Source organism: Fictibacillus phosphorivorans (assembly GCF_001619875.1).
In the GTDB taxonomy this organism is placed as follows: Bacteria; Bacillota; Bacilli; order Bacillales; family Fictibacillaceae; genus Fictibacillus; species Fictibacillus phosphorivorans_B.
The window spans coordinates 288,358-346,028 of sequence record NZ_LRFC01000001.1 but is presented as its reverse complement, the minus strand read 5'-3'; the positions used below and the strand labels follow the sequence as shown (position 1 = coordinate 346,028).

Here is a 57,671-nt window from a genome sequence, read left to right as displayed (position 1 = left end):
CTGTGAGTTAAAATCATAGAAACTATAATGTGCACCGTCTGGATTCATAGACGGAATGATGAAAATGTCGAGGTTATCGACGAGTTTCCGAGTGTCCTTATCATGCGCATAGTTTCTGAGCAAACGTTCGGCTGTTTCAACCGACACTAGTGGTGTTACCCATTCCCGCGCATGTTCTTGGGAATAGCTGAGAACTCCGGGCTTTGATCCATCACGGTGTTTACCAATCCGAATGGCTTTTACAGCCGCTGGTTCTCGTGAAACAGAAGCTGGCGCTTTTAAGTTATCCGATAGATTAGCAGTCGCAGGCTCGACGATCCCGTTTCCTGCGTTACCTCGATAAGTTGTGGCGGTTACTAGATTGCTAGCTTTAGCATTTAATAGGTCCACCACTTCTTTGGCCGTACTTTTTGCATTTCCAGATGCATCCGTTGCAAGGGTAACGGTTATCTTATTTCCGCTTGTTCCCACTGATAAAGGTTCATCTGCAGCACCAGCCTTCTTCAGCTCGAGAGTGATCGCATTCCCACCTTCATGCCCCCACGCTTTTGATGTAACAGCAACTGCTGCGTTCTGCATGGTTCCGATCGTTGCTTGAGCTTGACGGCGGTATCCGTTCGTTTTGTTTGGCATCTCCACAATCTCAGCAAGTTCAGGGTACTCTTTTACAAGGTTCTCCATTCGCGCATTGATTTCGGTCGGATCCATGTAATGGTCTACAAAGTTCTTTACATAGTGTTTCTTCGGCTTGTCCGGTTTATCTGCACCTAGCCATTCTGTTACTTTAGATGTCGCTGTGCCCCCGAGTGAGCTCTCGATTGTCACTTCACTTGGAATTTCGGCAACAGGCAGCATGAATGAGTGATAGAGATATTCACCAGCATCTACAATTCTTTGTAGAGTTGCTGTTTTCTCGGTTCCGTTTTCCGTCCAAGTTGCAGTAAGGATTGTGCTTGTTGAGGCACCTGATGTGGATTTTGCTTCTACATAAAGAAATGTGTCGGATTGATTCGTGAAGTGGGTTGCTCGGAGGATGTTAACTGTTTCCTCAGATGAGGTCAGTTGTTTTTCTTGTTGGATGGCTGCTCTTCTTTCTGCAGCCCGCTGATTAAGCTGGCTTTCTGTGATGAGGGTTTCTTTTACCGTGATGCCATAAAGCTTAAGCATGGTCATTTCGGATGGAGTTACAACTGCATCTACCTCTAGCATTCCGTTCTCAACATGCATTCTGTGAGTGAGATCGATGCCAAGTTCACTCAGCTTGTCCATCGCTTTCTGATTGTTTGGCACTGAGAGCTGGACGAGAGAAACCGACTCTAGAGGTTGAATCTTTAGAGCTGAAGCTTCAGCCTTTTCGGATTGAAAGCCTGGTTCTAGCGTGGAAAGAGTAAGACTTGCAATCGTGGATAATACGAGTGCTGACGATATCCATTTTTTTCTCCCTAACATAAAAAAGCACACCTCCTATGTATTCATAAGGTAAGTGTAACTTTATTATCAGAAAATTCAATCATACTTAAGGATGGTCCTTTTATAAAGTAAAGTACCTAATTATGTAAGATTCTATCGATTGTACAAACCGTAAAGGAAATTTATAGTAAAAATGGAATGGATAGATAGTCTAGTGATGGTAGTCATTTAACGCTGTCCACTCTTCTTTTAGAATCGAATATACTTTCAGATCCTAGTGCTTTCCTTTGGCGAACATCGCTTTTCCCTCCATCCAACCATTCCTCACTTTTTTTATCATTGTATCTGTTCCTACCCTTAATAAAAAGGAAAATTATGGGCATATGTCGAATTTTTGCAGGAAGGGGGAATGCTTCATGAAAAAAGTTGGAGCTAAGGTAAAACCGTTTTTAATTCCTTTCATCTTTTTTGCGATTATCTTTACAGCTTTCACCATGAAAAATATAAAGATAGAGTTAATGCTTCCTGATGAAGGCTGGAGTCGATCACTGCCAATCGCAACTGAAAGCTTCGGTGAAGTGAAACCTGTTTTTCAAGAACAGAACGGGGCACAGCATGTCTATGTTCCGAAAGAAGATGAAGTAATGAGCTTTACCGTTACAGACAATTTAAAGGTAACAAATAAAAAAACAATACCTTTATCTATTCCAAGTCCTCAAAATTTTTGGGTAAAAGGTAACGAGTATGTGTTTGTTAAGAACAAACAACTTATCCATTTTGATGGAAAGAAAGAAAACATATTGGATCAAGATGTTTATGGTATGGATTCTAACCCGAACAACATTATTTACTTTAAAGAACATGAACTTTTCAAAGTAAATATAGGCTATTGGGATGTACAACCCATTAAAAAAGTCGATGAACAATTAAAATCTGTAGCTCTAAATAGCCAGTCTAATTCCTTTATCAGCGTTGGAATACATTCTTCACCAACTAAGCAGGTAAAAGCAATGTTTTATGAATCAGATAACCAATCCCATTACAAGTCACGTCTTATTTTGGATAAAGATGAAGCACTTAATGAAAATCATTTCAGTTTTTATTTTATCGAAAACGGCAAAGATTTAACGATCTATTATACACTGTTTAAAAATAGCAATGGAGGGAAAACGTATACCGTTTTTCAAGGAATGAATCAGTTGGGAGCAAAAAAAGATTGGGTATTTAACAAGATGACCTTCTTGGATAAAAACGGTGTGAAGCTTGAAAACCCTAAATACATTGAATACGGTGTCGATGAAAACAAATCCGCAAAAATTTTATTTACAACTCGAGCGCTCAGATCAAATGAAAAAGAGGCAGTGAATGTTTACGAAGCTCGTCCTGATGGGGACATCTGGCTGACAGAGCTCCGCAGTACAACAAATCATCAGTCCATGTACGCAAATTGGCTTGGTGACGACTCAATTATGTGGATGAACTTGATCGGCAACAAAGAGTTTACGTTTAGTGGAGCTTCAACAAAACCAGACGTCATTGAAAAAAGCCTCGCCTTAACAAAAGAGGATTTTAAACAAGCTGCTTCTGCAACCATACTTTCCCTCTTCCAAGGGCTGATCTTTGCCATGAGCTCGATCTATTGGATTACACCGGCTGTTCTTTTTGCGATCATCATTTATATTGCGAAAATAAAGCAAATGGAGGATGAGGATAAGCGGGTTATGTACACCATTCTTGCACTGTTTCTTGGTGTACAGATCATCTTTATTCAGAAGTTATTTAATACCCACTACTATATGTATGCTCCTGATTTCTTAACCTTTTCGGGCAGTTCATTTGCTATACCGATTGTGCTTGCTTTGCTGAGTGGTGCAGCTGTTTGGTTTGGGAGAAAACAAGATTGGAGCATGCTAACATCTATTTGTTATTTTGCTGTCCTGAACACCTTTTTCCTATCTTTAGTTGTTGGACCTTATATGTTTTAAGTTTGGAGGAATTACATGTGAAACCAGTTACACTAAAACCCGTTACGAAACCCTTACAAATCACATTGGACGATCATCCTGTGAGGTTATCACCAACCTTCCAATCTGAAGTTGAAAATTTCTGGACCCGATTTAACTCAGACTCCCGTTTCACCCGAGGCGAGGTTTTTCATGTGGATGCGCTTGAAGAAAAGGATAAAGAAATCAAGCTACACTTAAAAAGCACGGATTATGCCCACTACCTTTATTCCGTTAAAAATGAACCTGTGAGTAATGAAGGATGCAGAGTGATCTACGGAGCAGGCTTGGTAGAAACCTCAGATTCTTACTTCGTTTTTGGTGAAATGAATAAACATACTGCTTATCCTGGCAGACTGCAGTGTGTTGGGGGCGGTTTGAGCAGAGAGGATCTTCAAGGCAATGAATTTCAGTTACGAATTAGTGTATTACGAGAAATGACTGAAGAGCTGGGAATTCATAAAGAGCACGTAACAAATTGCTCTCCTTGTTTTGTTAAAACAGGCGGAACTTATGATTTTATCACTGTTCTCTTTTATATTCAGCTAGACTTAACACTTAACCAGCTGAAAGAAAGATATAAGGCGTTTTGTGAGGAATTAATGGATAAAGGTGAGATTCCAGAGTTTGCAGAAATGATCACGATTAAAAACGAACCTGTAACGATAAAAAACTTTATAAATAACGACATACGCAGTTCGGTTGATTATCTGTTTCCACTTCTTAAGAAAGCAAACGACTTTTCTGTAGTACCTTCAAACTAGAAATGAGGGTGTATTTTGAAAAAAGAGAACTGGCCACTTCATTTCTCATATTTGCTAGTACTCATCCTGATCGTTATAAATTCAATTGAAAAAATATATAATATCCATTTATTTAAATGGACAATCGTTATTTATATCCTCTGTTTTTGCTGGTTATGTTTTGTTATATATATGGTGAAAAAAAGAGGGAAACGGTAAGGTTCCTACGCGCCTTTTCTGTCTCTCTCTTTTCTTTCATTATCTGTATCCTTTTGTATCTGCGGGTTTCCCCTCTTCAACCACTTCTACTAGATATCGCCAGCAATCAGGTTGAGATCCATCTACATCGTAAAAATGATACTTTTTCGCAAGCTCTCCGCTTGAAAATGATGAACCGTTCAACTCATGTCGAGCTTCATCCCCCGAGAGTGCTGCAACCGCTCGTCCGACAAAGCGAGGTGTTTCTGAAATACCAAAGTGCGGATCTTTCTTTAGCGCGTCTTCCCAATTTTCCTCTGTGACCCCAAAAGTCTCAAGCATAATTTCTGAACGCATCCACCCAGGAGTCATTGAAACTGCCGTACAATTGTAAGGCTCAAGCTCATGGGATAAAGATTTTGCCAATCGAATCACCGAGCTTTTTGCTAAGTCATAGAACATAGACACCCTATATTTTTCATTGTATTTCTCGGTTCCATCTGTCATCTCAACCACTAATCCACCTTCATTTTTTATTAACAACGGAAGTGCAAAGTGACTTGTTATCAGGTGTGTGTCGATTGCCAAACGCAGCATGCGTAATCCTTTTTCAAGAGAATGTTCCCAGACGGGTTTGTTCCACTCCATCAGGTATTCTCCACCCCAAATGTCATTCACCAGAATATCTAACCTTCCTTGCTCGTTTTCGATTTTTTTAATTAAGGATTCTACTTGCTCTGGAACGAGATGATCCACTTGAACAGGTATGCCGATTCCACCAAGTTCATTCACGAGTTCTGCTGTTTCTTCAATCGTTTCCGGTCTGCCGTATTCAGAGACCTCCTTGCGTGTGGTTCGCCCCGTGACATAAACGGTTGCTCCTGCCGCTCCTAACTCCATTGCGATACCACGCCCTGCTCCTCTTGTTCCTCCGGCTACCAGTGCAACTTTTCCTTCTAACGATTTCATTTGCAATCGCTCCTTTTTTGAATTATCTTAAGTATAATTCGAAAAGTTGACACCTAATGTCATATTTAAATTCAGGAGAAAAAATATGAGAGCAGACCGACTGATCAGCATTTTATTGCTGCTTCAAAATCACGAAAAGATGACAACAAAAGCTCTAGCAACTGAACTCGAAGTCACGGAACGCACTATACACCGAGACATGGAAGCATTAAGTGCAGCAGGCATTCCTGTTTTAGCAGAACGCGGAAAACATGGCGGCTGGAGACTTATTGATCAATACCGAACAAGACTTACTGGACTAAAAGAAAATGAGATGAAGACACTATTCCTATCTCCATCATTTCAGCTGCTCAGTGATCTCGGTTTCACAAAAGACTGGAAAGAAGCGCGGCAAAAGCTATTAGCCACCGTTCCAAATGCCTTACAAACCCAAGCAAATGAAATGTGGAACAGAATCCACATCGACACAGACACTTGGAGACAATCAACACAAGAAGTATCTTCACTTACCGTTTTGCAACAAGCAATCTGGGAAGAACGAAAACTGCAAATGAGCTACGAAAAAGGAAACAAAGAATTATCAGAAAGAATCGTTGAACCGTTGGGGTTAGTGGCAAAAGGAAGAACATGGTATTTAGTTGCGATTTCAAACGGAGTGATTAAAAACTTTAAGGTATCAAGGATAAAGACGGCTTCATTAACGGACAAAACATTTATCAGACCATCAGACTTTCAGCTAGCCGAATACTGGGATCAGTCCAAACAAAGCTTTATTAATAATCTGCCTACGTTCGAGGTAGAGGTCGAAGCTTCCCCGTCCATTATTAAGCGGCTAACGTTTACTGGCCGCTTTGTTCAAGTTCATAATACGGAGTTTCAATTAGAAAATGGCTGGACTTCTGTAAAACTTACATTTGATACAGAGCAAGAAGCAAAAGAATATATCCTTGGCTTTGGTGACCAAATTAGAATTGTTCATCCCACTTCTTTAATAGAAGATGTAAGGAAAATGGCTGAATCTGTTCTGAATTTGTATAAATAAAAAAAGAAGGCACACCACATGCCTTCCTTTTTTCATACCTACCTTTTTACTTGCTCACCTGCATAAATCTTTACATCTGTTGGAGCCGCCATAAAGCTTTGCGCTTTTTGACCGAACGCCACAAAGTGCTCGCTCGTGTTATGCTTTTGTACTGCTTCTTGGCTCTCCCATACTTCAACCATTAAAAATGTGGATTCTTTCTCAGTGTCCTTCATAAGATCGTATTGAATGTTTCCACTCTCAGCACGTGAAGCCTCAACTAGCGCTTTAACCTCTGCTAAAAATGCTGCTTCTTTTTCTTTTTGTACAGTTAAACCCGCATGAATGATAATCATCTATTTCGTTCCCCTTTCTTATCTCCACTCTGTTGTTTCTTCTACAGATAGACGTACTGATTGATAGCCTTGATCTGCAGCTTTTCCGATTGAAAGCAGCATTACAGGGAAATAACGTTCTTTATCCAAACCGAAAGCTTCAGCAATCTGAGCTTTTTCATAACCGCCGATCGGATTCGTATCATAGCCATGTGCACGAGCCACTAACATCAACTGCATAGAAACAAGTCCTGCGTCGATCAAGTTCATGTCTTTGAATTGCTCTGGCGTCATTTGTTCTAAAAGTCCACGGATTGCTGGCACTTGCTGGTCTCTAACCTCAGCTGGCATGTGTCCTTCGTCTACCGCTTTGTCATAAATTTTTTCTAAATAATCCAAGCTGTTGTTATCCGCAAATACAGCAATTATAGCAGCAGAAGTTTCTACTTGTCTTTGGTTGAACTTTGCAAGTGGCGCTAACGTTTCTTTTCCTTCTGGTGTATCGATCACGACAAAACGCCAAGGTTGTAAGTTAACAGAAGATGGAGCAAGAGAAGCTTCTGTTAAGATCTCTTTCATCTCTTCTCTTGAGATTTTAACCGTTGGATCGTAGTTACGAATGGAACGGCGTCCTGTGATAATTTCATTGAAATCATTTATCTTAGTTTGTTGCATCGTACATTCTCCTTTATGTCTTAGTCTTAGATGCCTGAGGGGTTACTCAAATTTTTCAATGTTGTGCTGAATGCGCGTTAACATGTCGAGAAGCACTTTTCTCTCCTGGGCTGAAAAGTCATGTAAGACACCTGAGATAAACCTCTCTTTTTCTTCTCGGTAGTGAATGATTTTTGTACGGCCATCCTCTGATAAAGAGACATACGTAAACCTCTGATCCTTAGGGTCTTTCCGTCGGATAATCATCTCTTTTTCTTCAAGTTGCTTAAGGTGTCTTGTAACCGCAGCATGATCAATGTTCACTTTCTTCTGAAGAGCTCTTTGGCTGATCTCTTCCACTTCATATAATTCATGCAAAAGTTCCAGGCGCGTTTGACTGATGCCTGTACAGTTTTCAAACTTTGGCGCTGTCCTGCGATGGATCTCGTATAATCGGTTGATGATCTTCTCATCTTCTATATTTGAGTTGGACACTAACATCCCCCTCCTTTAATTAATTGATAGGTCAATTATTGATACGTCAACTAATATAAAACACATTATGAATGATGTCAAATGTTTAACTTTTTCTATGTAAAATAGGTATGTTTCACTTTAATACTCCTGAATTTCTGGGTGCTGAACTTTTCGCGGCACAAAAGCTAAAGCCGCCACACATCGAACGAACAATATTTGAAGTTCTATTTTTGAGAAGTCTCGCACCTTACACTCCATTCAACGAGAACAAAGGAACCTTTTTAGAAAAATCAAAAAGGCTATCTGCGTGAACAGATAGCCAAGCCATGATATTCAATTTAATTAGCGTCCGCTAAATTGTGATTGTGCTTGTGCAACTAGACGTTTAGTGATTTCTCCACCTACAGATCCGTTAGCACGTGAAGTTGTGTCACCACCAAGTTGTACACCGAACTCAGAAGCGATTTCATACTTCATTTGGTCGATCGCTTGTTGTGCACCAGGCACTACTAATTGGTTTGAGCTGTTGTTGTTCGCCATGTTTTTCACCTCCTAGTTGAATTAAGATTATAATTCCACACTGAGTCGTTCTTATGCGTTAGTGAGATAGGTAGTATTTGTTAATAAAAAAATAAGGACGATTCAATCAATCGTCCTCGTGTGAAACAAGTGGCAAACCAATATTTTGTATACGATTAGACTTCCCGCCAGATGAGTAATTATTCCATTTTTCTTTAAAAATTTTACAGGTATTTATTTTGTATAAGTCGTTTATTTGCACGAGATACTATTCACAGATAAATATTGATCTTTAAGGATGCTCATTCGTAAACGATCTACATAAATACCTTTTCTTAATCGATCTTGCCGCAAAATGCCTTCTTCCATATACCCAGCTCTTTTATAAGAAGTTATGGCTTTTTCGTTATCTGTCTCGACACGCAGCCAGATTTTATTCAGGGCAAGTTCTTGAAAACCGTATCTTAACATTTCATGCATGGCAGCAATTCCATAGCCTTTGCCCCAAAACGCTTTATCACCAATTGCAATCCCTATTTCTGCATGATGATTTAAGCGATCTATATTTTTGAGGTCAATCCACCCAATATGCTTACCACTTTCAGATACAATCGCTTTTTGCTCGTAACCATTTTCTCTTGAAATACATTGTTCGATCCATCTTCTTGTTTCTTCTATACTAAATGGTGGATATCTATCTGGCATGTTTAAATGCTTGGTCACCTCTTCATCTAAACACCACAGATAACGGTCTTCTGCATCTTCTATATTCAGTTCTCTCAGTTGTACTTTTGGCAATTGTATTGGCATGATTATCCCCTTTATGCTCTGCGTTCCTTCTTTTTCTGAAAGGATTGAATTGATTTTGTAAAACCTGCTTTTTCAAAGAAAGCTTCCTTTCCTGGCTGTGCGCCTATAAAAAGCGAGGTCGGACTGAGTTCCCAAGCCATTTCCATTAATTCCTTGCCAATTCTTTTCCCTTGATAGTCAGGATGTACAAGAATTTCAGTGATTGTTCCAAACAAATAACCATCTGTTAATAAACGTACGCATCCAGCCAATTTTTCATTGTCCCATGCTGTGATGTTGATTGTTTTTAGAAGTGCTTCTTTTGAATATTGTTCGTTGTATTCACCCGGCCAGACGCTATTTACTAATGTTAAGAATTTGGAAACACATAATTTTTGATCATCTATTACATATGTAATTTGTTTCTCATCATTCATCCAATTCCCCTACCGATCTTAAGGCTTTAAGAATTCTAATGTCTTTTTCACATACAACTCTTCCTCTTCCAAGTCAGGGAAATGAGCACTGTTTTGAAACAGTTCCAACCTGCTGTTGAGCATTTCTCGGTTGATGATGTTCGATATACTTAATCCAGTATTTCGATCATGAATTCCAGTAAGTATGAGGGTATTATGGGTTATTTTGTTCAACCGATTTCGAAGTGGTGTTGAAGGTGGATTTTTTTCGAGTGCCTTCATCATTAAACCTGTATTATATAGTCCACTCTCTTGCCATAGCTTTCTATTATGCTCAGCAAAAAGCTTATTTTGAAACAAAAACCTGTCTACAGTGTCTGAATCCACAAGAGCCCATACATTGTTCCATTTCTCTTTTAGGGTTAAATTTCTTGAAAGCTCTTGCTCTATCCCTTTAAGTAGTTCTTTGTCTGCTACAGTTTTGAACCCTTTTATCTGTGTTTCATAAACACTATCAGAAAAGATTAAACTTGGCCCTGAGAGGATTATTTTATTGATATAATCCGGATAAGTGAAGGCGATTTCTAGTGCTAATTCTCCTCCAAATGAATATCCCAGAAGATCAACATTAAATAATCCAAGTTCATCAATAAGACACTTAAAATCTTCAACTAACATATTAACCGTGTAATCTTCATCTGAGAAAGGGGGTGAAGTCCTGCCGCAGCCTCTTTGTTCGTAATAAATTACCGTTCTTTCTTCTGCCAATTTTGGTCCTGCTGTTCGTTCGAAAACATAATGATTACCGCCTGGCCCACCATGAATAATAACTAGAGGTACCGTGTTATGTTGGTTTCCATCGATCTTCACCCAATGGTTTATCCCATTCACTAGCAACTGATATTTTCCGTCTTTATAGTTCACTGATGCCACATCCCTTCTAGTACGACCTAACTGGTGAAATTAGATGGAGATAAGATGATTTTCCACGTGTTGATTCAATCACAATCGGCCTCATCGTTCCGTTAAATTTCATTTTGATATCTTCGTCTTTTATCATCTTTATAGCGTCCATCAGAAAATAACCGTCGATTGAGATCTTAAGATCAAAATCCCCATCTATATCTTTTATTTTTTGCAATTCTTGAATGGATCCGATTTCAGACGAGCCTGATGAGATACACAGTTTATTGTCCTGAATAGTTAATGTGATATTATTGTTTTTCCATTCTCCTGCAAACAAGCACGCTCGATCTATTCCTTTAACGAGAGATTCTCTATCTAAAAACAAGGTTGTACTTTGCTCAGTTGGGATGAGTTTAGATGTATTCGGATATGTTCCTGAAATTAATCTCGAATAAAGTGACACCTTTTCTGTTTTAAAAAGAATATATCCATCTGCCGAGTGAATCTCTACTGCCCCTGAATAGTCACTTATTTGTTTTACAAGTTCGTTTAGACTTGAACTTGGAACAATAAATGAAGTCTCTCCTGTTGTATTTATTTCTTTCACTATAGAGGCTAGGCGCTGTGAATCTGTTGCAACCGCCATAAACTTGTTACTGGAAAAAGTGAAATGAATACCTGTCAGTACAGGTCTTGTTTCATTCTTAGCGGTTGCAAATACCGTTTGTTTAATTGCGTCTATTAAATCTTCGGCATCCATATGTATGGTGTTACTTTGATCGATCACGGGAAGCGTTGGATACTCTTCCGCAGGAAAGCCATTAAACTGTGTGAAAATATCCCCCGATTTAATTTTAATTGTTTGATGATTGATTGCTTCTACTTGTATAGGTTCAGGAAGCTTTCGAATTAATTCTGTAAAGGATTTGGCTGATACAACAGCACTTCCAGTTTGTTTTATGTGAAGTCCATTATTGTCTACTTCAGAAATAGAAATGAACTTTTCAATAATAATATCTGTATTTGTTCCTATTAGTGTAATTCCATCATCTTCCGCTATGATTTTTATTCCTGAAAAAATGGGAATGAGCGATTTTTGTGTGACTGCTTTACCAACGTCAGAGAGAGCTTTACTAAATATATGATGATTGATCGTAAACTTCAATTGTTGCATCCATCCTCTTTTGCACACATTAATTTTATTAATTTTCCGACTATTATTTTAACACATAATTCCATATTATTTGATGTAAATAACCCTTCCTGTGACCGGAGCAGGAAGGGTTCTCGTCATTATTTAACTTTTACAGCTTTCTTCACGACAGGAATGTAAATGTCGATCTGTTTGTTTTCTTTTCCGTAGCAGCGTTCATCATAAAGCTCGAACTCCACTTTCCCGTCATGCTCATAGCCTGAGTCTGGGAACCATTTTGAGAAGACTTCCATCCATGTTTGTTGAATGGATTGCACGAAGTTTTCCTCTGATGCTTTAGGTGTTGTGAAAACAGCGTACTCCATTTCAGGAAACGTTCGATAGGACATGCCTTCTGGAGCTGGTGTGCCTTCTGCTACTTCCATCCCAATCATGTAAACAAATTCACCCGTTGCTGTGTTGAATTCTGTGCACAACCCAAGTTCTTGATTTTTGTAGAGTGGGTTTGGAATGTTATGACCGAGATTGTTTTGAATATAATGGTCCCAAAACTTCGGAATCTCTCTATTGTTTTCACCGTCTGTGTTGCGTGTATGCAGGTCATAACCGATGATGTGGAGAGCTGGTTTTTTGATGAGTTTCATTTCCATATTTATTCCTCCCATGTAACGATTTGAGTTCAGGTAAGCTTTTTGATGAAGAGAGACAGAATGAACGATTGCACTGCGATACTCTCTTGGTGATTGGCCATAATGCTTTTTAAATGCACGGTTAAACGACTCGTGATATTGAAATCCCAGATCAAATGCGATATCAATCACTTTATCGTCGGACTGCAATAAGCGTAGTGCCGCGTGCGCGAGCCTTCGCTTCCGCACATATTCCATGACCGATTCGCCAACCAGAAACTGAAATACCCGATGATAATGAAAAGGCGAGAAGCAAGCGAGCTCTGCAAGCTCCTCTAGCGTAATCCGTTTCTGCAGATTCTCTTCAATATAATCAAGTGTCCGCTGTATGCAAACTTTATAATCCATCTCCATCACCTACCCTACGTCTATCATATACACGAGCGTCCATTCGTTCTTAACCTTTTTTGCTAAGTTACCGCTATTACTTATTCGATATCGGTGTGATGAGCCCTCCTGGCGGGGGTGAATCCACAATGAAGGGCTCCCAATCCACGAGTTTTGGCCATCAATCCACGAGTTTCAGCCTCCAATCCACGAGTTTCAGCCTCCAATCCACGAGTCTCAGCCTCCAATCCACAAGTTTTTGCCTCCAATCCACGAGTTTCAGCCTCCAATCCACAAGTTTCAGCCTCCAATCCACGAGTTTCAGCCTCCAATCCACGAGTCTAGAATCCTCATCCATACTTGCAAACTCGCCATTAAAAAAACTAGAACCCGCAATCTGGGTTCTAGCTTTTGTACAACTTATTGAATGCCCACTGCATTAAACGCCTGATTTACGGAAGTTACTTCTTGTGACGATGCACCGTAAAGATCAGATGCTGCACGGACCGCTGCAGCTCTCGCTTGGCTGAAGTTAGAAGATGACGTTAAGTACACCGTGTTCATGCGGTAGAAGATCGCCCCTAGCTTTGCTCGTCCGATACCTGTTACGGAAACGCCGTAATGGCTGCCGCCTTCACTTAATAAATAAGCTGCTTTGTTGATGATTCCGCTGTTGATATGAACGCCCCCGTTGTCACCCGTTCCTGTATAGCGAACTGAATAGTGGTCTGGATCTTGATATTTTGCAGGGTCTGACATGGAACGAAGTGCATCTCCTGCTATCGCAGGTGTATAGACATCTTCTCCAATCTCAAAGTCTGGATTCTTGCCGTTGTAATACTCTACTAATGTTCCAAAAATATCTGACATTGCTTCATTTAGTGCGCCAGACTCATTTTGATACACGAGGTCAGAACTTGTATCAGTTACGGCATGTGTCAGTTCGTGAGCGACTACATCGATTCCGCCAGAGAAAGCTATAAAGTTTGTCCCATCACCGTCACCGTAAACCATCTGCGAACCGTTCCAGAACGCGTTGTTGTAGTTTTTGTTAAAGTGAACAGATGATTTGATCTGCGCGCCTTTATTATCATAGGAATTTCGGCCATGTGTATTTTTATAATAATCGTATGTCACACCAGCAAAATAATGAGCATCCACAACGGCTTGATCGTACGTACTGTCGAACACGTTATCTGTGCCGCTGTAAAGCGTTCCTGGCAGGAAAAGCTCAGGAAGGAATGTGCTGTTTTTCATGTCGTATGTGAAGATTCCACTCCCACGCGTGTTGTCTTGCATATAGTACTTGCCGCTAGATAGGGTAAGGTTCAGAGTTTTCGAATCTCCAAGAACACCCTTCCCCGTACCAGTAGTGTTCGTTCCTGTTACTTCATGCATGTCGTTGTATCTGTGAAGGATTTTACCAGACGCTGCATCAATAAAATAATTCCAGTTCCCTGGCTCAGGTGTTAAGAAATTTAAGTTTACAAGATACGCGTAATGCGCCGTACCATCCTTCATCAGCACAACTTTGTCAGCTTTTGGTGTTTTCTCGAACTGCGGATTGAAGCCGAGTGCCGCTGTTGCAATACCCACGGCTTTGTTACCGCTGATTTGTTTTGCATTTGTGAGGTTCACCTGCTTGTCCAATTCCGGAGCTACCTCACCCGAAATCACGGTCAACTCACCCTGTTTATTGATATGGGCCACTTGCGTGTAACCCCATACAGGAACTCCGTTGTATTCCTGCTGAAGTCTGAGCACCGTGTTGCCATCGTCTTCTTTCGTGCTCTCTAAAATAGAGAATGACTCTTCTGCTTTTTTATTGCCTAGTTTAAAAAGTGATTTATGACCGTTCATGTATGCAAAGAGTACTTGTTGTGCGGATGCTTTTGTTGGCGCTGATAATTTTCCTGCCAAAAAGGCTGGCGTTCCAGATTCGCTGCTCACTTTCACCTTCACATCATCTGCTGCCGCCATCGCTGGTGATCCAAACGCACCTGCGATTAATGATGCCGCAATCCCCATTGCAACCCACTTCTTTGTTCTCATCGTTATTCCTCCATTTTCCTTTTTTGTCTAAGTAAGCAACATCTTATCACCTATTCAAAACTATTTATATGAATTTTCAGAAAGTTAAAGAGTTCTTACTAGAGCAAAAAATGAAAAGTAGAATCATAGAGTCTGTTGGCATATTTTTACTGTAGTTCTTTTTTACCAATGCAAAAGTTTTAAAAAAAGAAGGAGATGTTCTAAAAAAATAGAATGATTTATAAAATTAGATCATAAGGAGGTTTATTACATGAACAACTCTCTCTCCATTTCATCTGACCAACAGAAATTAGTTGCAAACGCAACCCGTATCCAAATCATTCATCTGTTAAAAGAGCAAGAATTAACTGCTAAAGAAGTGGCTGTTCAACTCGGTAAAACAACTGGCACCATTCATTATCACATTCAGCTTCTCTATAACGGGGGTATCCTCGAACTTGTAAAAGAACAAAAGAAAGGTGGGATTATTGAAAAATATTACCGTTCCAAAGCCACACGGTTTGAACTTTCGGATTCAAACGCAACAGCCCCCTCTTCTGTTTCAACAAACCTTTTATTGAATGATGAAGATAAGAAACAGTTTCTATTGGAACTGGAGCAACTTTTCGTACGCTGGGAAAGTCAGATGACAAAGGATACGGAAAAGAAAGAATATCAAGTTGTTTGTACCTTTATGGGGAATAAAGAATGAAACGCATTTTTTCGGAATGGAAATATCCCGGACTGTTATTGTCAGCTGTTGGAATTTCTTATGTAGGGGATTTTATTTATCTCGTTGCTTTAAACTTATTTATTTTTGCAAAAACAGAATCTGTTACAGCGGTTGCTGGAATGTGGCTCATCGGTCCTATTGCAGGTATCATAACGAGTTTGTGGTCAGGTAGTATCATTGATCGGATTAATAAAAAAACGATTATGATAATAGCAGATCTAATGCGTGCTCTACTCGTTGCTGTCATACCCTTTCTGTCTGAGATGTGGATGATTTATGGGGTGCTATTTGTCATCAGCCTCTGCAGTTCTTTCTTTAATCCAGCATCTGGTGCCTATACTGTACAACTTGTAGATAAGGAAAAACTGTTGCGCTATAACTCAATCGCTTCGGTTTTAACGACTGGAGCACTCGTAATCGGACCAGCCATCGCAGGAATGCTCGTTCATTTTGGATCATACAATTTTGCAATTTGGTGCAACGCTGTTTCGTTTCTTTTGTCAGCATGTCTGCTAGCTCTTCTGCCTAGTTTATATAAAAAACAAGAAATGGAATCTAGTGTTACGAACAGACTTCACATGATTATTATGGATTGGAAAACAGTTGTAACGTTTTTACGTAACCACCCTTTGTTCTTAACTGCCTATATTCTTTTTCAACTCATCATGACACTTGCCATTGCTCTTGATTCTCAAGAAGTTGTTTTTACTCAAACGATTATCGGACTATCCGAAAGTCAATATAGCTATCTCGTGAGTATAACGGGGCTTGGTTATTTGACTGGTTCTTTGTTAATGGCTGTTATGGCAGGAAAAATACCTATTCCCTATTTAATTGGTTTTGCATCCACTCTATTCAGTTTCGGATATGTGATTTATGCGTTCTCCCAATCATTTTTGACAGCGTGTGCAGGATTTATTATTTTAGGATTCTTTTCTTCGTTTGCTAACACAGGTTTTCAGACCTTTTTTCAAAGAAGTGTTCCGTCCGACAAGATGGGAAGAGTTGGTGCAACTCTAGGATTCTTTCAAAGCTTATCGCTTATTGTCACTATCTTAGGAGCAGGATTATTTAGTGAGTGGCTCGGTGTAAAAAGTATTGTGATAGGATCGTCTCTATTTATTGTTATGGTTGCTATCCCTCTAAATGTAGTCATGTATTCCTCACACAAACGAACAAATTTATTCTCAAAACAAAAAGAACTAGCACGTTAAACTTGTGCTAGTTTTATGCATTCCTGTTCCAAAAGATCTAAAGGTTTTTTAAGCTTCGGAAATCCATAAATCTTTTCACTTATTGTTTCAGGCAAAAACCAAGTCGCATGATACGCGTTCATGCCAAAATCGGCCGCTCCCACTAATTCGTTTGCTCCACCGTCACCTATAAAAATTGATTCTTGTGGTATAACTCCTAGTCGTTCGCAACCGATTTGATAGATTTGTTTGTTTGGCTTCGCAACTCTCACTACATATGAAAAGATTACTTCATCAAAATAGTCTGCTAGAATGCACGATGGCCAAGCATAAACTTCTTCTGGCGCTGCGTTAGAGATAAGACCTAGCTTTATTCTTCTGTCTATCAGGGTTCGTAGAAGTTCTAGTACTTCACCATGTATTTCTTGAAAAGCAGCTGCCTTTGCAGAAACTCGTGCTTGATGAATGTCTTCAATGACTTCTGGATTGTGGGATATTCCTTGTGAACTCAAGATATCTCTCAACACACTCTGGTGATCTGGAAAAGTCCCATCCATACGAAACTCTCTGCGGCGATCCCATTCACTTTTAAAGATTTTTTGATCCAGTCCCAATAGATCTGTAGAATAGGTGACTTTTTTCTTCCCATCTTCCCATTCTGTAATGAGCGTTTCATACAAATCGAAGAATACAGCTTTTATCAAGAGAAAAACCTCCTGTTATTCAAATACCTTTGCATAAACGCTCGTATCCCGTAGTTTCGTAGTCGAACCAATTTCTAATGAGTCGTTTCGCAGCACACCTTCTAACATGAATCCTAGTCGTTCGGGAATGGCTGCACTTTTAACATTACGGGTATCACAACGAATCTCGATGCGGCGTGCTTTTAATTCGTTTACCGCAAAATCTGTGATTCCTTGAACTGCTTCTGTCATATATCCCTTACCTGCATAACGGGAATCGATCCAGTACCCAATCTCGAATTTCGGAATGTCCCAGTTAATACGGTGCAATCCAGATGATGCAATCAGTTTTCCTGTTTTCTTTGAAAACACGAGAAGGCGCAGATCTTCTCTGCTTAAAAACTTTAAGTGTGCCTCGCGAATATTGGCTTCCACATCCTCTTCACTTTGTTCAATGTGGGCAAAAGGTAACCATGGCTTAAGGTCTTCAATTGATGCTGAAATCGCTTCATACATCTCTTTTCCGTCACCGGGCTTTGGCATGCGGATCAGCAGGCGGTCGGTTGTGAATTCTGTTGGAAAGTCTAATAGGATTGGTTTCATTGTGTACCTCCGATTATGCTATTTAATGTGAGTTAGTTTGTCAGGATTAACGACCCAGTATATCGTTTGAATCAATTCGTTTTCTATATGAAGTGATAGAACACCAAATACTTGATTCGAAATATATAGCACAATGCCAGGATCGCCATTAACTGTAGTAAAATGATAGGAAAATTCTTCTGTTGTTTTTGCCATAATTCCCATGTAAAAACGAGAGATTCGCTCCGCTCCCAAAATAGGGACCATCGTTGCTTTCGTTTTCCCACCACCATCAGATAATAGAGTTGCGTCAATTGCGAGTAATTTTAGAAGTTTGTTAACATTGCCTGAAACAACCGCTGTTACGAACTGCTCGGTAAGTGCTGTAGCTTTAAGTGTCGCTGGTTGGTCAGTGGGTGAATGATTGCCAATCGCCTTTTTCGCTCGTTTGAAAATTTGTCTGCAGTTCGTACTGCTCTTTCCTACAACGTCTGCAATCGTTTCATAATCATATTGAAGAACTTCGCGAAGTAGAAACACGGCACGTTCGGTTTCCGATAGCTGTTGTAATAAAAGCAAATAGGCGGTTGAGAGTGATTCTTTCATCACATAGTTTTGTGCAGGATCTTCCTTGCTATCTAGCAAAAGAGGCTCTGGAAGCCAGGGACCTATATAAGTTTCTCGTTGCTTACGAGCCGATTTTAGTAAGTCAATGGATCGATTGGTCACGATTTTACAAAGATACGCTTTTACGTTTTGAATATGATCTGTTCCAGTCGTACTCAGAGTGAAATAGGCGTCTTGTACAATATCTTCTGCATCCTGAACACTGCCTAACATTCTGTATGCCAATGAAAACAACAGCGGCCTATACGTTTTATAATGTTGCTCAGTCTGACTCTCTATCATGTGTTAAGCCTCCCTAGAAAAAGTCTGGAAACCATTGTGTTGAATGATGGTTTCCGCTGCTCTTTTTGCACTGGCAAACGCTGCGTCCACCAACATTTCTCCATGTCCCGTTCCATCTCCTGCAATATATAGTCCTGGTATTTCAGGGACACTCGGGCCGAAATATTGTTTATCATGAATAGTGATACAGTCTTGCACCACTACCATGTGCGGAAGAAATTGCTGAGCTATAAGTTCCTTTCTCCATCCCGGCTGCATGAGATCCATAATGCTTTCTAATTCTTGTTTGTTTGCTTCCGTCTTCGTTTCTTTCTCTGTTCCTAAATACTTGATGAGCTGCAGAACCTTCGAACCATCTTCACCTAGTTTTGAAGCTCGAGAATGGTTAGAGAATAGAATGTGTTGATCAATGCCAATGGCAAAATGATGATTAGGATTGGGGAGATTTTTCAAAGCTACATCAAGACATGAAGCATAAATTGGCTGAGCCTGTTGTTTCCATTTATCAAGCATCGTTCCTTCCGCATTTTTTATCAGATTACACGATTGGTCTGGACCACATGTTAAGAGTACGGTAGGAACTTCCATCATTTCTCCATCTGTAAACTGCAGTTGATGCTCATTTTCATATCCAACAGAAGCTACTTTTTTATTGGTGAGAATAATAGCACCTGCACCAACTGCTTTAATCCGCAGTTTTTCAACGATTGATTCCCAGCCACCGTCTATATACAGAACACCTTTCATACCCAGCTGAACTTGTTGAATGACCGCACTCGCCAGCTGTTGATCAGGATTGATGCAGTAAGTTGATGTTCTGCAGAGTGCGTAAAACACATGACGAACCATCGGATCTTTCAGATTGTTCTCTGCCCAATCACGCAAACTGATAGGTGGAATTTTTGCTGTATCTAGTTTTCGAAGCTTCATCATGATCTTGCCAAGCTCCATTTTTCCAGACCATGTTAATAGTTTAGTTTTGAACAGGCTCGCTAAGGAATCCGGCAAATTTAATAACTCTCCATTCCAGAGTGCATATCCTTTTGTATCGGGAATTCCCCCTGCTACGTTTACTTTTAACTCTTTTAAAATTTTCTCACCTGCTCCGCCCCTGTACAGTGCATGACCTCCCAAGTTGAAAAGTACTCCATTTTTATGGACGGTTTGTGCGCGGCCACCCAATAGGTTACCTTTCTCTACTACCACAACAGAAATTCCAGCTTGCGCTACATATGCAGCAGCCGTTAATCCAGCAATTCCTCCACCAATAATAGCTACATCGTATTTATTCATTTTTCCATCACTCACTTTCTCAATTTACAAACAAGACGAAAAAGGATTTTGTTTTGTGACAAAAAAAGGATACTTGTTTATATACCTTTTTAAGGGGTACTGTTTTTATAAGGTAACTTTTTATAAGAAGTTGCCAAATCTGCATGAAAGGAGATCAAATCATGTTATATACAAAAATCCTGGTTGCTGTTGATGGTTCTGAAGGAAGTTTTACGGCATTGCACAACGGTAATGAACTTGCCCGGCATATGGGAGCTGAGTTAACGTTGCTTTATGTAACCAACGAAGTGGCTCTTCCATTGTATGGGGGCGTTCACCCTGGCGGCGTAGCTAGCACGGCTGTAGAAGTTAGAGATGCCGAGATTGTGGAGCAGAGTCATGGTGAAGAGGTTCTTAACAAAGCTATAAGAAGAGTTGATCCAGAAATCAAGACAACAACAGCCATATTGCACGGTGACCCACCTGTCACAATTTGTGGATATGCGGATAGTCATAACATTGATCTCATCGTCATCGGTAACCGAGGCCATAGCGGATTCAAAAAACTATTTCTAGGAAGCGTTAGTCAAAAGGTTGTTTCTAACGCACATCAACCTGTACTTGTTGCTAAATAACATCATTTTATAAGAGGAGCGCACTCGATCAAGTGCTCTCCTCTTTTTTATTTCTTCGTTTCATATACGGTTTAAAAGGTGTAACCCCTATTAAAGGGATTGCAATCGACTTGTAGAAATAGTAATGCAGAATCGCATAAAGGAGAATTTTGAAATGCGTTACTTGGAACATGACATATAAAACCGCTTCTCATGCAGAGGACCTCCTCCAAAATAGAAGTTCATTGTCAAAAAAAAATTTGGAGGTGCGCATATGATACTTGATTTAGAATTTGAAATGTATGTAAATGATGCAGAGAAGCCTTTTTCTGGCTGGGATTTTTCTTATATTACGGATTCTGGCCGTATGGCGAGTGGCATGCTTTCATGGTCTTATGGGAGTTTAGTGATTCCGCTGATTGGCAAGGTGTCTTCCATGTTGGATATGGGAACAGGCGGCGGTGAGCTTTTATCCAAACTTCAGCCTTTCCCTGCAAAGGTTTGTGCAACTGAAGGATATTTGCCTAATGTTCCAATTGCCCGCGAACGGCTTGAGCCACTTGGTGTGAAGGTTTATCAAATTGGTGAAGATGACATACTTCCGTTCGATAATACAGTGTTTGACCTCGTCATCAATAAACATGAATCGTATTCTCCTCTTGAAGTGAAGCGTGTTTTAACAAGTGATGGCATTTTTGTAACACAGCAAGTTGGCGGTTCCGATTGCATCGGTATAAATGAAGCCCTTAGAGTACCCATTAATGGTGAGTTCTCTCACTGGAACCTAGCTTTTGCTGAAAAGGAACTCTGTGAAAATGGGTTTGTGGTATTAGAGGCGAAAGAAGAATATCCGGTTCAGCGCTTTTATGATATTGGCGCCCTTCTTTACTATTTAAAAGCAATCCCTTGGCAAATTCCTGACTTCAAAAGTAATGATTATCTCGATGAATTGTATCGAATTCATGAGATGATTCAAGTTAAGGGGTATTTTGAAGTGAAACAGCATCGATTTCTATTAAAAGCGAAGGTAAAGTAAGCTGAATTAAAAAAGCTGGCTCTGAAATCGTGTGATGCACGATGATTCAAGTCAGCTTTTTCTTATTTCTGTCGGATTTTAGTACTAATTTGTCCGATTGGTAACTTAATTTGTCCAATTGAACCATTAATCTGTCCAATTGATGTATTTATTTGTCCAATTAAAACTTTAATTTGTCCAATCTAACTTAAGCAGATCACTTACTTCTGCACACTCGTTACCATCCAACCTTCTTGATCCACCCATTCAAGGCTTACCGTATAACGCTCGTTCGGCTGCTTGTTCGGACTCACTTCTGCCACTGACTTCTGCGGCCCGCCGCCATTTGCGATTTTCCATACAGTCATGTTTTCATCAAGGCCCGTTGCAAGTCGGATCGCCTTCAGCTTTTCGTTCCAGTCCACACTTCCTTCTTCATAACTGGATGTATGCGTACCGGTTTGCGATGTTCCAATCGGCTTGTTCAGCACAGGCTCATCGCCAGAAGCTTGCTCCTCTTTCTTTTTTGCTTCTTCAGCTTTCTGAGCTTCTTCCTTTTTATCCGCTTCTTTTTCCGGATTTATGCCAATCTCTTCAGAAGGCTCTTGTTTTTCGTTTGTTTCTTCGTCACTAGTTTCTTTATCCTCTTCTTCATAAGCACTCTCGTTATCTGGCTGAAGTTTTACAACTTTATGTTTTGGTTCCTTATTTACTTTTTCTTTAACAGGTTCCTCATCATTACCCATTAATAAAGCATCTTTCGGTAAAAACAATAACGCTAAAAGAACGGCACTTAAGGCGCTGAACAATACAACTCTTTTCTTTTTGGACTTGTTGCGCTCTGATCTTCTCATCTGTATATTCACTCCTTCTTAACAAACGTTCCCTCTATTTATGAAACCAAACAAAAAGAACTCCATTATCAAGTGGAGTCCTATCATTTACATCTATCTCGTTATTACTCAACATTAATAATTCGAAGTGAGGCAGTAAAAAATTGAGGGTAACAAAAGATTTCAGAAGGTTTTGATCAATTAAACCTCTAATACTACGGCCATTTCTTTTCCAAATCGGTCACCATTATCAACAAATCCTAAACGTTTATACAGCTGGTGAGCTCCTGTATTTTCAGGGTGGTACCCAACCACAATTCTTTTCGCATTAAGCTTCGTTTTCATTTCATCGATCATCAATTGTGCAGCGATCTTGCCAATTCCTTTTTGCTGGTGGTTTTTATCGACCATGATGCGGTAGATCCAATACCCATCAAGCTCCTCTTTCACTGAATTAAACATAAGGAATCCGACTGTCTCACCATCGTAACGGATGCTATAAGGCTTTAAGTTCGGTTCGAATTTCGATTGTGCGATTGAAACAGCATTTGGCTCAATATAACTTACTTGATTTTCTTCAACTTCGAGTGAACAGCACTCGTACCAATTTTCTGCATTTAATTCTGTGATTTCTACTCGTTTGTTTGTCATGTTTTCCCCTTGAAATGTATTTTTGTTCCAGCATCAACTTTACCATAAATGAATAAAAAACAGTGCCTTCCCGTTAATGAAGACACTGCATTTTTCACTCCTTTAAAAGTTACGCAACGGACTTTTCTTGTTTCGCTTCAAGCCGTTTCATGTCAAAACGTACTAAGATCGACACAATGAGCGCGACCACAAACAAACCGGAGAAGAACGTCAAACTGTTCGCATAAGAACCTGTTGTGTCTTTGATCCATGCTGCGAAGAGTGGACCTGCAAGGCCTGCTGCTGCCCACGCGGTTAAGATATAGCCGTGAATCGCACCTACTTGTTTCGTACCAAACAAATCGCCAATAAAGGCTGGGATGGAAGCAAATCCTCCGCCATAGCACGTATAAACGATCGCGAGCATCACTTGAAAAAGAATCGATGATGAGGTTTGCGGCAAAAAGAAAAAGAGAGCGATCTGCAAAACGAAAAACGTCGTGTACGTGTTCGGTCGTCCGATATAATCGGATACAGATGCCCATCCGATACGGCCAAAACCGTTAAATAATCCTAGCACACCAACTAGGGCTGCAGCTTCAGCAGTTGTAAGGCCGATACTTTCTTCAGCAAGTGGTTTTGCTGCAGAAAGTATGGCAATTCCGCACGTCACGTTAATAAATAACATGATCCACAAATAATAGAAGCGTCGAGTCTTAACAGCTTCATTAGCTGTAAGCTGTGAAAGATCTTTTTTAACCTTCACCTTGCCGCTTTCGACGTTCTCTTTAAATCCAGCTGGCAGCCAGCCTTCTTCTGGTTTTTCCAAATAAAGTGATGATAATGTCATGACTGCAAAATACGCAATACCTAAAATGAAGAACGTGTTTGCTACTCCTACTGATTTAATCAGTGCATCCATGATCGGAGAACTGATGGCCGCTGCAAATCCAAAGCCCATGATGGCAAGTCCAGTCGCTAATCCGCGGCGATCGGGGAACCATTTTATTAGTGTGGAAACCGGAGCGATATATCCAACACCAAGACCAATACCGCCGAGCACGCCATAAAATATGTACAGCATCGTTAAAGAGCCTATGTTAACAGCTATTCCTGAACCCGCGATACCAATTCCGAAGAAAATAGCTGCGAGCAATCCCGCTTTTCTTGGGCCATGTTTTTCAACAAAATGACCTAGAAAGGCGGCCGATAAACCTAAGAATAAAATCGCGATACTAAACGTCATCTGGACTTGTGATGCGGACCAGCCGAACTTTTCAATCAATGGATTTGTGAAATTGCTCCATGCATACACAGAACCGATGGAAATATGAATTCCTACAGCTGATAACGCAATGAGCCAGCGATTCTTAGTCTTTCTCATCCGTACTTCCCCCTAAAAAGTTAATATAGTTAATCATTCATGAAACTTACCCTAATGCAAACCAAATAAAAAGACAACATCCAAAAGTACTTATTCAGTAAATAAGTCCTTTAAGAATGTTGCCTAAAATCTCTACATACTCGTGCAGAGAGTTCATTCACCATTAATATAGAAATAGAAAATGTGCAGGTCTTGCACGCTCTCCATTTATCATATTGGCATTAGTTGTAAGCGTTTTTAATGTTATCAGATGGTGGCATTATTCGCAATATAATTTTTAGACTTTTTAGACAATAATTTCGTAATGTGTATTTCTTCTCGATTGACGCACTTTAATTTGCAAAGTTTGATTAAATAACTAGATAGGAAACTTTCCTTCGATCTCTCATAATGAAAAGGATTCTCCCATAGATCACGAAAGACATCGCATAAAACTTCCTCCGCGGCTCTCTTATTACCTGTAATCCGGAAGGCAACTTGAAAAAGTAATGTGCTGTATGAATTGATCAAGTGTTTTAAGGCTTCGGGATCTTTATTAAATAATTGTTCGAATACATTTCCCTCGATGTCTCTTTTCAATTTCATACCAGCATCACCCTTTATCCTAGATTACTTTTACACTACCCTTATATATCATATAATAAACATTTGTATAACATTTGTTTATATATTTTATCCTTTTTGTATAACGAAAGGCAATGCCATTAAAAACAGCACTGCCTTACACATACTTACTTTGTTAGTTTGTTTTCTATCGAATATTTTATCCCGGCGACCGTTCCTATCCCGAGTAAAGCATATTTTAAACCAACCAATGTGGCTTCTGGTGTTGCCCCTCCAGCTTCCCAGAAGGCATACAGGACACCTAGCACAACAGCTACTATGGGGATATACTTATTTGAAAATCGCTCAGTCTGACGAATTGCGTATAAAATAACAGCTAAGCCAACATACGGTGCAAAATCGGTCATAAAATCCATGATCGTCACCCCAGTCCATAAATTTTGTAAGGCTTATACAAAACTTATTCTAAAACGGGTGAATTAAGACCAGATCTGTTTCTGATTGGCTCAGCAGTTTTTCTGTTACACTCCACGTATTTTGGTACTAGTAATCATAATCGATAAAATGACATTTCTAAACGCTTGGTGAACTTAATTTCAATGCCCCTTTCCTGAGCGCATCTTCAAATTCTTCCACAAGACTTCTCACCAACTCGCTTGCAGACCTCTCTTGAGCTAATGGTGATGCCTGCCCTGCCCACATGGAGATCATCTCTTTATCTCCTTGCCGAGCAGCTTCTTTTCTTATATCAGAAGTTAAAACGTGCTGTATAGGATACGGCGGGAATTCGTCACAAATAGTCTCCAATTCTAGCATCATCTCGTTCTTAAACCCTCTCGCACTTTTACCTGAAAAAGCTTTCGTAATCTTTGTATCCGTGTCTGAACTTGCTAGAATAGCTTTTCTATGAATCTTGTTCGCACCGCTTTCGTTTACAGTCAAAAAGGCCGTACCGAGTTGAACGGCTGATGCACCTAACGTCAATCCTGCTGCCATTCCCCTGCCATCCATGATTCCTCCTGCCGCAATCACTGGGCAGCTCACCGCGTCAACAACTTGTGGAATGAGTGCCATTGTACCAATACATACTTCATTGTGAACATCTAAAAATGTCCCTCTATGTCCACCCGCTTCACTTCCTTGTGCGACGATTACATCAACTCCGCATAATTCCAGCTGTACCGCTTCTTTTACGGTTGTAGCAGTCGCCATCACGGTAATCTCTGATGCGTGGAGCTGATCTACTAGACTCTTTTTGGGTGCATCAAATGTAAAACTAACAATCTTAACACCTGATGCCACGACAATTTCCAGCTGTTGTTCAAAGAGATCCTGACTATTTGGGACTGTGTTCACTTCTGACATACCAAGTCTTGCCCGGTATTTATTTAGATGTCGCTGCATGTTTAAAATAGACCCCTCGTACAATTCGTGCTGTTGTGGAAGAAACAAATTCACTGCAAAAGGTGCGTCTGTTCGTTCTTGAATATCACGAATGGCATCACTTATTTGCTGAGGACTCATATATCCTGCACCAAGCGTTCCTAGCGCACCAGCCTCACTGACAGCCGCAACTAACTCAGGTGTTGTCGGTCCGCCAGCCATACCCGCCTGTATGATCGGATACTTCATATTGAGCATGTTACAAATCATACGTCATCTCCCTCCACTTACCGTTTTCTAAATGATAACAAAAAGAAAGAGCTTTAGTCTGTTCTGACCAAAGCTCGTTTTCTGTTAAACGGCAATCTTTCTGTTTTCATACATATCCTGTATGGCTTCTTCACTTTTACCCTCGTCAAATTCGTTCTCACTTTTTGAAACCACGATTGTAGCAATTCCATTACCAATCAAGTTTACAATTGCGCGTGCTTCACTCATGAAGCGGTCAACGCCTAAAAGAAGTGCCAGACCTTCAACAGGAATAACCTGCATCGCTGTCAATGTAGAAGCAAGAACGATAAACCCACCGCCTGTAACAGCAGCTGCTCCTTTAGATGTTAGCATCAATACCGCAATAATGGTAAGCTGTTGCGTTAAACTTAAGTCAATGCCGAAAACTTGAGCCAAGAAAACAACGGCCATCGAAAGGTAAATTGATGTTCCATCTAAGTTGAATGAATAACCTGTTGGAATAACAAGACCCACAACAGACTTCGAGCAGCCGAACTTTTCCATCTTATTCATCATACGTGGAAGGACAGATTCTGAAGAGCTTGTTCCTAACACGATTAAAAGCTCGTCTTTTATAAACTTCAAATACTTCCAAAGACTAAAGCCGTACATCTTACATATCACGTTCAACACTACGAAGACAAAGAAAAACATTGTCGTATACACAGCGATCATCAACTTCCCGAGCGGAACAAGTGACTCAAGGCCGTAATTTCCAATCGTAAACGCCATCGCACCGAATGCGCCAAGTGGAGCAGCTTTCATGATGTAACCGACAATTTTAAAGAAGACGTTGAGCAGTTTATCGAAAAACTCAATAATAATTTTTCCTTTATCACCAAGTGCCGTTAAACCTACTCCAAAAAGAATGGAGAAAAACAGAACCTGCAGGATATCACCTTTTGCAAAGGCATCTACCATATTACTCGGAACGATATGTGTTACAAATTCGATCCAGTCGATCTTTCCGCCTTCTTCAGACGTGTATTGTGACACATCCCCTTTTTCAAGCTTATTAAAATCTAAGCCAGCTCCTGGTTTCAACACGTTAACAACGATCAGACCAATTACGAGTGCAAGCGTTGTGACGATCTCAAAGTATATAAATGCTTTTCCTCCGACTTTCCCTACCTTCTTCATGTCTCCCATCTTTGCAATTCCAAGTACGATCGTTAAGAAGATGATGGGAGCAATCACCATCTTAACAGCGTTAATAAATGTATCTCCTACAGGTTTCATCTGTTTGCCGACTTCCGGCCAGAAGAGTCCAACAAGCACACCAACTGCAATAGCCGTTAACACCTGAAACGTTAAGTTCTTAAATATCCTTTTCATTCTTCTTCTCCTCTCAAAAATTGAACTTAAATTGTATGGGGTCTGACCCGGGGTCAGACCCCATACAATTCCCACACAATTCACACACAAAAAAGCGTTATCATTTGTAAAGATAATGATAACGCTTCCAATCAATTGTTAGAATATTACGAACTTATTGGACGTTTTGGTCTTTTTGGTCTCGGGCTATTTTTTCAGGAGATACCGGTTAACCGGCCTTCCGATTGTACCGTATTGAATGTCCATCTGGATGCTTCCGTTCTTCACCAAATAATCGAGATACCTTCGTGCCGTGACCCGGGCGATTCCGATTCCTTCAGCTACTTCCTCTGCTGACTTCGCTTCACTCTGATTTTGTAAAAAGCTCTGAATTTGTTTTAGCGTAAGTTCGTTTAGTCCTTTAGGAAGATCGACGGATACTTGCAGCTGGCGTGGTTCGGAAAAGAACACATCATCGAGATCCTTTTGTGTAACGGATCCTGATGGTGAAACAGTAGAATAATAGGCTCGGTATTTTTCTAAAGCCTTATGAATTCGCTCATAATTAAAAGGCTTAATGATATAGTCGAATGCACCGTTCTGCAGCATGGCACGAATCGTTTGAAGATCATTGGCAGCTGTAATCACGATCACGTCTAGCTCGATTTTTTCCACTCTGATCTGTTGCAAGGTTTCAATTCCATCTTGCCCAGGCATGTAAATATCAAGTACGACAAGTTGTGGTTTCAGCTTTTTGATTTGTTTTAATCCTTCTGTTCCGTTAGATGCCGTTGCTATCACTTTGAACCCTTTTACTTTTTCTATGAATGCCTTGTTGATTTCCTGTACCATTGGATCGTCTTCAATCAACAGAACCGTAATCTCACTCATCACTTTCACCCCTGTCATTCATCGGAAACGTAATTACAAAGCTTGTCCCTTGATTTTCCTGAGACGTGACTTCAATCTCACCTTTTCCTTTATCCACAATTTGATGGATCAAATATAAACCAATACCTGACCCTTTAGCTCCTTTTGTGGAATATCCTCTTTCAAAGATATGATGTTGAACTTCTTTACTCATGCCGATCCCGTTGTCTTCAACAAGAATGGCACAAATCTCGGAGTCCTGCGCAATAGAAACATCGATTCTTGCATCGTCCATTCCTTCTAAAGCATCATAAGCGTTCTCAATTAAATTGCCTAGAATCATCACAAAATCGTGCTGATCGAGCTGGTCAGGAAACTGTTCGATCCGACTCTCACTGTCGATTACGACTTTGATTCCAAGTTCTTTTCCACGGCCGACTTTACTTAATAAAAGACCGGCCAAACTTTCATTCTTGATACGCTGATTGAGAAAACGAGTCAGTGAACCTTTTTCCTCTGATACTTGAAAAACGTATTGCATCGCTTTTTTAATTTTACCAAGCTGCAAAAGTCCAGCGATTGTGTGAAGCTTGTTCATGTGTTCATGGTTCTGTACACGTAAAGCTTCTACAAATGCCTTAACCCCCGTCAGTTCTTCAGCCATCTTTGCCACTTCTGTTCTGTCTTGGAAGATAGCCACTGCCCCAACGATTTGGTTATTCACTTTAATGGGCACACGGTTACTCATAATGATTTTACCGCTGACCCGAATTTCCTGGTTGTACACAGGCCGGCTAAGTTCAATAATTTCAGGTAAGCGTGTGTCTGGTATGACCTCTCGAATGGGCCTTCCTACAACATCTCCTATAACGGAAAATATACGTTTCGCTTTCTCATTAAAGATTGAGATCTGTTCCTGATTATCGATCGCAATCACACCTTCATGCATCGAGTTAAAAGTAGCCGTTCGCTCTTCAAGCATTCTAACGATTTCGTGAGGTTCTAAATAAAACATCTGCTGTTTTAGGTGTCGCGCTAACAAGTATGAGCCGATTACTCCGAAAGAAAGGACAAGCAGCAAGATGAGAGTCATCTCATCGGTGAGATCATGGAGTACTTCATAAAAACCGGGAATCACATGACCTACTGCTACTACGCCGACCTGTTCTAGATTGTCATTTTTTATTGGAACGAATGCCCTAACGGCTGTTCCCATCTCACCTTTCGCTTTCGATATAAAGGTATGGTCAGCAAAGGCTGCTCCTTCGTCAGTTCCTTCTGACTGCGTGCCAAGCATTTCCTTTACTGGATGAGAATAACGAACATGGTCCATATTCATAACCACAATATAGTCTGCTTCATTTATTACGCGTATTTTCTCAACAGCTGGCTCTATTTCGTTCCAGCCTTCTTTTTTCTGTATGTATTGTTTTACTTCTGGAAGCTGTGCAACCGTTCGGGAAGTGATCATCGCCCGCTTGCCAAGCTCTTCTTCCTGAATGTCGAGGATTTTACCGACAATGACGATTCCGCCAATCATAATGGCATAAAATACGATTCCAAATGTGAGTATCATGATTTTTGTCCGTATCGGCAATCGTTTCATCGTCATCTCCAGACTTCCCTCCCTGCATCCGTTTTGTTCCTATTGTATCATTCCAACATCAATATGTTAGACTATTTAAAAAAGTAACAGATATGAGGGAATAGATGATGAAAGCGCTCACGGGGATTGTGCTCATACTGCTCGCCGGATTAGCTGCATCAATCTGGATCGGGTTTCATACGAAATTGTCAGAAGGAACTCTTCCCTATGACGATGATCAAAGAGGCATAAGTGAACAAGTGGTTATTAAGTTCAGTCATGTCGTGGCTGAAAATACCCCAAAAGGTCTTGCGGCACAGCGGTTTGCAGATCGTGTTAACCAAGTATCAGACGGAAACATCAAGGTAGAAGTTATACCAAACGGAGGTCTTTATTCAGACCAAGAAGAGCTTGAAGCACTGAAGCGCGGTGATATTCAGATGATCGCTCCTGCAACAACAAAGCTAAGTTCTTTCTCTTCTAAGTGGCAAGTACTTGATCTTCCTTATATGATGCCAACTCGCGATAGCATTATTGAAGCTGTAAACGGAGAGATTGGTGAGACGTTGTTGCAATCTTTAGAAGAGAACAACTTGAAAGGGCTAACGTTATGGACTAATGGATTTAAACAGCTTACTACAAATGATGGCCCTATCGTTCAACCTTCTGATTTAAAAGGGCAACACCTTAGAATCATGCCTAGTCACGTTTTAAAAAAACAATTTGAATTAGTCGGTGCCAAAGCAGTGGGACTTGATTTTAACGAGACATACCGATTGTTAGAATCAGGGAAATTGAACGGTGAGGAAAACACCATCTCTAATATCTACTCTAAGAAGTTTTTTGACGTTCAAAGTAACCTTACCATCAGTAATCATGGATTCTTAGGGTATGCTGTTATCATGAATGAAGACTTCTGGAGCAAACTTACGAATGAGCAGCAAACCGTCATTTCTAAAGCGCTAGAAGAAACAACGCGTTGGAATCAAAAACAGTCATTTGAGATGAACGATGAGCAGCTTTCTTTGATTGAAGATAACTCTTCAATAGACATTCATTACCTGACAAATGAGGAAAAACGAAAGTGGTTTGAACGTTGGCAGCCCGTATATTTAGAATTTGAAGAGGAGATTGGAAAAGAACTGATGTCAAAAATGATTCAATTACGGAATTCACACAAGGATTTTTAATAGAGAACAAGGGGCGCTTCTTTTTCATCAAAAGCGTCCCTTTTCATTCCAATTATCCACACATGTTTTGCAAATGCATGTTTTTTTATCTGAAGCAGCATTTTCAAGCAGTTGTTGTGCCATGGTGACGCTCATGCACCAGCATGTTTCAGGTTTGTCGCCGTTCGCAATCGCGCAACGGTTATCTTCTTTACACAGCGGACATTCAGACATCACTTTTCACCGTAGCTTGCATCCCCTTCCCCCATTTTGCCAATGATTCGAGTGACGGAACCAATTCCTCTCCTGCCTTTGTTAATGAATATTCTACTCTTGGCGGGATCTCCATGTATTGTCTTCGAACCACCAGACCCTGATTTTCCATTTCTTTTAATGACTGTGATAGGACCATGTTTGTGATTCCCTCTACATGCCGTTTTAGTTCGTTATATCGCAGCGTCTTATTTTTCCATAACGCCCATATGATCGGAAGTCTCCATTTGCTTCCAATCAAGGTAAGTGCGAATGTTAGGGGACAATCTTCTTTTCTTTTGTATGCTGATTGATTCATCTCGAAGCTCCTTTAATCAGTTTTTACTGACTTAGTAAGAAATTACTGCATACTTGTTTTCCTTTTCCTATGTAATAAAATTATAGCGTAATTATCGATTCCTATCCCAGCAAGGAGTGAAGAAAATGGATGTAAAATACGAGGTTCTTCCTGATCATGATATTGAACTTTGCCGAGATCTTTGCAATGAACTTATGGTTTACCAAAAGTCAAAAGCAAGTATTACTCCTGAATTATTTGACGCGATGAGCTTTGAAACACGCCTTATTCCTTCTGTGCAGAAAGCATCACATAACTACATTGTCATTGTAAAAGATGGTGATGAGATTGTCGGTTATGTCTATTCAAACATTTCCCCGAAGGAAGTGTATTCGAATGAGTTCGCTACCTTTTTTGATATGCATTCTGTTAAAAAAGAAATGGTCGGCTGCCTTTCTCAATTTTATATCAAAAAAGAATACAGACAATATGGTGTTGGTTCTACTCTCTTTAACATGTCGATGAATTGGCTGCGGGAACATGAAGAGGTAGAAGATTACTTTATCTATGTTTCCAACGGGAATGATGATGCACTTGAATTTTATCAGCGAAAAGGATTTTCCGTAAGCCATGATATATTGGGTGGATTCATCACCGTTTTGCGCAGTAAGAAAGTAATCTAAAATTAGTGCTTTTTTATATTTTGGGCATATGTAACTGTTTTTGCGCCTTCATTAGTTCCTCCCTTCGTAGCTAGTTTTGTAGATTTACAAATCTGTAAAATGAAGTTAATAAAAAGATTGTAGAATAAAACCTGTTTCACCAAAATCTAGAAGTTTAGCAACAAGGGGTTTAAAAATAAAACAATGGAGGCGTTGATGATGAAAAGGCACCGGAACAAAAATTTCCTTTCGCTTTTTTCAGTTGTGATTGCTCTAGTCGTAAGTTCTTTAGCATTCATCCCCACTCTTCAGGCTGTCGGTGACGGTTCCTGGGGAAGTCCGTATTCAGTTTCTCAAAGTATTTCCAATCAAAACAATTCTTTAAAAACCGTTCAAGGTTATGTGGTAGGACAACCTACTGCGACAACCACGGTTGTGACGAGCAATTATCCTAATGATTATGCGCTGGCTTTGGCTGACAGTGCATCTGAAACAAACACGGCTAACATGGTCTATGTTCAGATTCCTACTGCGTTTCGTTCGCAGTTTGGGTTAAAGACCAACCCTAGTCTAAAAGGACAATCTATTAAAGTAACAGGCTATCTAACTGCTTATTTTTCACATGCTGGCATAAAAGATCCAACAGCTATGGAAAAAGCATCAGGATCGACACCAACTGATCCGCCTACTGATCCAACCGATCCGCCAGCCTATGATGATTCATACTATGACTCGGCTCGAGGCAAAACAGGCGCAGCACTAAAGACCGCCCTTCATAACATCATCGACGACCACACGGAGCTTTCTTATTCTGCCGTTTGGGAAGCGTTAAAAGTAACCGATCAAGATCCTAACAACAGCAATAATGTTATTCTGCTCTATACTGGCCGTTCACAAAGCAAAACTACAAATGGCAGCAACGTAAACGATTGGAACCGTGAGCACGTGTGGGCAAAATCTCACGGTGATTTTGGAACGACGATGGGTCCAGGTACTGACATTCATCACCTTCGTCCAACCGATGTGAGTGTAAACAGTTCCCGTGGTAATCTTGATTTTGATAACGGCGGCACACAGCATTCTGAAGCACTTGGCAACTATTATGACAGTGATTCGTGGGAACCGAGAAATGCCGTTAAAGGCGATGTGGCCCGTATGCTGTTTTACATGGCGGTTCGCTATGAGGGAGACAGCGGTGAACCTCAGCTTGAACTCAACAACAACGTGAATAACGGAACCGCTCCTTATCACGGAAAAATGTCTGTACTCTTGCAATGGCATCTACAAGATCCCGTTGATAACTGGGAGCGCAACCGAAACAACATCATTTATGAACAATTCCAGCATAACCGCAATCCATTCATCGACCACCCGGAGTGGGCTGAGGAGATTTGGTAGGAAGATGTTTGATTTGGAGATGCAGAAAGCCCACTTTGGTGGGCTTTTTTGCGTACAGTTTTTTGTGAAAAAATGGTTAACGTGAATATATTTCATTTTACGTGAAATTATTGGATTTAACGTGAAATTATCTCGTTTAATGTGAAATTATTGCTTTCTAACGTGAATATATGGAGAAGATCCATTCAAGCAGGAATGCGTGTCATTACTAAAACTACATTATGGAGTTAAATCCACTGGAAAAGTACACGAGAACAAAAAAAGAGAGTGACACGGGATAATGTGCCACTCTTTCTACATAAATACCTCGTAATACACTAAACAAATGGCACAAGCCGCCCACGATATCATGGCAAACACCGTTACGATCATGTTTTCTGTCCATCCATATTTAATTCCGTAATGATAATGAATAGGTGTAAACTTAAACAGCTTTTTCTTCGTCCTTTTAAAATACGAAACTTGTAAAATGACCGATAATTGTTCGGCAAGATAAATGATGAACAGAATGGGGATTAAAATTTCTACATTCTCAATGATAGCGAGAAATGATAATGAACCTCCTATTGCCAGTGACCCCGTATCACCCATAAACGCTTTTGCTGGATACAGATTATAAATTAAGAACCCTAGGATGGTCGCAATCATCACCAAGCAGAATATCTTCACTTCGGCATAATCGCTTATAACAAAGAAAAAGAAATACGTGGGAATGGACACCATTCCTAACAGCCCGTCCATTCCGTCTGTAAAATTGATCGCATTTGCCGTCCCGACGATAAACAAGGTAATCAGGATGAGGTAAATGACATACGGAAACACAATATTCAATGATTCGGTAACCCGGATGCTTGTATCAATGTTAAAAAGGTCGATGCCTACATATAAGAGAAGAATGGTGAACGCGAACTGGAATTTTAATTTTGTCTTTCCTGAAACCCCGCCTGGATCTTGTTTTGATGCTTTCCAAAAATCATCAAGAAACCCAATAAAGCTAAATAAGATGAAGGTTCCCACAAGAAAAAGCATGATAGGACTTGTCGTATAATAAAGTGCCACGAAAATCCCTACAAAAAACACACTTCCAGCCATTAAAGGTGTTCCCTTTTTTTCCTGATGATCTGCCGGAAGTTCCACTCGAATGGGCTGCGTCAGTTTTAATTTTTTTAAAGTGAATATTAACAGAGGTGCTAGTATAACCGTTAATAAAAACGTGATAAAAGCAGGTGTTATCGGTAAATACACGACTGCAGTCTCCTCTCTTGTTTATCCACTGTATGTATTCGCTCTAAAGGTGAAATCTTCCTTTATTAAATTGTTTGGGGTCTGACCCGGGGTCAGACCCCAAACAATTCTGACAATTTATAGGTCCTTGTGCTGTGGGACTTCTGAGTGATTTACACCCATTCTATGGATTGCTACTGTTATAAAGTGTAAGAATTTTCAGAATAAGGAGCGGTCATATGAGAGGAAAACGCGTTTTAGTTTGTACCATGCTAAGTACAGCCATGCTTTTATCCAATATAACGCCGGTCATTTTTGCGGAAGGTTCTTCAAAAGAAAACCATGTGAGACCCGGTGATTGGAACCGCCCTGTTCCCTCTTCATCAGTTCTTCATCCAGGCACACCAGAAAGTGCTTCATTATTACGTGAACCGCTTAACCAGATTAATCATGTAATAGCGCAAGAGATGGAAAAACGTACGATGCCTGGTGCTGTAGTACTCGTCGCACGCAGCGGGAGTATCGCAAAACATGATGCGTATGGGTATTCAGCTCGTTACACCGATGACAAATTTACCGAGATGGACAACCCTGTTAAAATGAAAAAGGATACGATCTTTGATATCGCATCCATTTCTAAACTCTTTACAACAACCGCCGCTATGCAGCTTTATGAACAAGGAATGTTTAACTTAGATGATCCTGTAGGAAAGTACATCCCCGAGTTCAACGAAAATGGAAAAGAACATGTAACGATCAGACAGATCATGACGCACACTTCAGGATTTGTCGCTTGGATTCCGCTATACAACATGGGAACAAATCGCGAGGAACGCCTGCAGATTGCCCTAAAATATAAGCTCAATAACAAACCTGGAACAACCTATACATATAGTGACCTTAACTTAATCACACTTGGTGTTTTAGTAGAACGCTTAACAAATCAGCGTCTTGATGAATATGTAAAGAAAAACATAATAGAGCCACTCGGCATGAAGGACACGATGTACAATCCTCCTGCAGAGCTTCGTGATCGCATCGCCGCAACTGAATATCAGCCAAACATTGGACGAGGAATGGTTTGGGGCAGCGTTCACGATGAAAATGCTTGGAGTCTTGACGGAGTGGCTGGACACGCTGGCGTTTTCTCGACCGCACATGATCTTGCCATCTTTGGACATATGGTTTTACAAAAAGGCAAATATGGAGGGACTGAAATCTTAAAGCCAGAAACGGTTCGCCTGTTAACAGAAAATCAGCTTCCACAGTTCCCAAGCAACTCCCACGGACTTGGCTGGGAATTGAATCAGGGCTGGTACATGGATTCTCTTGGGAATGAAGAAACACTCGGCCACACTGGATATACCGGTACATCCATGGTTGTGTCACCCAAAAACCAAACCATTGTTCTAACGTTAACGAACCGCGTTCACCCTTCTCGCGCCACGGTTTCCATGAATCCCATCCGCCGAAAAGTCGCACAGCTGACTGGTGATGCAATCTCTGTACCAATGGAGCGAAAAGATAAAGCATGGTTTGCTGGATACGGTGACAATTTGAAGAAAAGTTTAACGTTTGCTGTCGGTGAAGAGCAACGTGCACTTCACTTTAATACTTGGTTTAGTATCGAGAATGCTAGTGACAAAGGACTTCTTCAGGTTTCAAGTGATGGTGAAACGTGGACGACTCTTAAAGATTCTTTTACCGGAAAAGAAGAAAGCTGGACTCATGAGAAAGTAGAATTGCCAGATGGAACAAAGTTGTTTCGCTTCCTCTATCAAACCGATGCATCTGTTAACGGCAGAGGCTGGTATGTGGATGATGTGGTAGGCAAAGATTCTGATGGTGAGATGAAACAGTTAGACGTGAAAGAAAACCAATGGGAGGAACGCGATTGGTAGTTTTTTCAAATAGAAATGGTACTTTAGAAGGTTTTTTGCCGGTTTATAGAGAATGAACAGGTAACAAATATTGGGAGGAATTTAAGATGAATCAAACACTTATTCAAGAAATGCATTATTTTAGAATGCCCGTTACGGATCTCGAGGAATCTGTTAACTGGTACACCGAGCATTTAGGATTTCACTTAAAGCATCGTACCGAGAATTTGGCAGTTGTGGAATTACAATCAGGTCCTCTATTAATTTTAGTAAAAGCAGACCAAAGCTCCCGGGGGCATTTTACGGTAAATGGACAGAGTGAATTTTCTGTGGCATTCACCACCTCTGACATCCAGCAGCTTCACTCCTCTTTTAAAGAGCAGGGTATACAGGTAGATGAGATGAAGGAAGACAATGGTCATCTCTATTTTCACTTTTTTGATCCTAGCGGAAATAAACTTCAAGTACATAATTAGGAAACAGAAGGCAGTTCTTTAAAGAACTGCCTTCTGTACTTCGTGTTTGTGTAATCCGTAAACACAATCTATTCTTACTTTTCCATGAATAAAAAGACGGTTTCTTCCCGATCTAACTTTTGAGTTTTATACCCCTTATAGCCCAACTTCTCATAAAAAGAGATGTTTTTTGTACTTTTACTGCCAGTAAATAATTCATAACGACAATGAGCAAACATAAGCTCTACTTCACTCATTAACTTCTTTCCAATTCCTCTGTTTTGAAAATCAGGATGGACCATTAATCTCCCAATATAACAAGTTTCTTCGCTTTCGTGAGCTCTCACTGAACCGACTATTTTTCCATGATACATATATTTTAAAACGAGGAAATGTTCAAATGCTTTTTCTACATCCTGGACAGATTGTTTAAGAGGTTCTATCTCATAATTATTATAAAACTCGGCTTCACTTATATAGGCTAATTTTTGCAACGAATGGATTTCTGATGCATCTGAAACAGTAGCTTTTATAATAGACTCCATGATTTAGCTCCTAACCTTGTTTTATATTAGACTGCTTTAGTCCAATTTTTAGTAATCACGGAAAAACCGGCCGTAACCACGGAATTTCTGCAAATAATCACGGAAAAAACTTCACTTATCACGGAAAAAATGCCCGTAATCACGGAATAGCCTTGTTCACCTAAGTCCTCACAATTCTCTCAGGCCTCGTATACACATTCATAGAATCCCCACGGATAAACCCAACCGTCGTAATTCCGAGCTCTTCTGCCGATTGCAAGGCAAATTCAGTTGGAGCAGACTTAGAAAGCACGATCTCACAACCGATTTTCGCTACCTTCAACAAAATCTCCGATGAAATCCGGCCGCTAAACACAATGATCTTATCCCCTATGAAAATATCATTCCTTAAGCAGTAACCGTATATTTTATCGAGCGCATTATGCCGTCCGATGTCCATCCGGCTCAGTACGATGCCATTCACATCACAAAGTGCAGCATTATGCACACCGCCTGTTTCTTGAAAAACACCTGCTCCACTCTGCATCTCTCGCATCAATCGAAAACAATCCTGAGGCGTCACACTAATCCGCACTTCATTCATCGATTTTGCCGTCAGCGCATCATTCGCGAACACAAATCCCTGTCTGCTCATTCCGCAGCATGATGTTATGTATCTTTTATTCTGTAAATTTTGATAGAGCGGATTCAGCCGATCAGTCGTCACATGAACATAGCTTCCGTCTTCTTGCACCCAGATGTCTTTAATATCTTTATAGTTTCGGATGATTCCTTCTGATGCGAGGTAACCAACCACCATGTCCTCGATGTATTCCGGGCTGCACACCATTGTTACGAACTCTTCCCCATTGATCTTAATCGTTACAGGTAGTTCGGTTACGATCGTATCTTCCGCTTTAGCAGCCTCCCCATTCTTGAATTGCAGAATTTCACGCTTTGTTACAACTGGCTTCATGATGAGATCACCTCCACTCTAAGCAATCGGTTTATCAAAAACAAACACAGAAACGGCCATGTCTTCATCCACCTTAAAGTCAGAAAACAGATGAACAAACTTTGCCCCAGTTACTTCCTCCATTCCTTCTGGCGGTGCTTTTGCATATACGTCTTGAATGAGACGTGTTCTTGCAGCATGCACCATTTCTTTGCCCTCTGCCGTTCTGGCAATAAACTTTTCAGTCGGCGTCAAATTTCCGTACATGGTTGAGATCGCCATGTTTTCTACAAAGACCGTGTGAATTTTTTCAGGTCCCTTTCCTAACAGATTTTTTCTAAGTTTGCGGATAATATCATTGAAGTCATGCACTTTCTTAGACATTTGAACCATCACCACTGTTTCTCCATTTTTTACTAATCATACATGATGCACTTCTATTTCGCACGTGATAAAAACCAAATACAAGATTACAAGTTTTATTGTTCTTTCCCATTGTAAACGCTATAATAAGAAGTGAAAAGTTGGAAGAAATCCAGTTGCTGCTGTTTTTCTTCTCTCTTACCAAATTACATAATTTGATGGATTGGCAAAATAGTCAGCTTTATTATGCTCTGCTATTAAACTATTCCACCATGATCTCGCATTTTCTGTACGTGTATAGAATTTGTGCTTTCCTGGTGGATTTTTTTTATCTTCAAACGAAAGGAAGATTTTAATTGGATAAAATGGTTTCAATCTCGATAGACGGTAACAGGTACGAAGCTCCGTCTGGCACGTCTATTCTTGACATCATCAATAAAAATGAACTCCCTCATCCTCAAATCTGCTATACACCGCCAGTGGATCCGATTGAAACGTGTGATACATGTATTGTTGAGGTGGATGGCGTGCTGGTGCGATCTTGTTCAACGATGGCACTTGATGGCATGAGTATTGAGCGTTCATCCTCACGAGCGAAAGATGCGCAAAATCAGGCGATGGATCGACTGCTTGAAAACCATCTTCTTTATTGTACGGTTTGTGATAACAACAACGGCAACTGTAAGCTGCACAACACAGCTGAGCTGATGGAAATCGAACACCAGTCGGTTCCTTATTCTCCAAAAGAAGAGCTTGTGGATATTGACATGTCTCACCCGTTTTATCGATATGATGCAAACCAGTGTATCACGTGTGGTCAGTGTGTGGAGGTGTGTCAAAACCTGCAGGTGAACGAGACCCTTTCCATTGACTGGGAACGTGAACGCCCTCGCGTCATCTGGGATGCTGGATCAAGTATCGACGATTCCTCATGTGTCAGCTGCGGACAATGTGTGACGGTTTGTCCATGCAACGCTCTTATGGAAAAATCGATGCTTGGTGAAGCCGGGTTTATGACGGGCTTGAAAGAAGATCTGCTTGAGCCCATGGTTGAGCTCGTAAAAGAAGTTGAACCTGGCTATAGCGGTATTTTTGCCATTTCCGAAGTGGAAGCGGCCATGCGTGAAACACGTACGAAAAAGACGAAGACGGTTTGCACGTTCTGTGGTGTTGGCTGTTCGTTCGAAGTATGGACGAAAGGCAGAAAGATTTTAAAAGTAGAACCGAGCGAAGGTCCTGTAAACGCGATCTCCACCTGTGTGAAAGGAAAGTTCGGCTGGGATTTTGTGAATAGCGAAGAGCGACTCACTACCCCTCTCATCCGTAAAGACGGCGTGTTTGTTGAATCCACTTGGGACGAAGCGTTAAACGTGATCGTCGATAAGATGACCTCAATAAAAGAAAAACACGGAAGCAACGCACTTGGTTTTGTTTCTTCATCTAAAATCACGAACGAAGAAAACTATTTGATGCAAAAGTTTGCCCGCCAAGTCATCGGAACGAACAACGTGGACAACTGCTCACGTTATTGCCAGTCCCCTGCAACAGACGGATTGTTCCGTACGGTTGGCATGGGTGGTGATGCTGGTACGATTCAGGATATCGCTGAGGCGGGTCTTGTGATCGTCGTTGGAGCGAATCCGACAGAAGGTCATCCCGTTCTAGCCACTCGCGTGAAGCGTGCGCATAAGCTTCATGGACAAAAATTGATCGTAGCTGATCTTCGCAAACACGAACTTGCTGAACGCTCTGATATTTTTATGAGTCCAAAACAAGGAACAGACCAAGTTTGGTTGATGGCGGTTACGAAATATATGATCGATCAAGGCTGGCATGATCAGACGTTTATTGATGAGAACGTCCATTATTTTGAAGATTTTAAAGAAGTGTTGGAAAAATACACATTGGAATATGCAGAAGAAATCACAGGGCTCTCACAAGAAACAATGATTGATGTGGCCAAAATGATTCGTGATGCTGACGGCACATGTGTACTCTGGGGCATGGGTGTTACGCAGAACACTGGCGGAAGTGATACCTCTGCTGCGATTTCAAACCTGCTGTTAGCAACTGGTAACTATCGCCGTCCTGGTGCTGGCGCTTATCCGCTGCGTGGTCATAACAACGTTCAAGGCGCATGTGACATGGGATCTCTTCCCGCTTGGCTGCCAGGCTATCAGCATATTACAGATGACGTTGCTCGTGCGAAGTTTGAAAAAGCGTACGGAGTAAAGATTGATAGCAAACCTGGTAAAGACAACATTCAGATGGTTGAAGGAATCGGAACAGGTGAGATCAAATCCATGTACTTAGTCGGTGAAGATATGGCTCTCGTTGATTCCAACTCCAACCACGTTCATGAGATGCTGAGTCAGCTTGAATTCTTTGTCGTTCAAGACATTTTCTTAACGAAGACCGCACAATACGCTGACGTTGTCTTGCCGGCAGCTCCTTCCCTTGAAAAAGAAGGAACATTCACAAATACTGAACGCCGCGTTCAGCGACTGTATCAGGCATTGCCGACAACTGGCGGATCGCGCCCTGACTGGGAAATCATTCAGGCAATCGCCATTCGAATGGGTGCAGATTGGAACTACACGCATCCGAGTGAAATTTTTGAAGAGATGGCAGGTCTTGCTCCACTTTTTGGTGAAGCAAACTATGAAGTGCTCGAAGGCTGGGGCAGCTTCCTTTGGGGAGATTTTAGTGGAAGAAGTACACCGCTTCTTTACACAGATGGCTTTAACTTCCCTGATAAAAAAGCGCGTTTTGCATTATCTGACTGGATGCATCCAGCGGAGTTTCCAGAAGAGTTCGATCTTCATATAAACAACGGACGCATGCTCGAACATTTCCATGAAGGGAACTTAACGAATAAATCAAAAGGGATTCAGCACAAGGTTCCTGATGTATTTGTTGAAGTATCCCCTACTCTTGCAGAAGAACGCGGTGTGATCGATGGATCTGTTGTTCGATTGATCTCACCATTTGGTGCCGTTAAGCTGAACGCACTTGTTACCGATCGTGTAAAAAACAACGAATTGTATCTGCCGATGAACTCAGTAAACAACGAGACAGCCATTAATTTTTTAACTGGTCCTGCGGTTGATCATCGTACACATACACCTGCTTACAAGCAGACGAAAGTACGGATGGAGATTATCAGCCGTGAAGGTGAAGTAAAGCTTCCTGGAAACAATCCAAGAAATAAAAAACGTTATCCGCAGAATGGTGTAGAAGTACAGCGGAAATGGAACCGTCCCGGCTATGTTCACCTGACGGATGAAGGGTAAGGAGGCGTATTTGATATGGCAAATCCAACGACCGTTATAAAAAAGAACGTTAGGACCGAGGAGCAAATCCAGCAGGAGAAGCTCGCAGAACTGCAAAAAGCATTAGCTGAAAAAGATGCCGCGCTCACGAAGGCGCTTGATTTTATAGGTGAGCTGGATAAGATTGGTGCCTTGGAAGCTGCCAACTCCATGCTTGTCGCAAAAGACAAGATTGCAAGTATCGCACTTGGCCAAGCAACCCGCGAGCCTGTTACGAATATGATCAACAACCTCATGGGTGCTGCAGGCGTATTGACGAAGATGGATCCTGAAGTGACAGGAAAACTGCTTGATAGTGTCGTTTCCGGGGTGAAATCTGGTGAAGAATTTGTGGAGAGCGATAAGAAGATCGGAGCGTTCGATCTTGTGAAGTCGTTGAAAGACCCCGATATTAACCGCGCAATCGGCTTTGGTCTTCACTTTTTGAAAGGCATGGGGCAGGAATTGAAGAAGTAATCATGTGGAAAAGGTGACGCTCCGGGTGGGGCGTCACCTTTTATTATGGCTGAATTTTCGAATGGACAGATTATTGCTTGAAATCGACAGATAATTCTCGAGATCGGACAGATTATCATCAAGATTGGACAGATTAAGAATGAGATCGGACAGAATATCGCTTGAATTGGACAGATTATGATTTTAAACTCTTAAATCATTGTCCTAGTAAAGCTATTAACCGCTCTTTCCCAACAGAATGAACCAGTAATGGTATACGCGGACCGCTGCTGCTGTTCAAAACGAGCTGATAAATGATACTGAACAACCTTTTTTGGTTGTTTCTCTTCATTTTTGGATCATCCACATGACAAATATCGTACACTCTTCTCATCAAATCATCATCATGTAGATTAGCTGCAAACTCCAAAACACCAACGAAGCCTTCGACCCACTCCTTCTCCATATCAGTCAGTGAATCATAGTATTCATGATTCTTTTCTTCATTAACTCGATTCACTTTCTCAGGACACCAGTTTCTTAGCCAATACTCCGCCCGCGCACAAACTTCTCCTACCTCTTCCAACGTATACTCCTCATCTGTTTTTCCCAATACGTCACGCACTAATGACGCTTCAAAATTAACAAGCGGCAAGATACTCGCTACATGACTAAACTTTGGCGCGCGTTGTGTTTTAGAAGTCACAACGGACAACTCCAGCGCGGCCCTAATCTCCTCTTTCATCTGACCCTGACTAGCATCACTAACCCTCTCATATTCGGTATAATTTCGTATCACATCTTCATCCAACCCAATATGAAAAGAAGCGTTCGGCTGATACTTTGCAAACATAAACAGAATGACTTCAGGTGTATAAATTTTCAAAAGCTCTCCAGGTGTGATGTTATTGCCAGATGAACTCGACATTTTTGCACCCGTCCCTTTAATGCTGATAAAATCATACGGTTCATACTTGGGCGCTTGATGGTGAAAGATTTCAGAAACAATTTCCCTTGAAACTCTGTAACTTCCGGTAGCGGAGGAATGGTCCCTCCCTCCTGGTTCAAACACCACGTCCTCAGCCATCCACCTCATCGGCCAATCGACTTTCCAATTCAGCTTAACATTTGCAGCTTCCAAAACATTTTTTGCATTTAATTCTCCACACTCACACGCATAACTCAACACCTCATTTTGAAAATCTGTAACGCTCACTGTATCTTTTCCGCAAGCTTCACAATATACATTTACCGGGTAAAAGTTTTCTCGCTCCGTCTCACTTGGTCTCCCCGTCTTAAACGCCATTAAAATATCATAAATTTCATTTCTCTGTTGCAGAGCATGAAGAATAGGCACATTGTATCTTTTTGACCGATACTCTTCACTTTGATAAATAAACTCTGGGAAAATCCCAAATTGCTGCAACGATTGTTCGAACTCTTTTTCAAAATGCTCAGCGTACGAACCGTGGCATCCAAACGGGCATGGGATTTCAGAGTATGGCATGCCTATATATTTTGCAAAAGATGCGTCCACGTTCTGAGGGACTTTACGAAACCGATCAAAGTCATCCCATGAAAAGATGAAACGGGTTTGCTTTCCTAGCTGTTGCAGCGCTCTCACTACAAAATAAGTGGTTACCACTTCGCGAAAATTTCCGATATGAACCGAACCTGACGGACTAATGCCAGATGCGCAAACAAATGTCTTCTGATTTGGATACTTTTTAATTAATTCTTCTGCTATTCGATATGCCCAATGCATTATGTGATCACTCCTTTATTTTTTCAAAAGATAAGCAATGGCCGTTTCGCAAACTCTGTTGCTTTTAGAAGTGAATGATTTCCGTTCCAGGCTGCTCGCTTTCCGCGGGGCAGGCGGTGAGCCACATTCGGACGTTTCACTCTTAAGTGTCTCACCCGCCCTCCTGTCCTAGCCGAGAGTCTCGCACCTTGCACTACAATCATCAATCATCGAAGACAAAATTTGACAGCAACATTCTTTTATAAAGGAAAAACAAAAAAGCCCTCACCCCCAAGATTATTCATCTTGAGGACGAGAGCTTATTTAGCATTCGCGGTACCACCTCAGTTTGTTAATATGTCGCCATATCAACCTCTTCAGGTACGGCAATGATAAACAATCACTTACGTATACCCTATCTCTGTAACGGGAGATCCCGTTGTAGTATCAGCAAAGATATCTCTGCATCCGTACAAAGCTCAGAGTCTTTTTTCATTAAGTGAATTATTGCTCTTTCCCACCAAACAAGAGCTCTCTGAAAATAATGTGACTTAACTACTTTTCTCTTCATAGCCATAAATTGTTAAATTTTTATTAGTATAAGCAGTTTCGCGAGAGAAGTCAAAAGAATTTTTATGTTGATTTCTTAAATGTTCTTGAAAGAATGAAAAGTCCTAAACCTATTGAGAAGACAATTAAGCTAATATACCCATACTTGTATTCGTTCTCTTGAACCGTTTCATTACTCGTTTTTACGACAGGCTTTTCGGTTTGATTTTTGAGAAACTCCTCATAATACGCTTTGCTTTTGGCATTGTGGTGTTGTACTTTCCCATTAACATCTGAATCATCCCATTCGGTCCTCCGACTGGAGTTAAGTAGCTGAATTCCTTATTTTTATCAAGAAAAAGCAAAAACTCTCCACCGTCTTTTTGAAATTCATCTGCCCATCCCACATCATACCCATCAATGCCTGCCCTAATTTTCTGGGGTACATCTCCTTTATACACCTTTTGAATGTTGAATTCATAACTCGTAAACACTGAATTACTTCCTTCTGGTTTACTCGTAAAATCATACTGTCCAACTACAATTACTTCAGCCCTTTTATGAACTTCCTCTGGTTCAAACTCCACCCAGCTTGTTGCATAAGCTTCAGTAAAAAATAACATCATGTATAAGAAAACACTAACAAAAACAACGGATATTCGTTTGTCCACTAACGACCAGCCCCCTTTAATGAATTAGTCGATAAGCAACCTGAATTTGTTGCATCATAAAAAAAGGGATAGAGCCTTTAAGCTCCATCCGTAATGAATTATCTTATAAATGGTCTAATCTTCGGAAAGAGCTTTACAGCCGTATTGTAAAAAACATCCTCATGATGCTCCTCAGGTATGATTTCCTTTACGAAATCAATGTATGGCTGTACAGGCACAAGCGGCCAATCCGTTCCGAACAGGAACTTTTCATAGTTATCCGTAAACGTTAATGCATGACGCAAATGGTTAAAAAAGCGCGGTGAATCTTTGTATCTCGCAATATCTTCTCTCGTTCCTACGACAAGACCTGATAGATCGGCATACATGTTGCGATTCTTGTAAACTACTTCAGCACCGTCCAGTGTCCAAGGATCTCCGAAATGAGCCATCATAAAATTCACATCACGATGCATGACCGCTACTTCATCCAGTGTCAACGGATGAGAGTATTTCAATAAACCACGCTCTGAATATGTGTCTCCTGTATGGAAAACGACTGGTAAACGATATTTTGCTGCTAGTTTATAAACAGGCTGATACACTTCGTCATACGCGTAATACGGATAATAACCGAGATAGATCTTGATTCCGACGACCTCTGGTTTTTGCACCGTTTCTTCAAGTTCCGCTAATTCTTTTTCCCCCAGATGGTAAGGGTTGATTCCGGCACAATACACAACATTTTCAGGAGTTCGCGAACCGAGATCGATTCCCATTGGCGTTGGAGCAAGAGGGTCTGGGAAACCCTCTACCTCTTTTTCCGTCAGCCCCATCGCAATGCCTAATACGACCCCTGCTGCTTCATACTCTTTTACAATTCCCTCATAAGAGTAGTCCAGTTTGGACAGGTTTACTGCTGTATGTTTAAAGCTTTCAATGTTTGAGAAATGCATATGCGCGTCAATAATTTTCATGGACTCTTCCTTTCTAGACGAATCTCACTTTCTTTAAATCTTCTAATGCTGTATCCGGAATGACTTTATCATTAAAAACATAGAACACTGGCGACGTTACATGTGCAGCACCGTGTGCTAGACTTAACTTTTCCGAGTATCCGAGTTCCATTACTTCTAAGTTGATGTAAGAATCTAAACTTGTCAGGTTCTGATTTGCTACCACCTGCAACAAGCTTTCGTGATTATCAGAACCATAAACTACACTTCGGTCGATCGTCATCTCCTGCTCGCCTTTCCCTCCATAAACCATCGCCCACTCGCCGCTTTCACTCTGGAAGCTTCCCCAGCTTTTTGTCAGTTCTGGCCCTGGTTTTAAGAAACAGCCTGTGTAAAAATTCTTTCCATTCAGGTAGCTTCCTGTATTTTGTTCGATTTCCGTCGTATGACACAAAACCGGAACACCCGGCAGCAGTAAGAAATATTGGTGAATGTCTAGTCCTTTAAACGTTTCGTGCTTTTCATAGGAAGTCGAAACTTTAATCCCTTTCCATACGTTCCCTTTGTCATCCTCTTTTTCAACAAAACCAACCGTGGTCTTCTCTTTTAATAGAGAATTAAGACTCGTGCCTTCTACAAGACCCGCGATTCCTCCAAACCACGGATTCCACCAAGATTTTGGTGCGGGCTTTGGAAAAGATGAATCCATCCACTCATGTTTGTTGTACTGAAGAGAGAACAGTGTTGGTGCGAACTGAGCAGAAGCAGAAATGGCAATCTCACCATTATCTACACATAGCACTTCGAGATCGTCCTTCACCGTCTTCTCAAACTGAACAGGCAGATCCTTCACAATAAATGCAGCTGATTGTCTCGTAATATCGATAGAATCCAGATTCATTTTAGCTGTAAGGACATGAACACCTTTATCGTTTGGCACTTGTACATCAAATTCAGCACTTCTCAATTCTTCCTCTGACGCAAAAAGGTGACTTTGCAGAATCTCATCATTCAGTTTCATCTCAATGAATCCGTTAAAAAAGGAAGACTTGTAATCTTGTGCTACAGCCTTGATGTGGTTGCCACTTACAAAAGGATTTCCGTTATTAACAGATAGCGTCATATGATTTGTTAAGCTCAGTGAGGGCTTATCATTCTTTTGCATCGCATATTCTCTGAATGACTGCCATTCTCCGAAAGCACCAATCGTCAACGTTACGGGTTTTGTTGCGACTGTCTGTTGTGCAGCAAGCTTTCCAAAGTGATGTTCAAAGTACATAAACCAGTTTGAAAAGTGAACCTTTTCATCAATTGGCCATGAAATTCCTCTAGGATTGTTCTGCCCTCTTAAGAAGATCCAGTTTTCCGTCAGCTTATTGTTGTTCCAATAAGTTAAGAAGGACCCCATTGAGTCGTTAAGCTCCATATATTTTCCATCATACGGCAGAACAGCTCGATCAAGCATACGGCACATGATCGGGGAATTTAACCACACTTCATCTGTGGATTCAGCTTCACTCATATTCGTAACCTCATAATGCTGTTCCACTAGCCCTTCGCTATAAAGTTTCACGATCGTTGCTAACTGCAGACCAAGAAACGCCTGTGACTGAAACGTTGCCCTAAACCCTGCATATCCTTCATTCATAAGTGGTTCGATCTTTTCCGGACGAAGACGGGAGATTTCTTCAGAAAAGGGTTTACCGAGCTTCGGTACCATAAAAGCCATCTTATAATCCACATCCGCTTTACCCGGTATAATCCAGTTGTTGAATTTATCAAGTTTCAATTGATATTGCCCATTGTACACGTGATAAAAGGCATCACATTCACCTGTAGACTTTGCTCCGATTCCTTTTAATGCCGTGCCGATTCTTTTCGTAAAATGAACTCTGCTGTCATCTTGCTTTGTTGCTGTAATCTGAAGATCAGCTGAGTAAAATCCGTGCTTTAACAGCGTGAAAGGAACGGGTACAGATTGTTTTGATTTTGGTGCTAACACAACACTTATACTGTGATTATCGATTTGAACCAACTCTGATTGTGGCAGTTCAACGTTAAATTTCACTTCTTCATTAAAGTTGTTCTCAAAGTTCAGGTATAAAGAATACGATTTGCCGATAAAACTGAGGTGTTCAGGCAGGGTACAGTCCAGTTTAACGGGATACTTAGGTCGGATTCCTACTTTAAACTCTGCTTTTTTGCCGTTGATCGTAAGTAAGGACTTGACTGCTGGATGCGTTCTCCACACACTTTGTTCTTCTGTAATGGGGTTCACGGTAAAAGGAACCTTCACGCATTCCTCTTGTTGAACACTTACTTTTCTTGAAGATGCAAATTGAACATTCTTGTCGTTCATTCCTTCCATTTCAACTGTTAGTGGTTTACCTGACTTATTTGTAATATGGTATTGAACCGTATAATCTGATCCAAAAACTAAATTAAAATTCTCCACCGTTGCGGTGATCTTATAATCGTCTGTTTCGATGGAACGAAGCCCTCTTCCGAAGCGCTCAAACTCCATCTTCAAGTTGCCTAACGTATCATGTTTCCACGAGTATTCATAAAAATGAAAGTCGTTTTCTTTCTTGCCGTCTGGAACGGTCTCAATTCTTCGAGTACTGTTTTCGTACCAGTGTCCGTCAGCAAAATAATCTTGCACAACTTCAGTCTGCAAAACAGACGGCATAAAATTCATTAAGTGCGTCGTATCATCACGATCTTCCCAGAAAAAACCACATTTTTTATATAGTGGAACAGCCTTTGTATTTCCTGGCCAGGTATAAAGATCCAAACGCGGCCATTTCAGATCAATCGCCTTTTGTAGTGCCTTTCGTACAAGCTTCTTGCCGATCTTCTTACCATGATAGTCTCCTCTAACATTTAACAATGGTATATAGAGTGCCCCTTCATCTTCACGGTACTCACCGAGACTGCAATAGCCTACTACTTGCTCGCCATCAAGCGCTAAATACAAATGAAGATTGGCTGAGTTGGCTTCCTGTTTCAGAACTTGCTCGGCTGTCATAATGGTGTTGCCGCCGCCCCATCCGTCTTGGCTCTTATTCCACATTTCAGCGACTCTAGCTGCATAGCTCGGATCATATTCCACAATCGTAATTTGATCGGTAACTTGTGTGTTTAGTACTTCCATTTTTTTGGCCTCCAGTCGATTTTAAGTATTCTTACCGTTAGAAACTCCACCTTTTTTGCGTGACTTTCTGAATTGAATCATGTTCAACACTCCTTTTAAATAGAAATTCCAAATCCTTAGTTGCCTTTGAAAGCAGTTGATTTCCGTTCCAGGATGCTCGCTTTCCTTTCCGCGGGGCAGGCGGTGAGCCACATTCGTTACGTTTCACTCTTAAGTGTCTCACCTACCCGCCTGTCCCGCAGGAGTCTCGCATCCCTACACTTCAATCAATTTGACAAATGAGGAAAATAAAAAATACAAAAAGCCACCCGGATTTCTTGGGTGACTTTTCGCAATTTGGCTAAAAAAGCACAAAAAGGCCCCAGAATGCATACACATCCTGAGGCTCTAGTTCACATCATTTTGTAGTCAGATTGAGATCCCATAAAGAAGGTTGTGTATTGGACAATATGAAATTGTTTTGCAGTTTCATAGAATTTAATCATGTCCAACGCCTCCTTTACTTGTAATTTTTTCCTTACCTTCATCATTGTAAAACAGATAGATATAAAAGTAAATGTATTTTCTGAATATTTATATTTTATATTAAGACTCTATTTTTATTACAAAAGATTTTTTCTACGATACACACTCAGCACAACACCCATCAAGATGGAGTTAAGTAAGATCGGCATCAATCCATAACTAATAAATGGCAATGACATCGTTGTAAGAGGGAAAAAACCGAATGCCATGCCGATGTTACTTACCATTTGGAATAGAAATAATGCTACGCCACCAATGATTAAAAGCTTTCCGAACGAATCTTTTACTTGCTGTGTAACCATGATCATTCTTGCTAGGACTAGTGAAAGGATAAACGCAATGATGATTGCAGCCAACCAGCCAAAATGATACGTGATGCTTACAAAGACAAGATCGGTATGTGCTTCTGGGATAAAATTCTGAACACCATTCCTTCCACCAAACCACCCTGCTTTAGACATCACTTCTTTAATATGCAGAACAAGATACCCAGCTCCTTCAGCATCTTTTTCAGGCTGTAAAAACCCCATGATCCTATCTTTTATATAATTAGATTGATACTTCCATGTTAAGATGCCCGTTAAAATCAGTGAAACGATCGTAATGGCTGACACAGAGGCTTTCTGTCCAAATGAAAATTTACTCCACCACAACATCGACAACACCATCGCAAAATATAAATAAGTGGTTGAGAGACTAGGAATTTGAACAAACAATAACAGTGAAAAGAGGAAAAGAAGTACGAAATGCCAGACTTTAAAGGAATCTCGGTTAAAGAAACAAGCCCAAGCCGCCATAAAGAAAGGAAGTGCAAATAAACTTTCAATCGATAGCGGTCCAATATTTATATGAGGTATGCCGTTTATAATCGTGTTTGAGAAGAGGAATAACGTTAAAAGCAGTAAAGATCCTGCACTATAAAACATCCACCCGTATTTCTGCAACTTTCGATATTCAACGAACATGAGTCCAATCGTAAACGTCATCCCCATTAAAACACATACCACTTTGCGCATTATAAGAAAACTGTTCCCATATCCAAGAGAGACGAGAGGCAAAAAGCCAAGCAAAAGGATAGCACCAACTAACCCGATCAACAGCCAATCCACTCGTGGCCGATGAATCTTATTTAATTGAATCCCCAGTGTTACAGGGCTTCCCATTTGCTCGATTGCTTTTTGCTCTGCTTCCTTTTCCGTAAAGCCTTTGTTTATCCACACTTTTTTTGCTTCCTTCACATGATGATTCAGCTCATATGATACATGCTTTCTTGCTTCCTTCGAATGGATCTGGCTCGTAACCTCCCTTAAGAACGACCTTCTGTGATCTTCCATTCTGCTCCCCCTATCCATTGCTGCATTAAGACTTCTGAACGACTTTCTTTCTGCTCCGTTTGTTTTAATAACTTTTTACCTTTGTTCGTCAGTACATAGTATTTTGCTCCGTCTTTTTCAATCCCCTTTGTTTGCAGTACTCCCTTATTTTCTAAGCTGTGCAGCAGAATATATAGCGCTCCTTCGTTATCCTCAAAGTGTCTCATGCCTCGCCCTCTTAACAAATTCGCTAACTGATATCCTGTTTTTTCCTTACTCAAAAGCTGAAGAATGCTTATAATGACATCTTCCTTATTTTCTTGGTTATGTATTTTGTTTTGTATGATTGTGCGATGTTTTTCGGTAAACCTGACTTGAGAAAAAGTCTTTTCGTTCATGATCTTTTTTAAGTTTTTTAAACGATTCTCCATTTTTAACCCTCCAAACGTATTTTCAAAAGCTCTTTTGATCGTCTTAGTCTCGTTTTTACTGTATTATCACTAACCTCTGTCATCACCGCGATTTCCTTGATCGGCAGCTCTTCATAATAAAAGAGAAACACGACTTCTCTATATGTAACGGGTAGTTTCATGATTGCATCAATCAGCTCATCATCTTCTTCTCTTCGGACCACCTGTTGTTCAACTAAGTCATTCTTGGTTCCATGATTTTTATACTCTTCTTCTGTGATGACGACTTTATTGTTGTACCAGCTTTTTAAGTAATCTTTACAATGGTTGATCGCAATTCGCCACAACCACGTTTTAAACTTGGCTTTTCCGTTATATGTATGAAGACTGTTGTAACACTTAACAAAAATATCTTGTGTTAAATCTTCGGCAACGGTTTTGTTGTTCACGTAAGAGTAAACGAGCTGCAATAAATCTTGACCGTGTTCGTTCATTGCTTCACTCAAAACGTGTTCTTTGTTTTCCGTATGCAGCACACCTGCTGATATTTCTTCCATATGGATCCCCCCTCTCCTATTATTAGACGACTCCCTGTAATTGCAAGTTTTTGTTAAAAGAAAAAAAGCACAAAAAAGAACAGCGTCTATTAAACGCTGCTCTACGTCTTAACCGCGAAACCGATATGCAGGCATTCCCTTCACGCCTGGCTTAACTTTAAATACACCGCCTGCTTCAGGATATCGATGCAAGTTCTCGGCACTTGTGTCCTTTCTTGCTGTTGTCACATACAGTTCATCGAGATTTTCTCCTCCAAACGTGCATGAGGTAACGTTTAAAGATGGAATCGGAATCGATAAAAGTTGTTCACCTGTTGTTGGATCCCAGCGTGATATTTGCGCTCCACCCCAATGAGCGATCCACAGCATACCATCGTTATCAATCGTCATTCCATCAGGAGCACCGACACCGTCTGGAAAAGCGATCACTTCAGTCGGATTCTCGATGTGACCGGTTTGTAAATCATAATCAAACCTAGTCACCTTTTTTGTTGGTGTGTCAATGAGGTACATCGAATTTTGATCAGGAGACCATGCCAAACCATTTGAAATAGTAAGGTTGCTTCTCTTTTTTTCCACGGCAAGATCTGTACCTAGACAATATAGGGAGCCTGCTTCTTTTTCTTCACTTAAACTCATCGTCCCCGCCCAAAAACGTCCGAACGGATCACACTTACCGTCGTTAAAACGATTCTCAGGCAAATGACTTTCAGGATCATGGATGAACGTTAATTCTTCGGTTTCAAGATCTAAGAAATGAAGTCCCTTTTGAAGGGCTACTACCAAACTCCCTGACTTACTTGGCGCAACTGTTCCAACCATTTGTTCCAACTGAATCTCTCTATTTTTATGAGTACGCGGATCGTAAACATTTACCTTTTTATCTAGAATGTTAACCCAATAAAGGACGTTCTGTTCCGAATCCCAGCAAGGCCCTTCTCCTAACATAGCTTTTGCGGGAATAACTAATTCTGCTTCACTGTTAAACATGACAACCTCCTCTAAACCTAGTTTAATAAGCCTTTTATTTGCTTACAGTATATCATGAGTGCACGTTCTATAAGTGATTGTTGCAGATATAGAGTGAATGCAGGTATGAATGTGTAAAAAACAGGGCATCTTATGATGTTTTTTCGTTTTAGAGTAATGTATGTTCGTTAACCGGTTGTATTTTTACACCATAAAACGATATGTACACTTTGTTATCCTTTTGCTACATACCCCATACCGTATGAATCCAGAAATTATGATTGTCATTCCACAAATTTTGATCTTTATTCCACAAATTTACCCATTAATTCCACGAGTTTTGCTCATTTATCGACGAGTCTACATATTTCGACATCATCAGAACACTCAATATACAAAAAAAGTGACGGATACCCCCGTCACTTCCCGCTTTATGCTGTTTCTCTTTCTTCACCTACACGCTTAAATTGACTTTCCTTTGTAAGTTGTTGAGACAAACTGGAGAGCAAAGCTCCAACCTGATAAGCCTGCTTGATTTTTTCGTTTTGTTTAAGGGATGTAACAGACATCTCTTCTGAACTTGCCAGTGTTTCTTGAGAGATGCTTGAGAACTGGATAGCTGCCGATTCGATTTCAGGCAAGGCGACTTTTAACTCAGAAAGTGCAGCACTCATTTCACACATCTGCTCATTGTTTTCTACTACTGAATTCATCAGGTATTGTATGAATTCGGTTGTATGCTGCACCTGTTGTAAATGAGAATGGTTTCTTTCACCAAGAATACGTGATTCCTCAATGGCTTGCAGAGCTGTTTCATTCATTTGATTAACCGTTGCAATGATATCAGCCGCTGCTTTACTCGATTGATCGGCTAACTTGCCTACCTCATCAGCGACGACCGCAAAGCCTCTTCCAGCCTCACCTGCTCTAGCCGCTTCAATCCTAGCATTAAGCGCTAGGAGTTTTGTCTGTTCGGAAATATCCTTGATGGTCGAAATCACCTGTTGAGAGTGGTTGGAGTAGCTCCCCATCTCATCAATGATTTGGTTCAGATGTGTAAAACGATCATGGTTGTTATGAATTTCTGCAACGAGCTTTTCTACTTTCTCTTTGCCTGAGACAGCATTTTGGTTCATAGCAGAAAACTCATTCATAACTTTGAAGACGTTTTTGTTCAGCTCACTCACTTTTTCTTGCATATCTGTAAAAAGGCGAACGCTGTTCAGTGAGCTGCTTGCTGTTTCTTTTGCACCCATTCTTACGTTCTCAATTCTTTTAAGAAGCTGTTCATTATAATGATTGGCTTTGTTGTAAGTATGTTCTAACTCAACGCCTTGAGCCGTTAGTTCACCTGAGATATGCTGAATTTGATGATGGACATTCTGGATAAACGTCATCATTTGATTAAAGCTTTCAATTAATCTTTGAATCTCAATATGTTTGGATTGATAATGTACAGTGTGCTGAAAATCACCTTTTCGTACAGACTTCATGACTCTGCTAAGCGCGGATAACGGTGACGTGATGCTTCTGATCACGAGAATGATGACCGCTGCTGTTAAAAGGATGCTTATGAACACAGCAACCGCTATAAAGTTTCGCAACTCATAGATTGGCTGCATATAGCTTTCGGCTTCAACAGCGATCACATAGATTCCGTTCAACTCTTGAATTTGTTTAAAGGCAAGTGTAAATTCCTTGTCGCCAATCTCTGTGTGCAGCACACCGTTTTCAAGCTGATTGATCTGCTTCTTTAGATCTGGGGTTAATGCAATACCATCTTTTCCTTTGTTTTTATAGGATGTTGCCGATTCGTTATGTAATAAAAAGATACTTGCTGACATGTCGTCCTGCTGAAGACCGACGTACTGTGTATTTATGCTCTCACCTAACCGTTTATTGAACATGTTTTCATCACGTATAAAGCTGAACTTTAAGTTCTTTGCAATGTCATATGTTGTCTCCGTCTCTCGTTCTAATCTATTTTCAATAATTGTTCGTGTTGTTTCTGATGCCTTATTGTAGCTGAACATTCCCACGACGGAAATGGTTACAACAACAAGTGAAAGCATCATAACTAACAGCTTTGTTTGTAAGTGAAGTCTAAACTTAATTGGATTAGGAAGCTTTAGGTTCATAAATCCTTGTAACTTTTTTATGTAATGTAATACCTTCTGCAAACTAGCCACCCCTTTTGTCTATGTATAGAAATTATGACAATATTTACTAAGGAGTGGTGTTAAGGTTATGTAAAAAATTTGTAAAGGTCTAAAGTCCTATTCTAAAAATCATCTCTATTCCATATTCGCCATTATAATTTTCACCTTTATACTTGAATCCGGCTTTTTTATATAAAGATATAGCTCCACCATTCGTTTCATGAACGGTTAAAATAATCTCATTTTTATCATCGTATTGCTGTTTCACTATTTTCGGAAGCACTCGCAACGCCTCCAGCGCATAGCCTTTCTTTTGATAGCGTACATCAATTGAAAAGGATTTTAAAAGAATGGCATGCTTGTTGTTTGTGTAGATATTGCCTGATGAATCTGTGTAAAGCGCAAAACAGCCTACGAGTTGATTACCATAACAGATAACAAATGGCTTGTTAAAGATATCGTTTTGAAAAGTATTAAGCACTTCAAGAGGCATTGAAGTATATAAAGCTTGTTCAGCAGGTAAGCAGTACTGCTGAACAGCCTGAAGATCTTCATCCTTATACTTTCTAACTTCCAACATTAGCTCCCCTCCTTTTTTAGAAACAAGGATTTTACTATCAAACAAAGAATAATCTGTTATGAGGTAGAGTAAGTCCCTACTTGTTTTTTATTTCTTCTAAAAGAGAAATCATTTTTTCATTCTGTAAAATAATCGTTTCATTCTGTTTCCTAAATTTTGCTGCGTCAAACAGAAAAACAACGAGTATGATTACGATAAAAAATTCCATTGTGTCACCTCTTCCTCTATATCTAAATGTTAACATAAATATCCAAATCTATTTAAGGAGAACATAACATGAACACTACTTTATTCACCTCACCTATCATTCTAGAAAATGATCTTATACAGCTTGTTCCGATGGAGTTGGAACACTCTGTACCTCTGCACAATATTAATCAAATCGATCATTGGGCTTATATGTTAACTAAAATTCAGACACAACAAGATATGGATCACTGGGTGAGAAATGCAGTTATGCTCCGCGAGCAAGGAATGGCTCACCCCTTTGTTGTTGTCCTCAAAAAAACAAATGAAATTGTCGGTACTACCCGTCTATATGAAATAAATACTGCTCACCGGTCATGTGAAATAGGCTCAACCTGGTACGGAAAAGACTATCAGCGAACATTTGTAAACTCTTCATGCAAGCAATTGCTGCTCACATACTGCTTTGAAACGTTA

The 57,671-nt window shown here is 40.5% G+C and carries 59 protein-coding genes and 1 other annotated feature (2 of these 60 only partly in view); of the genes, 15 read left to right on the top strand and 44 right to left on the bottom strand.

All coding sequences use genetic code 11. The annotated features are described in order from the left end of the window. Window positions 1-1,449, bottom strand: partial view of a M14 family metallopeptidase gene (locus tag AWM68_RS01685; protein ID WP_066236351.1) — the 5' portion only. Its footprint begins 945 nt before the window's first position; 1,449 of the gene's 2,394 nt are visible here — the first part of the coding sequence; its start codon is at window positions 1,447-1,449; its stop codon lies off the left edge, out of view. A gap of 377 nt (window positions 1,450-1,826) precedes the next feature. Between AWM68_RS01685 and AWM68_RS01680 the strand changes: the two genes are divergently transcribed. After that, window positions 1,827-3,395, top strand: a complete 1,569-nt coding sequence (locus tag AWM68_RS01680; RefSeq protein WP_066236350.1) for a hypothetical protein — start codon at window positions 1,827-1,829, stop codon at window positions 3,393-3,395. A 17-nt stretch (window positions 3,396-3,412) separates the two neighbouring features. Continuing rightward, window positions 3,413-4,177, top strand: a complete 765-nt coding sequence (locus tag AWM68_RS01675) for a hypothetical protein (protein ID WP_066236349.1) — start codon at window positions 3,413-3,415, stop codon at window positions 4,175-4,177. 237 nt (window positions 4,178-4,414) lie between these two features. On the opposite strand, the gene AWM68_RS01670 is transcribed toward AWM68_RS01675, so the two are convergent. Continuing rightward, window positions 4,415-5,323, bottom strand: coding sequence for an SDR family oxidoreductase (locus tag AWM68_RS01670; RefSeq protein WP_066236348.1), 909 nt, complete (start codon window positions 5,321-5,323; stop codon window positions 4,415-4,417). 85 nt (window positions 5,324-5,408) lie between these two features. Between AWM68_RS01670 and AWM68_RS01665 the strand changes: the two genes are divergently transcribed. Beyond that, a complete protein-coding gene (locus AWM68_RS01665; RefSeq protein WP_066236347.1) occupies window positions 5,409-6,365 on the top strand; it encodes a helix-turn-helix transcriptional regulator in 957 nt (318 codons plus the stop codon). Window positions 6,366-6,403: 38 nt separating this feature from the next. Here the strand turns inward: AWM68_RS01665 and AWM68_RS01660 are convergent, their stop codons facing one another. The 11 genes from AWM68_RS01660 to AWM68_RS01610 all read right to left on the bottom strand — a co-directional run bounded on the left by AWM68_RS01660 (window position 6,404) and on the right by AWM68_RS01610 (window position 14,661). Further along, window positions 6,404-6,700: a putative quinol monooxygenase gene (locus tag AWM68_RS01660; RefSeq protein ID WP_066236346.1), complete on the bottom strand. Its 297-nt coding sequence runs from the start codon at window positions 6,698-6,700 to the stop codon at window positions 6,404-6,406. An 18-nt stretch (window positions 6,701-6,718) separates the two neighbouring features. After that, entirely contained in the window at window positions 6,719-7,354 is a 636-nt protein-coding gene (locus tag AWM68_RS01655) for a nitroreductase family protein (protein WP_066236345.1), read from the bottom strand. Window positions 7,355-7,396: 42 nt separating this feature from the next. Next, a complete protein-coding gene (locus AWM68_RS01650; RefSeq protein ID WP_066236344.1) occupies window positions 7,397-7,834 on the bottom strand; it encodes a MarR family winged helix-turn-helix transcriptional regulator in 438 nt (145 codons plus the stop codon). A gap of 318 nt (window positions 7,835-8,152) precedes the next feature. Then, window positions 8,153-8,350: an alpha/beta-type small acid-soluble spore protein gene (locus AWM68_RS01645; RefSeq protein WP_066236343.1), complete on the bottom strand. Its 198-nt coding sequence runs from the start codon at window positions 8,348-8,350 to the stop codon at window positions 8,153-8,155. Between the two features lie 231 nt (window positions 8,351-8,581). After that, window positions 8,582-9,133: a GNAT family N-acetyltransferase gene (locus tag AWM68_RS01640; RefSeq protein WP_066237418.1), complete on the bottom strand. Its 552-nt coding sequence runs from the start codon at window positions 9,131-9,133 to the stop codon at window positions 8,582-8,584. Between the two features lie 17 nt (window positions 9,134-9,150). Next, a complete protein-coding gene (locus tag AWM68_RS01635) occupies window positions 9,151-9,555 on the bottom strand; it encodes a GNAT family N-acetyltransferase (RefSeq protein ID WP_231868348.1) in 405 nt (134 codons plus the stop codon). An 18-nt stretch (window positions 9,556-9,573) separates the two neighbouring features. Further along, a complete protein-coding gene (locus AWM68_RS01630) occupies window positions 9,574-10,458 on the bottom strand; it encodes an alpha/beta fold hydrolase (RefSeq protein ID WP_066236342.1) in 885 nt (294 codons plus the stop codon). Between the two features lie 16 nt (window positions 10,459-10,474). Continuing rightward, window positions 10,475-11,614 (bottom strand): DNA polymerase III subunit beta, encoded by a 1,140-nt coding sequence (gene dnaN / locus AWM68_RS01625; RefSeq protein WP_066236341.1) that lies wholly within the window; start codon window positions 11,612-11,614, stop codon window positions 10,475-10,477. A gap of 119 nt (window positions 11,615-11,733) precedes the next feature. Then, complete coding sequence (locus AWM68_RS01620) at window positions 11,734-12,636, bottom strand: AraC family transcriptional regulator (RefSeq protein ID WP_066236340.1); 903 nt, start codon at window positions 12,634-12,636, stop codon at window positions 11,734-11,736. Window positions 12,637-12,790: 154 nt separating this feature from the next. Then, the gene (locus AWM68_RS21645; RefSeq protein WP_197468113.1) at window positions 12,791-12,967 is read right to left on the bottom strand and encodes a hypothetical protein; all 177 of its coding nucleotides are present in this window, start codon (window positions 12,965-12,967) and stop codon (window positions 12,791-12,793) included. A gap of 62 nt (window positions 12,968-13,029) precedes the next feature. Continuing rightward, a complete protein-coding gene (locus AWM68_RS01610) occupies window positions 13,030-14,661 on the bottom strand; it encodes a M4 family metallopeptidase (protein ID WP_066236338.1) in 1,632 nt (543 codons plus the stop codon). A gap of 250 nt (window positions 14,662-14,911) precedes the next feature. Here AWM68_RS01610 and AWM68_RS01605 point away from each other — a divergent pair, with 250 nt between their 5' ends. Continuing rightward, window positions 14,912-15,352: an ArsR/SmtB family transcription factor gene (locus tag AWM68_RS01605; protein WP_066236337.1), complete on the top strand. Its 441-nt coding sequence runs from the start codon at window positions 14,912-14,914 to the stop codon at window positions 15,350-15,352. Further along, a complete protein-coding gene (locus AWM68_RS01600; RefSeq protein ID WP_066236336.1) occupies window positions 15,349-16,587 on the top strand; it encodes an MFS transporter in 1,239 nt (412 codons plus the stop codon). Before AWM68_RS01605 ends, AWM68_RS01600 begins: the two co-directional genes overlap by 4 nt. Here the strand turns inward: AWM68_RS01600 and AWM68_RS01595 are convergent. From AWM68_RS01595 to AWM68_RS01580, 4 genes are read right to left on the bottom strand one after another with little or no spacing between them, the layout of a single operon-like run. Further along, window positions 16,584-17,270 (bottom strand): HAD family hydrolase, encoded by a 687-nt coding sequence (locus AWM68_RS01595; protein WP_066236335.1) that lies wholly within the window; start codon window positions 17,268-17,270, stop codon window positions 16,584-16,586. The two genes, AWM68_RS01600 and AWM68_RS01595, sit on opposite strands and share 4 nt — an antisense overlap. A 15-nt stretch (window positions 17,271-17,285) precedes the next feature. Then, a complete protein-coding gene (locus AWM68_RS01590) occupies window positions 17,286-17,852 on the bottom strand; it encodes a GNAT family N-acetyltransferase (RefSeq protein ID WP_066236334.1) in 567 nt (188 codons plus the stop codon). An 18-nt stretch (window positions 17,853-17,870) separates the two neighbouring features. Then, window positions 17,871-18,740 carry an RNA polymerase sigma-70 factor gene (locus AWM68_RS01585; RefSeq protein ID WP_066236333.1) on the bottom strand — a complete coding sequence of 290 codons (870 nt, stop codon included), beginning with the start codon at window positions 18,738-18,740 and terminating at the stop codon, window positions 17,871-17,873. A gap of 3 nt (window positions 18,741-18,743) precedes the next feature. Next, entirely contained in the window at window positions 18,744-20,033 is a 1,290-nt protein-coding gene (locus AWM68_RS01580) for a phytoene desaturase family protein (protein WP_066236332.1), read from the bottom strand. 161 nt (window positions 20,034-20,194) lie between these two features. Here AWM68_RS01580 and AWM68_RS01575 point away from each other — a divergent pair, with 161 nt between their 5' ends. Together AWM68_RS01575 and AWM68_RS01570 are read left to right on the top strand one after the other, a co-directional pair. Further along, the gene (locus tag AWM68_RS01575; protein ID WP_066236331.1) at window positions 20,195-20,647 is read left to right on the top strand and encodes a universal stress protein; all 453 of its coding nucleotides are present in this window, start codon (window positions 20,195-20,197) and stop codon (window positions 20,645-20,647) included. Between the two features lie 253 nt (window positions 20,648-20,900). Next, entirely contained in the window at window positions 20,901-21,662 is a 762-nt protein-coding gene (locus AWM68_RS01570; RefSeq protein WP_066236330.1) for a class I SAM-dependent methyltransferase, read from the top strand. 200 nt (window positions 21,663-21,862) lie between these two features. On the opposite strand, the gene AWM68_RS01565 is transcribed toward AWM68_RS01570, so the two are convergent. From AWM68_RS01565 to AWM68_RS01525, 9 genes are all read right to left on the bottom strand, one after another. Next, complete coding sequence (locus AWM68_RS01565; protein ID WP_066236329.1) at window positions 21,863-22,495, bottom strand: YrrS family protein; 633 nt, start codon at window positions 22,493-22,495, stop codon at window positions 21,863-21,865. A gap of 180 nt (window positions 22,496-22,675) precedes the next feature. Then, window positions 22,676-23,125, bottom strand: coding sequence for a GNAT family N-acetyltransferase (locus AWM68_RS01560; protein ID WP_066236328.1), 450 nt, complete (start codon window positions 23,123-23,125; stop codon window positions 22,676-22,678). Between the two features lie 109 nt (window positions 23,126-23,234). Next, window positions 23,235-24,488 (bottom strand): L-lactate MFS transporter, encoded by a 1,254-nt coding sequence (locus AWM68_RS01555; RefSeq protein ID WP_066236327.1) that lies wholly within the window; start codon window positions 24,486-24,488, stop codon window positions 23,235-23,237. Between the two features lie 246 nt (window positions 24,489-24,734). After that, entirely contained in the window at window positions 24,735-25,073 is a 339-nt protein-coding gene (locus AWM68_RS22090; protein WP_066236326.1) for a sigma factor, read from the bottom strand. Between the two features lie 146 nt (window positions 25,074-25,219). Beyond that, complete coding sequence (locus AWM68_RS01545) at window positions 25,220-25,468, bottom strand: phage holin family protein (RefSeq protein WP_066236325.1); 249 nt, start codon at window positions 25,466-25,468, stop codon at window positions 25,220-25,222. A 157-nt stretch (window positions 25,469-25,625) separates the two neighbouring features. Beyond that, complete coding sequence (locus tag AWM68_RS01540) at window positions 25,626-26,705, bottom strand: NAD(P)H-dependent flavin oxidoreductase (RefSeq protein ID WP_066236324.1); 1,080 nt, start codon at window positions 26,703-26,705, stop codon at window positions 25,626-25,628. Window positions 26,706-26,789: 84 nt separating this feature from the next. Beyond that, window positions 26,790-28,061 carry a C4-dicarboxylate transporter DctP gene (gene dctP / locus AWM68_RS01535; protein ID WP_066236323.1) on the bottom strand — a complete coding sequence of 424 codons (1,272 nt, stop codon included), beginning with the start codon at window positions 28,059-28,061 and terminating at the stop codon, window positions 26,790-26,792. A gap of 186 nt (window positions 28,062-28,247) precedes the next feature. Continuing rightward, complete coding sequence (locus AWM68_RS01530; RefSeq protein ID WP_197468112.1) at window positions 28,248-28,931, bottom strand: response regulator; 684 nt, start codon at window positions 28,929-28,931, stop codon at window positions 28,248-28,250. Beyond that, entirely contained in the window at window positions 28,924-30,522 is a 1,599-nt protein-coding gene (locus tag AWM68_RS01525; RefSeq protein WP_066236322.1) for an ATP-binding protein, read from the bottom strand. The genes AWM68_RS01530 and AWM68_RS01525 overlap by 8 nt, the downstream gene beginning before the upstream one ends. A gap of 101 nt (window positions 30,523-30,623) precedes the next feature. Between AWM68_RS01525 and AWM68_RS01520 the strand changes: the two genes are divergently transcribed. Next, window positions 30,624-31,685 carry a DctP family TRAP transporter solute-binding subunit gene (locus AWM68_RS01520; protein WP_066237413.1) on the top strand — a complete coding sequence of 354 codons (1,062 nt, stop codon included), beginning with the start codon at window positions 30,624-30,626 and terminating at the stop codon, window positions 31,683-31,685. Between the two features lie 27 nt (window positions 31,686-31,712). Here AWM68_RS01520 and AWM68_RS22085 read toward each other — a convergent pair whose 3' ends face one another. Further along, complete coding sequence (locus AWM68_RS22085) at window positions 31,713-31,898, bottom strand: cysteine-rich CWC family protein (RefSeq protein ID WP_066236321.1); 186 nt, start codon at window positions 31,896-31,898, stop codon at window positions 31,713-31,715. Further along, the gene (locus tag AWM68_RS01510) at window positions 31,891-32,235 is read right to left on the bottom strand and encodes a winged helix-turn-helix transcriptional regulator (RefSeq protein WP_066236320.1); all 345 of its coding nucleotides are present in this window, start codon (window positions 32,233-32,235) and stop codon (window positions 31,891-31,893) included. The genes AWM68_RS22085 and AWM68_RS01510 overlap by 8 nt, the downstream gene beginning before the upstream one ends. 125 nt (window positions 32,236-32,360) lie before the next feature. On the opposite strand from AWM68_RS01510, the gene AWM68_RS01505 reads away from it, so the two are divergent. Together AWM68_RS01505 and AWM68_RS01500 are read left to right on the top strand one after the other, a co-directional pair. Beyond that, window positions 32,361-32,897: a GNAT family N-acetyltransferase gene (locus AWM68_RS01505; RefSeq protein ID WP_066236319.1), complete on the top strand. Its 537-nt coding sequence runs from the start codon at window positions 32,361-32,363 to the stop codon at window positions 32,895-32,897. Window positions 32,898-33,095: 198 nt separating this feature from the next. Then, window positions 33,096-34,274, top strand: coding sequence for an endonuclease (locus tag AWM68_RS01500; RefSeq protein ID WP_156488298.1), 1,179 nt, complete (start codon window positions 33,096-33,098; stop codon window positions 34,272-34,274). Window positions 34,275-34,568: 294 nt separating this feature from the next. On the opposite strand, the gene mraY is transcribed toward AWM68_RS01500, so the two are convergent. Next, complete coding sequence (gene mraY, locus AWM68_RS01495; protein ID WP_066236317.1) at window positions 34,569-35,519, bottom strand: phospho-N-acetylmuramoyl-pentapeptide-transferase; 951 nt, start codon at window positions 35,517-35,519, stop codon at window positions 34,569-34,571. Between the two features lie 218 nt (window positions 35,520-35,737). Here mraY and AWM68_RS01490 point away from each other — a divergent pair, with 218 nt between their 5' ends. Then, entirely contained in the window at window positions 35,738-37,399 is a 1,662-nt protein-coding gene (locus AWM68_RS01490; RefSeq protein WP_066236316.1) for a serine hydrolase domain-containing protein, read from the top strand. Between the two features lie 86 nt (window positions 37,400-37,485). Next, window positions 37,486-37,854, top strand: a complete 369-nt coding sequence (locus AWM68_RS01485; protein ID WP_066236315.1) for a VOC family protein — start codon at window positions 37,486-37,488, stop codon at window positions 37,852-37,854. A gap of 74 nt (window positions 37,855-37,928) precedes the next feature. Here the strand turns inward: AWM68_RS01485 and AWM68_RS01480 are convergent, their stop codons facing one another. From AWM68_RS01480 to AWM68_RS01470, 3 genes are all read right to left on the bottom strand, one after another. Then, entirely contained in the window at window positions 37,929-38,378 is a 450-nt protein-coding gene (locus AWM68_RS01480; RefSeq protein WP_066236314.1) for a GNAT family N-acetyltransferase, read from the bottom strand. Between the two features lie 160 nt (window positions 38,379-38,538). After that, window positions 38,539-39,333, bottom strand: coding sequence for a formate dehydrogenase accessory sulfurtransferase FdhD (gene fdhD / locus AWM68_RS01475; protein WP_066236313.1), 795 nt, complete (start codon window positions 39,331-39,333; stop codon window positions 38,539-38,541). 18 nt (window positions 39,334-39,351) lie between these two features. Beyond that, window positions 39,352-39,696, bottom strand: coding sequence for a DUF2294 domain-containing protein (locus tag AWM68_RS01470; RefSeq protein WP_066237411.1), 345 nt, complete (start codon window positions 39,694-39,696; stop codon window positions 39,352-39,354). A gap of 344 nt (window positions 39,697-40,040) precedes the next feature. On the opposite strand from AWM68_RS01470, the gene fdhF reads away from it, so the two are divergent. Next, a complete protein-coding gene (gene fdhF / locus AWM68_RS01465; protein WP_066237408.1) occupies window positions 40,041-42,968 on the top strand; it encodes a formate dehydrogenase subunit alpha in 2,928 nt (975 codons plus the stop codon). Window positions 42,969-42,983: 15 nt separating this feature from the next. After that, the gene (locus AWM68_RS01460; RefSeq protein ID WP_066236312.1) at window positions 42,984-43,463 is read left to right on the top strand and encodes a DUF1641 domain-containing protein; all 480 of its coding nucleotides are present in this window, start codon (window positions 42,984-42,986) and stop codon (window positions 43,461-43,463) included. A 196-nt stretch (window positions 43,464-43,659) separates the two neighbouring features. On the opposite strand, the gene lysS is transcribed toward AWM68_RS01460, so the two are convergent. The 12 genes from lysS to AWM68_RS21955 all read right to left on the bottom strand — a co-directional run bounded on the left by lysS (window position 43,660) and on the right by AWM68_RS21955 (window position 57,216). Next, window positions 43,660-45,207 carry a lysine--tRNA ligase gene (gene lysS, locus AWM68_RS01455; RefSeq protein ID WP_066236311.1) on the bottom strand — a complete coding sequence of 516 codons (1,548 nt, stop codon included), beginning with the start codon at window positions 45,205-45,207 and terminating at the stop codon, window positions 43,660-43,662. A gap of 23 nt (window positions 45,208-45,230) precedes the next feature. Continuing rightward, window positions 45,231-45,362: a hypothetical protein gene (locus AWM68_RS21960; RefSeq protein WP_269446772.1), complete on the bottom strand. Its 132-nt coding sequence runs from the start codon at window positions 45,360-45,362 to the stop codon at window positions 45,231-45,233. A gap of 129 nt (window positions 45,363-45,491) precedes the next feature. Further along, window positions 45,492-45,766, bottom strand: a binding site (T-box leader). A gap of 172 nt (window positions 45,767-45,938) precedes the next feature. Beyond that, window positions 45,939-46,406: a hypothetical protein gene (locus tag AWM68_RS01450; RefSeq protein WP_066236310.1), complete on the bottom strand. Its 468-nt coding sequence runs from the start codon at window positions 46,404-46,406 to the stop codon at window positions 45,939-45,941. 98 nt (window positions 46,407-46,504) lie between these two features. Beyond that, window positions 46,505-47,362 carry an amidohydrolase family protein gene (locus AWM68_RS01445; RefSeq protein WP_066236309.1) on the bottom strand — a complete coding sequence of 286 codons (858 nt, stop codon included), beginning with the start codon at window positions 47,360-47,362 and terminating at the stop codon, window positions 46,505-46,507. A 13-nt stretch (window positions 47,363-47,375) separates the two neighbouring features. Next, window positions 47,376-50,495, bottom strand: a complete 3,120-nt coding sequence (locus tag AWM68_RS01440; RefSeq protein ID WP_066236308.1) for a GNAT family N-acetyltransferase — start codon at window positions 50,493-50,495, stop codon at window positions 47,376-47,378. Window positions 50,496-51,097: 602 nt separating this feature from the next. Further along, window positions 51,098-52,354 carry an FtsW/RodA/SpoVE family cell cycle protein gene (locus AWM68_RS01435; RefSeq protein ID WP_066236307.1) on the bottom strand — a complete coding sequence of 419 codons (1,257 nt, stop codon included), beginning with the start codon at window positions 52,352-52,354 and terminating at the stop codon, window positions 51,098-51,100. Then, window positions 52,327-52,764 carry a PadR family transcriptional regulator gene (locus AWM68_RS01430; RefSeq protein ID WP_082820518.1) on the bottom strand — a complete coding sequence of 146 codons (438 nt, stop codon included), beginning with the start codon at window positions 52,762-52,764 and terminating at the stop codon, window positions 52,327-52,329. Before AWM68_RS01430 ends, AWM68_RS01435 begins: the two co-directional genes overlap by 28 nt. Window positions 52,765-52,766: 2 nt before the next feature. Then, window positions 52,767-53,300 carry a sigma-70 family RNA polymerase sigma factor gene (locus AWM68_RS01425; protein WP_066236306.1) on the bottom strand — a complete coding sequence of 178 codons (534 nt, stop codon included), beginning with the start codon at window positions 53,298-53,300 and terminating at the stop codon, window positions 52,767-52,769. Window positions 53,301-53,408: 108 nt separating this feature from the next. Further along, a complete protein-coding gene (locus AWM68_RS01420; RefSeq protein WP_066236305.1) occupies window positions 53,409-54,290 on the bottom strand; it encodes an SMP-30/gluconolactonase/LRE family protein in 882 nt (293 codons plus the stop codon). Between the two features lie 410 nt (window positions 54,291-54,700). Beyond that, the gene (locus AWM68_RS01415; protein WP_066236304.1) at window positions 54,701-56,449 is read right to left on the bottom strand and encodes a methyl-accepting chemotaxis protein; all 1,749 of its coding nucleotides are present in this window, start codon (window positions 56,447-56,449) and stop codon (window positions 54,701-54,703) included. 88 nt (window positions 56,450-56,537) lie between these two features. Further along, complete coding sequence (locus AWM68_RS01410) at window positions 56,538-57,008, bottom strand: GNAT family N-acetyltransferase (RefSeq protein WP_066236303.1); 471 nt, start codon at window positions 57,006-57,008, stop codon at window positions 56,538-56,540. Between the two features lie 76 nt (window positions 57,009-57,084). After that, a complete protein-coding gene (locus AWM68_RS21955) occupies window positions 57,085-57,216 on the bottom strand; it encodes a hypothetical protein (protein ID WP_269446771.1) in 132 nt (43 codons plus the stop codon). A gap of 68 nt (window positions 57,217-57,284) precedes the next feature. Here AWM68_RS21955 and AWM68_RS01405 point away from each other — a divergent pair, with 68 nt between their 5' ends. After that, window positions 57,285-57,671 carry the 5' portion of a GNAT family N-acetyltransferase gene (locus AWM68_RS01405; RefSeq protein ID WP_066236302.1) on the top strand. It continues 228 nt past the right edge of the window, so only the first 387 of its 615 coding nucleotides appear in the window; the start codon lies at window positions 57,285-57,287; its stop codon lies off the right edge, out of view.

Coding starts and splice junctions, on each gene's coding strand:
- AWM68_RS21955 (WP_269446771.1), bottom strand. CDS start 57,216: ATGGAATTTTTTATCGTAATCATACTCGTTGTTTTTCTGTTTGACGCA.
- fdhD (WP_066236313.1), bottom strand. CDS start 39,333: ATGAAGCCAGTTGTAACAAAGCGTGAAATTCTGCAATTCAAGAATGGG.
- AWM68_RS01490 (WP_066236316.1), top strand. CDS start 35,738: ATGAGAGGAAAACGCGTTTTAGTTTGTACCATGCTAAGTACAGCCATG.
- AWM68_RS01440 (WP_066236308.1), bottom strand. CDS start 50,495: ATGGAAGTACTAAACACACAAGTTACCGATCAAATTACGATTGTGGAA.
- AWM68_RS01425 (WP_066236306.1), bottom strand. CDS start 53,300: ATGGAAGAAATATCAGCAGGTGTGCTGCATACGGAAAACAAAGAACAC.
- AWM68_RS01555 (WP_066236327.1), bottom strand. CDS start 24,488: ATGAGAAAGACTAAGAATCGCTGGCTCATTGCGTTATCAGCTGTAGGA.
- AWM68_RS01635 (WP_231868348.1), bottom strand. CDS start 9,555: ATGAATGATGAGAAACAAATTACATATGTAATAGATGATCAAAAATTA.
- AWM68_RS01605 (WP_066236337.1), top strand. CDS start 14,912: ATGAACAACTCTCTCTCCATTTCATCTGACCAACAGAAATTAGTTGCA.
- AWM68_RS01530 (WP_197468112.1), bottom strand. CDS start 28,931: ATGAGTGAGATTACGGTTCTGTTGATTGAAGACGATCCAATGGTACAG.
- AWM68_RS01435 (WP_066236307.1), bottom strand. CDS start 52,354: ATGGAAGATCACAGAAGGTCGTTCTTAAGGGAGGTTACGAGCCAGATC.
- AWM68_RS01460 (WP_066236312.1), top strand. CDS start 42,984: ATGGCAAATCCAACGACCGTTATAAAAAAGAACGTTAGGACCGAGGAG.
- AWM68_RS01525 (WP_066236322.1), bottom strand. CDS start 30,522: ATGACGATGAAACGATTGCCGATACGGACAAAAATCATGATACTCACA.
- AWM68_RS01580 (WP_066236332.1), bottom strand. CDS start 20,033: ATGAATAAATACGATGTAGCTATTATTGGTGGAGGAATTGCTGGATTA.
- AWM68_RS01480 (WP_066236314.1), bottom strand. CDS start 38,378: ATGGAGTCTATTATAAAAGCTACTGTTTCAGATGCATCAGAAATCCAT.
- AWM68_RS01665 (WP_066236347.1), top strand. CDS start 5,409: ATGAGAGCAGACCGACTGATCAGCATTTTATTGCTGCTTCAAAATCAC.
- AWM68_RS01655 (WP_066236345.1), bottom strand. CDS start 7,354: ATGCAACAAACTAAGATAAATGATTTCAATGAAATTATCACAGGACGC.
- AWM68_RS01540 (WP_066236324.1), bottom strand. CDS start 26,705: ATGATTTGTAACATGCTCAATATGAAGTATCCGATCATACAGGCGGGT.
- AWM68_RS01560 (WP_066236328.1), bottom strand. CDS start 23,125: ATGACAAACAAACGAGTAGAAATCACAGAATTAAATGCAGAAAATTGG.
- AWM68_RS01500 (WP_156488298.1), top strand. CDS start 33,096: ATGAAAAGGCACCGGAACAAAAATTTCCTTTCGCTTTTTTCAGTTGTG.
- dnaN (WP_066236341.1), bottom strand. CDS start 11,614: ATGCAACAATTGAAGTTTACGATCAATCATCATATATTTAGTAAAGCT.
- AWM68_RS01545 (WP_066236325.1), bottom strand. CDS start 25,468: ATGGATTTTATGACCGATTTTGCACCGTATGTTGGCTTAGCTGTTATT.
- fdhF (WP_066237408.1), top strand. CDS start 40,041: ATGGTTTCAATCTCGATAGACGGTAACAGGTACGAAGCTCCGTCTGGC.
- AWM68_RS01590 (WP_066236334.1), bottom strand. CDS start 17,852: ATGAAACCAATCCTATTAGACTTTCCAACAGAATTCACAACCGACCGC.
- AWM68_RS01510 (WP_066236320.1), bottom strand. CDS start 32,235: ATGAATCAATCAGCATACAAAAGAAAAGAAGATTGTCCCCTAACATTC.
- dctP (WP_066236323.1), bottom strand. CDS start 28,061: ATGAAAAGGATATTTAAGAACTTAACGTTTCAGGTGTTAACGGCTATT.
- lysS (WP_066236311.1), bottom strand. CDS start 45,207: ATGCATTGGGCATATCGAATAGCAGAAGAATTAATTAAAAAGTATCCA.
- AWM68_RS01485 (WP_066236315.1), top strand. CDS start 37,486: ATGAATCAAACACTTATTCAAGAAATGCATTATTTTAGAATGCCCGTT.
- AWM68_RS01505 (WP_066236319.1), top strand. CDS start 32,361: ATGGATGTAAAATACGAGGTTCTTCCTGATCATGATATTGAACTTTGC.
- AWM68_RS01565 (WP_066236329.1), bottom strand. CDS start 22,495: ATGAGAAGATCAGAGCGCAACAAGTCCAAAAAGAAAAGAGTTGTATTG.
- AWM68_RS01520 (WP_066237413.1), top strand. CDS start 30,624: ATGAAAGCGCTCACGGGGATTGTGCTCATACTGCTCGCCGGATTAGCT.
- AWM68_RS01610 (WP_066236338.1), bottom strand. CDS start 14,661: ATGAGAACAAAGAAGTGGGTTGCAATGGGGATTGCGGCATCATTAATC.
- AWM68_RS22090 (WP_066236326.1), bottom strand. CDS start 25,073: ATGAAATTGAAAAGAGACATCGAGGGAAATGTATTCGAACAATTATTT.
- AWM68_RS01570 (WP_066236330.1), top strand. CDS start 20,901: ATGATACTTGATTTAGAATTTGAAATGTATGTAAATGATGCAGAGAAG.
- AWM68_RS01670 (WP_066236348.1), bottom strand. CDS start 5,323: ATGAAATCGTTAGAAGGAAAAGTTGCACTGGTAGCCGGAGGAACAAGA.
- AWM68_RS01585 (WP_066236333.1), bottom strand. CDS start 18,740: ATGATAGAGAGTCAGACTGAGCAACATTATAAAACGTATAGGCCGCTG.
- AWM68_RS01420 (WP_066236305.1), bottom strand. CDS start 54,290: ATGTTTAACAGTGAAGCAGAATTAGTTATTCCCGCAAAAGCTATGTTA.
- AWM68_RS01660 (WP_066236346.1), bottom strand. CDS start 6,700: ATGATTATCATTCATGCGGGTTTAACTGTACAAAAAGAAAAAGAAGCA.
- AWM68_RS22085 (WP_066236321.1), bottom strand. CDS start 31,898: ATGTCTGAATGTCCGCTGTGTAAAGAAGATAACCGTTGCGCGATTGCG.
- AWM68_RS01470 (WP_066237411.1), bottom strand. CDS start 39,696: ATGTCTAAGAAAGTGCATGACTTCAATGATATTATCCGCAAACTTAGA.
- AWM68_RS01650 (WP_066236344.1), bottom strand. CDS start 7,834: ATGTTAGTGTCCAACTCAAATATAGAAGATGAGAAGATCATCAACCGA.
- AWM68_RS01445 (WP_066236309.1), bottom strand. CDS start 47,362: ATGAAAATTATTGACGCGCATATGCATTTCTCAAACATTGAAAGCTTT.
- AWM68_RS01410 (WP_066236303.1), bottom strand. CDS start 57,008: ATGTTGGAAGTTAGAAAGTATAAGGATGAAGATCTTCAGGCTGTTCAG.
- AWM68_RS21645 (WP_197468113.1), bottom strand. CDS start 12,967: ATGGATGAGGATTCTAGACTCGTGGATTGGAGGCTGAAACTCGTGGAT.
- AWM68_RS01620 (WP_066236340.1), bottom strand. CDS start 12,636: ATGGAGATGGATTATAAAGTTTGCATACAGCGGACACTTGATTATATT.
- AWM68_RS01645 (WP_066236343.1), bottom strand. CDS start 8,350: ATGGCGAACAACAACAGCTCAAACCAATTAGTAGTGCCTGGTGCACAA.
- AWM68_RS01430 (WP_082820518.1), bottom strand. CDS start 52,764: ATGGAGAATCGTTTAAAAAACTTAAAAAAGATCATGAACGAAAAGACT.
- AWM68_RS01600 (WP_066236336.1), top strand. CDS start 15,349: ATGAAACGCATTTTTTCGGAATGGAAATATCCCGGACTGTTATTGTCA.
- AWM68_RS01575 (WP_066236331.1), top strand. CDS start 20,195: ATGTTATATACAAAAATCCTGGTTGCTGTTGATGGTTCTGAAGGAAGT.
- AWM68_RS01680 (WP_066236350.1), top strand. CDS start 1,827: ATGAAAAAAGTTGGAGCTAAGGTAAAACCGTTTTTAATTCCTTTCATC.